This window comes from Methanocellales archaeon (assembly GCA_028715985.1).
In the GTDB taxonomy this organism is placed as follows: Archaea; Halobacteriota; UBA148; order UBA148; family UBA148; genus UBA148.
This window is the reverse complement of the sequence record JAQUQR010000001.1, coordinates 280,953-337,046: the sequence shown is the minus strand read 5'-3', so window position 1 is coordinate 337,046 and position 56,094 is coordinate 280,953. Positions and strand designations below refer to the sequence as shown.

The 56,094-nt window shown below is 43.7% G+C and carries 70 protein-coding genes, 1 tRNA gene and 1 pseudogene (2 of these 72 running past the window's edge); 26 read left to right on the top strand and 46 right to left on the bottom strand.

All coding sequences use genetic code 11. The features are described 5' to 3' along the window. From PHI74_02075 to PHI74_02055, 5 genes are all read right to left on the bottom strand, one after another. Positions 1-422, bottom strand: the 5' portion of a protein-coding gene (locus PHI74_02075; GenBank protein ID MDD5484801.1) for an NMD3-related protein. Its footprint begins 607 nt before the window's first position; only the first 422 of its 1,029 coding nucleotides appear in the window; it begins with the start codon at positions 420-422; the stop codon falls past the left edge of the window. 6 nt (positions 423-428) lie between these two features. Continuing rightward, a complete protein-coding gene (locus PHI74_02070; GenBank protein ID MDD5484800.1) occupies positions 429-698 on the bottom strand; it encodes a DUF424 family protein in 270 nt (89 codons plus the stop codon). Between the two features lie 20 nt (positions 699-718). Then, positions 719-2,788, bottom strand: a complete 2,070-nt coding sequence (locus PHI74_02065; protein ID MDD5484799.1) for a minichromosome maintenance protein MCM — start codon at positions 2,786-2,788, stop codon at positions 719-721. 41 nt (positions 2,789-2,829) lie between these two features. Continuing rightward, complete coding sequence (locus PHI74_02060) at positions 2,830-3,378, bottom strand: TATA-box-binding protein (protein MDD5484798.1); 549 nt, start codon at positions 3,376-3,378, stop codon at positions 2,830-2,832. Positions 3,379-3,442: 64 nt separating this feature from the next. Further along, complete coding sequence (locus PHI74_02055; GenBank protein MDD5484797.1) at positions 3,443-3,901, bottom strand: hypothetical protein; 459 nt, start codon at positions 3,899-3,901, stop codon at positions 3,443-3,445. A gap of 287 nt (positions 3,902-4,188) precedes the next feature. Between PHI74_02055 and PHI74_02050 the strand changes: the two are divergent. Both PHI74_02050 and thiC read left to right on the top strand, forming a co-directional pair. Beyond that, a pseudogene (locus PHI74_02050) lies at positions 4,189-4,713 on the top strand (Dna2/Cas4 domain-containing protein). Between the two features lies 1 nt (position 4,714). Next, complete coding sequence (gene thiC / locus PHI74_02045; protein MDD5484796.1) at positions 4,715-5,959, top strand: phosphomethylpyrimidine synthase ThiC; 1,245 nt, start codon at positions 4,715-4,717, stop codon at positions 5,957-5,959. Positions 5,960-6,150: 191 nt separating this feature from the next. Here the strand turns inward: thiC and tatA are convergent, their stop codons facing one another. The 23 genes from tatA to PHI74_01930 form a co-directional block, all read right to left on the bottom strand. After that, positions 6,151-6,525, bottom strand: a complete 375-nt coding sequence (gene tatA, locus PHI74_02040; protein MDD5484795.1) for a twin-arginine translocase TatA/TatE family subunit — start codon at positions 6,523-6,525, stop codon at positions 6,151-6,153. A gap of 33 nt (positions 6,526-6,558) precedes the next feature. Beyond that, positions 6,559-7,203, bottom strand: coding sequence for a ribonuclease HII (gene rnhB, locus PHI74_02035; GenBank protein MDD5484794.1), 645 nt, complete (start codon positions 7,201-7,203; stop codon positions 6,559-6,561). Continuing rightward, the gene (locus tag PHI74_02030; GenBank protein ID MDD5484793.1) at positions 7,204-7,866 is read right to left on the bottom strand and encodes an NAD-binding protein; all 663 of its coding nucleotides are present in this window, start codon (positions 7,864-7,866) and stop codon (positions 7,204-7,206) included. Between the two features lie 21 nt (positions 7,867-7,887). Further along, entirely contained in the window at positions 7,888-9,330 is a 1,443-nt protein-coding gene (locus tag PHI74_02025) for a TrkH family potassium uptake protein (GenBank protein MDD5484792.1), read from the bottom strand. Between the two features lie 10 nt (positions 9,331-9,340). Continuing rightward, positions 9,341-9,991: an NAD-binding protein gene (locus PHI74_02020; protein ID MDD5484791.1), complete on the bottom strand. Its 651-nt coding sequence runs from the start codon at positions 9,989-9,991 to the stop codon at positions 9,341-9,343. Positions 9,992-10,015: 24 nt separating this feature from the next. After that, the gene (locus PHI74_02015; GenBank protein MDD5484790.1) at positions 10,016-11,182 is read right to left on the bottom strand and encodes an NAD(P)/FAD-dependent oxidoreductase; all 1,167 of its coding nucleotides are present in this window, start codon (positions 11,180-11,182) and stop codon (positions 10,016-10,018) included. Next, positions 11,179-11,343 carry a 4Fe-4S binding protein gene (locus tag PHI74_02010; GenBank protein ID MDD5484789.1) on the bottom strand — a complete coding sequence of 55 codons (165 nt, stop codon included), beginning with the start codon at positions 11,341-11,343 and terminating at the stop codon, positions 11,179-11,181. Before PHI74_02010 ends, PHI74_02015 begins: the two co-directional genes overlap by 4 nt. 221 nt (positions 11,344-11,564) lie before the next feature. After that, positions 11,565-11,714, bottom strand: a complete 150-nt coding sequence (locus PHI74_02005; GenBank protein ID MDD5484788.1) for a hypothetical protein — start codon at positions 11,712-11,714, stop codon at positions 11,565-11,567. 219 nt (positions 11,715-11,933) lie between these two features. After that, the gene (locus tag PHI74_02000) at positions 11,934-13,862 is read right to left on the bottom strand and encodes a phosphoenolpyruvate carboxykinase (GTP) (protein MDD5484787.1); all 1,929 of its coding nucleotides are present in this window, start codon (positions 13,860-13,862) and stop codon (positions 11,934-11,936) included. A gap of 47 nt (positions 13,863-13,909) precedes the next feature. Continuing rightward, positions 13,910-14,101 (bottom strand): hypothetical protein, encoded by a 192-nt coding sequence (locus tag PHI74_01995; GenBank protein MDD5484786.1) that lies wholly within the window; start codon positions 14,099-14,101, stop codon positions 13,910-13,912. Next, positions 14,098-15,309, bottom strand: a complete 1,212-nt coding sequence (locus tag PHI74_01990; GenBank protein MDD5484785.1) for a TIGR00375 family protein — start codon at positions 15,307-15,309, stop codon at positions 14,098-14,100. The genes PHI74_01995 and PHI74_01990 overlap by 4 nt, the downstream gene beginning before the upstream one ends. A 5-nt stretch (positions 15,310-15,314) precedes the next feature. After that, positions 15,315-16,070: a proteasome assembly chaperone family protein gene (locus PHI74_01985; protein MDD5484784.1), complete on the bottom strand. Its 756-nt coding sequence runs from the start codon at positions 16,068-16,070 to the stop codon at positions 15,315-15,317. Beyond that, entirely contained in the window at positions 16,045-16,218 is a 174-nt protein-coding gene (locus tag PHI74_01980; protein ID MDD5484783.1) for an RNA-protein complex protein Nop10, read from the bottom strand. The genes PHI74_01985 and PHI74_01980 overlap by 26 nt, the downstream gene beginning before the upstream one ends. A 13-nt stretch (positions 16,219-16,231) precedes the next feature. Beyond that, positions 16,232-17,023, bottom strand: coding sequence for a translation initiation factor IF-2 subunit alpha (locus tag PHI74_01975; protein ID MDD5484782.1), 792 nt, complete (start codon positions 17,021-17,023; stop codon positions 16,232-16,234). Then, positions 17,023-17,196: a 30S ribosomal protein S27e gene (locus PHI74_01970; protein ID MDD5484781.1), complete on the bottom strand. Its 174-nt coding sequence runs from the start codon at positions 17,194-17,196 to the stop codon at positions 17,023-17,025. The genes PHI74_01975 and PHI74_01970 overlap by 1 nt, the downstream gene beginning before the upstream one ends. 2 nt (positions 17,197-17,198) lie before the next feature. After that, on the bottom strand, positions 17,199-17,477 hold the full coding sequence (locus PHI74_01965) for a 50S ribosomal protein L44e (protein ID MDD5484780.1): 279 nt from the start codon (positions 17,475-17,477) through the stop codon (positions 17,199-17,201). Beyond that, positions 17,464-18,063 (bottom strand): hypothetical protein, encoded by a 600-nt coding sequence (locus PHI74_01960; GenBank protein MDD5484779.1) that lies wholly within the window; start codon positions 18,061-18,063, stop codon positions 17,464-17,466. The genes PHI74_01965 and PHI74_01960 overlap by 14 nt, the downstream gene beginning before the upstream one ends. After that, positions 18,053-19,273 (bottom strand): DNA primase catalytic subunit PriS, encoded by a 1,221-nt coding sequence (gene priS / locus PHI74_01955; protein ID MDD5484778.1) that lies wholly within the window; start codon positions 19,271-19,273, stop codon positions 18,053-18,055. Before priS ends, PHI74_01960 begins: the two co-directional genes overlap by 11 nt. Positions 19,274-19,283: 10 nt before the next feature. Then, a complete protein-coding gene (locus PHI74_01950; protein MDD5484777.1) occupies positions 19,284-20,090 on the bottom strand; it encodes an ATP-binding cassette domain-containing protein in 807 nt (268 codons plus the stop codon). Beyond that, the gene (gene cbiQ / locus PHI74_01945; GenBank protein ID MDD5484776.1) at positions 20,091-20,858 is read right to left on the bottom strand and encodes a cobalt ECF transporter T component CbiQ; all 768 of its coding nucleotides are present in this window, start codon (positions 20,856-20,858) and stop codon (positions 20,091-20,093) included. 3 nt (positions 20,859-20,861) lie between these two features. Next, positions 20,862-21,044, bottom strand: a complete 183-nt coding sequence (locus PHI74_01940; GenBank protein MDD5484775.1) for a hypothetical protein — start codon at positions 21,042-21,044, stop codon at positions 20,862-20,864. Positions 21,045-21,106: 62 nt separating this feature from the next. Next, positions 21,107-21,415 (bottom strand): PDGLE domain-containing protein, encoded by a 309-nt coding sequence (locus PHI74_01935; GenBank protein MDD5484774.1) that lies wholly within the window; start codon positions 21,413-21,415, stop codon positions 21,107-21,109. 27 nt (positions 21,416-21,442) lie between these two features. Next, complete coding sequence (locus PHI74_01930; GenBank protein ID MDD5484773.1) at positions 21,443-22,078, bottom strand: energy-coupling factor ABC transporter permease; 636 nt, start codon at positions 22,076-22,078, stop codon at positions 21,443-21,445. A 284-nt stretch (positions 22,079-22,362) separates the two neighbouring features. Here PHI74_01930 and PHI74_01925 point away from each other — a divergent pair, with 284 nt between their 5' ends. The 11 genes from PHI74_01925 (at position 22,363) to nikR (ending at position 31,445) form a co-directional block, all read left to right on the top strand. After that, complete coding sequence (locus PHI74_01925) at positions 22,363-23,025, top strand: hypothetical protein (protein ID MDD5484772.1); 663 nt, start codon at positions 22,363-22,365, stop codon at positions 23,023-23,025. Continuing rightward, entirely contained in the window at positions 23,018-23,149 is a 132-nt protein-coding gene (locus PHI74_01920) for a hypothetical protein (GenBank protein ID MDD5484771.1), read from the top strand. Before PHI74_01925 ends, PHI74_01920 begins: the two co-directional genes overlap by 8 nt. A gap of 6 nt (positions 23,150-23,155) precedes the next feature. Continuing rightward, positions 23,156-24,439 (top strand): ABC transporter substrate-binding protein, encoded by a 1,284-nt coding sequence (locus PHI74_01915; protein ID MDD5484770.1) that lies wholly within the window; start codon positions 23,156-23,158, stop codon positions 24,437-24,439. Positions 24,440-24,530: 91 nt separating this feature from the next. After that, positions 24,531-25,373, top strand: coding sequence for a class I SAM-dependent methyltransferase (locus tag PHI74_01910; GenBank protein ID MDD5484769.1), 843 nt, complete (start codon positions 24,531-24,533; stop codon positions 25,371-25,373). Positions 25,374-25,394: 21 nt separating this feature from the next. Continuing rightward, positions 25,395-26,162: an AAA family ATPase gene (locus PHI74_01905; protein MDD5484768.1), complete on the top strand. Its 768-nt coding sequence runs from the start codon at positions 25,395-25,397 to the stop codon at positions 26,160-26,162. Position 26,163: 1 nt separating this feature from the next. Beyond that, positions 26,164-26,937, top strand: coding sequence for a slipin family protein (locus PHI74_01900; protein ID MDD5484767.1), 774 nt, complete (start codon positions 26,164-26,166; stop codon positions 26,935-26,937). A gap of 13 nt (positions 26,938-26,950) precedes the next feature. Continuing rightward, the gene (locus tag PHI74_01895) at positions 26,951-28,051 is read left to right on the top strand and encodes an iron ABC transporter permease (protein ID MDD5484766.1); all 1,101 of its coding nucleotides are present in this window, start codon (positions 26,951-26,953) and stop codon (positions 28,049-28,051) included. Further along, a complete protein-coding gene (locus tag PHI74_01890; protein ID MDD5484765.1) occupies positions 28,048-28,869 on the top strand; it encodes an ABC transporter ATP-binding protein in 822 nt (273 codons plus the stop codon). Before PHI74_01895 ends, PHI74_01890 begins: the two co-directional genes overlap by 4 nt. 200 nt (positions 28,870-29,069) lie before the next feature. Continuing rightward, positions 29,070-29,927: an ABC transporter ATP-binding protein gene (locus PHI74_01885; GenBank protein MDD5484764.1), complete on the top strand. Its 858-nt coding sequence runs from the start codon at positions 29,070-29,072 to the stop codon at positions 29,925-29,927. Next, positions 29,924-30,733 carry an ABC transporter permease gene (locus tag PHI74_01880; protein MDD5484763.1) on the top strand — a complete coding sequence of 270 codons (810 nt, stop codon included), beginning with the start codon at positions 29,924-29,926 and terminating at the stop codon, positions 30,731-30,733. The genes PHI74_01885 and PHI74_01880 overlap by 4 nt, the downstream gene beginning before the upstream one ends. A 289-nt stretch (positions 30,734-31,022) precedes the next feature. After that, positions 31,023-31,445 (top strand): nickel-responsive transcriptional regulator NikR, encoded by a 423-nt coding sequence (gene nikR / locus PHI74_01875; protein MDD5484762.1) that lies wholly within the window; start codon positions 31,023-31,025, stop codon positions 31,443-31,445. Between the two features lie 49 nt (positions 31,446-31,494). Here nikR and priL read toward each other — a convergent pair whose 3' ends face one another. From priL to PHI74_01855, 4 genes are all read right to left on the bottom strand, one after another. Continuing rightward, positions 31,495-32,568 (bottom strand): DNA primase regulatory subunit PriL, encoded by a 1,074-nt coding sequence (priL, locus tag PHI74_01870; GenBank protein MDD5484761.1) that lies wholly within the window; start codon positions 32,566-32,568, stop codon positions 31,495-31,497. A 5-nt stretch (positions 32,569-32,573) separates the two neighbouring features. Beyond that, positions 32,574-33,314 (bottom strand): DNA polymerase sliding clamp, encoded by a 741-nt coding sequence (locus PHI74_01865; protein MDD5484760.1) that lies wholly within the window; start codon positions 33,312-33,314, stop codon positions 32,574-32,576. A gap of 110 nt (positions 33,315-33,424) precedes the next feature. Then, a complete protein-coding gene (locus tag PHI74_01860; protein ID MDD5484759.1) occupies positions 33,425-33,727 on the bottom strand; it encodes a transcription factor S in 303 nt (100 codons plus the stop codon). Continuing rightward, positions 33,702-34,112: an NUDIX hydrolase gene (locus PHI74_01855; GenBank protein MDD5484758.1), complete on the bottom strand. Its 411-nt coding sequence runs from the start codon at positions 34,110-34,112 to the stop codon at positions 33,702-33,704. Before PHI74_01855 ends, PHI74_01860 begins: the two co-directional genes overlap by 26 nt. Before the next feature lie 72 nt (positions 34,113-34,184). Here PHI74_01855 and artA point away from each other — a divergent pair, with 72 nt between their 5' ends. Genes artA through PHI74_01835 form a run of 4 tightly spaced genes read left to right on the top strand, consistent with a single transcriptional unit; the run spans position 34,185 to position 36,492 of the window. Further along, a complete protein-coding gene (gene artA, locus PHI74_01850) occupies positions 34,185-34,928 on the top strand; it encodes an archaeosortase A (GenBank protein MDD5484757.1) in 744 nt (247 codons plus the stop codon). Further along, on the top strand, positions 34,928-35,509 hold the full coding sequence (locus PHI74_01845; GenBank protein ID MDD5484756.1) for a phosphatidylserine decarboxylase: 582 nt from the start codon (positions 34,928-34,930) through the stop codon (positions 35,507-35,509). The genes artA and PHI74_01845 overlap by 1 nt, the downstream gene beginning before the upstream one ends. A gap of 1 nt (position 35,510) precedes the next feature. Beyond that, the gene (pssA, locus tag PHI74_01840) at positions 35,511-36,173 is read left to right on the top strand and encodes a CDP-diacylglycerol--serine O-phosphatidyltransferase (protein ID MDD5484755.1); all 663 of its coding nucleotides are present in this window, start codon (positions 35,511-35,513) and stop codon (positions 36,171-36,173) included. After that, positions 36,160-36,492, top strand: a complete 333-nt coding sequence (locus PHI74_01835; GenBank protein MDD5484754.1) for a dihydroneopterin aldolase family protein — start codon at positions 36,160-36,162, stop codon at positions 36,490-36,492. Before pssA ends, PHI74_01835 begins: the two co-directional genes overlap by 14 nt. Positions 36,493-36,497: 5 nt before the next feature. Here PHI74_01835 and PHI74_01830 read toward each other — a convergent pair whose 3' ends face one another. The 8 genes from PHI74_01830 to argB form a co-directional block, all read right to left on the bottom strand. Then, on the bottom strand, positions 36,498-36,860 hold the full coding sequence (locus PHI74_01830) for a sulfite exporter TauE/SafE family protein (protein MDD5484753.1): 363 nt from the start codon (positions 36,858-36,860) through the stop codon (positions 36,498-36,500). 178 nt (positions 36,861-37,038) lie between these two features. Then, positions 37,039-37,437: a cupin domain-containing protein gene (locus PHI74_01825; protein ID MDD5484752.1), complete on the bottom strand. Its 399-nt coding sequence runs from the start codon at positions 37,435-37,437 to the stop codon at positions 37,039-37,041. A gap of 290 nt (positions 37,438-37,727) precedes the next feature. Further along, positions 37,728-38,291, bottom strand: coding sequence for a YdeI/OmpD-associated family protein (locus PHI74_01820; protein ID MDD5484751.1), 564 nt, complete (start codon positions 38,289-38,291; stop codon positions 37,728-37,730). Between the two features lie 314 nt (positions 38,292-38,605). Continuing rightward, positions 38,606-39,454, bottom strand: coding sequence for a toll/interleukin-1 receptor domain-containing protein (locus PHI74_01815; GenBank protein MDD5484750.1), 849 nt, complete (start codon positions 39,452-39,454; stop codon positions 38,606-38,608). After that, positions 39,455-40,828, bottom strand: a complete 1,374-nt coding sequence (locus tag PHI74_01810; GenBank protein ID MDD5484749.1) for a hypothetical protein — start codon at positions 40,826-40,828, stop codon at positions 39,455-39,457. It abuts the gene before it with no gap. A 108-nt stretch (positions 40,829-40,936) separates the two neighbouring features. Next, a complete protein-coding gene (locus PHI74_01805; protein MDD5484748.1) occupies positions 40,937-41,425 on the bottom strand; it encodes a hypothetical protein in 489 nt (162 codons plus the stop codon). 445 nt (positions 41,426-41,870) lie between these two features. Continuing rightward, positions 41,871-43,094 (bottom strand): TIGR00300 family protein, encoded by a 1,224-nt coding sequence (locus PHI74_01800; protein MDD5484747.1) that lies wholly within the window; start codon positions 43,092-43,094, stop codon positions 41,871-41,873. Positions 43,095-43,104: 10 nt separating this feature from the next. Continuing rightward, positions 43,105-43,983, bottom strand: a complete 879-nt coding sequence (gene argB, locus PHI74_01795) for an acetylglutamate kinase (GenBank protein MDD5484746.1) — start codon at positions 43,981-43,983, stop codon at positions 43,105-43,107. Between the two features lie 198 nt (positions 43,984-44,181). Here argB and PHI74_01790 point away from each other — a divergent pair, with 198 nt between their 5' ends. Then, positions 44,182-44,358, top strand: coding sequence for a DNA-directed RNA polymerase (locus PHI74_01790; GenBank protein ID MDD5484745.1), 177 nt, complete (start codon positions 44,182-44,184; stop codon positions 44,356-44,358). A gap of 552 nt (positions 44,359-44,910) precedes the next feature. Here PHI74_01790 and argJ read toward each other — a convergent pair. The 3 genes from argJ to argC are packed head-to-tail and all read right to left on the bottom strand — an operon-like array spanning position 44,911 to position 47,545. Then, on the bottom strand, positions 44,911-46,068 hold the full coding sequence (gene argJ, locus PHI74_01785; protein ID MDD5484744.1) for a bifunctional ornithine acetyltransferase/N-acetylglutamate synthase: 1,158 nt from the start codon (positions 46,066-46,068) through the stop codon (positions 44,911-44,913). Next, positions 46,065-46,547, bottom strand: coding sequence for a CBS domain-containing protein (locus PHI74_01780; GenBank protein ID MDD5484743.1), 483 nt, complete (start codon positions 46,545-46,547; stop codon positions 46,065-46,067). Before PHI74_01780 ends, argJ begins: the two co-directional genes overlap by 4 nt. Continuing rightward, the gene (argC, locus tag PHI74_01775; protein MDD5484742.1) at positions 46,544-47,545 is read right to left on the bottom strand and encodes an N-acetyl-gamma-glutamyl-phosphate reductase; all 1,002 of its coding nucleotides are present in this window, start codon (positions 47,543-47,545) and stop codon (positions 46,544-46,546) included. Before argC ends, PHI74_01780 begins: the two co-directional genes overlap by 4 nt. A gap of 81 nt (positions 47,546-47,626) precedes the next feature. Here argC and PHI74_01770 point away from each other — a divergent pair, with 81 nt between their 5' ends. From PHI74_01770 to PHI74_01755, 4 genes are all read left to right on the top strand, one after another. Further along, positions 47,627-49,000 (top strand): DHH family phosphoesterase, encoded by a 1,374-nt coding sequence (locus PHI74_01770; protein MDD5484741.1) that lies wholly within the window; start codon positions 47,627-47,629, stop codon positions 48,998-49,000. 175 nt (positions 49,001-49,175) lie between these two features. Further along, the gene (locus PHI74_01765; GenBank protein MDD5484740.1) at positions 49,176-49,445 is read left to right on the top strand and encodes an RNA repair domain-containing protein; all 270 of its coding nucleotides are present in this window, start codon (positions 49,176-49,178) and stop codon (positions 49,443-49,445) included. 403 nt (positions 49,446-49,848) lie between these two features. Then, positions 49,849-50,364 carry a hypothetical protein gene (locus PHI74_01760; GenBank protein ID MDD5484739.1) on the top strand — a complete coding sequence of 172 codons (516 nt, stop codon included), beginning with the start codon at positions 49,849-49,851 and terminating at the stop codon, positions 50,362-50,364. A gap of 333 nt (positions 50,365-50,697) precedes the next feature. After that, positions 50,698-50,940, top strand: a complete 243-nt coding sequence (locus PHI74_01755) for a hypothetical protein (GenBank protein ID MDD5484738.1) — start codon at positions 50,698-50,700, stop codon at positions 50,938-50,940. Between the two features lie 223 nt (positions 50,941-51,163). On the opposite strand, the gene PHI74_01750 is transcribed toward PHI74_01755, so the two are convergent. Both PHI74_01750 and PHI74_01745 read right to left on the bottom strand, forming a co-directional pair. Continuing rightward, positions 51,164-52,066 carry a hypothetical protein gene (locus PHI74_01750; protein ID MDD5484737.1) on the bottom strand — a complete coding sequence of 301 codons (903 nt, stop codon included), beginning with the start codon at positions 52,064-52,066 and terminating at the stop codon, positions 51,164-51,166. A 122-nt stretch (positions 52,067-52,188) separates the two neighbouring features. Further along, positions 52,189-52,301 (bottom strand) — tRNA-Arg (locus tag PHI74_01745). Between the two features lie 53 nt (positions 52,302-52,354). On the opposite strand from PHI74_01745, the gene dcd reads away from it, so the two are divergent. After that, entirely contained in the window at positions 52,355-52,780 is a 426-nt protein-coding gene (gene dcd / locus PHI74_01740) for a dCTP deaminase (GenBank protein ID MDD5484736.1), read from the top strand. Between the two features lie 211 nt (positions 52,781-52,991). Here dcd and PHI74_01735 read toward each other — a convergent pair whose 3' ends face one another. Continuing rightward, entirely contained in the window at positions 52,992-53,303 is a 312-nt protein-coding gene (locus PHI74_01735) for a non-histone chromosomal MC1 family protein (protein ID MDD5484735.1), read from the bottom strand. Between the two features lie 571 nt (positions 53,304-53,874). Here PHI74_01735 and thiL point away from each other — a divergent pair. From thiL to gyrB, 3 genes are all read left to right on the top strand, one after another. Next, entirely contained in the window at positions 53,875-54,822 is a 948-nt protein-coding gene (gene thiL, locus PHI74_01730) for a thiamine-phosphate kinase (GenBank protein ID MDD5484734.1), read from the top strand. Beyond that, a complete protein-coding gene (gene amrS, locus PHI74_01725) occupies positions 54,803-55,825 on the top strand; it encodes an AmmeMemoRadiSam system radical SAM enzyme (protein MDD5484733.1) in 1,023 nt (340 codons plus the stop codon). The genes thiL and amrS overlap by 20 nt, the downstream gene beginning before the upstream one ends. Before the next feature lie 191 nt (positions 55,826-56,016). Continuing rightward, positions 56,017-56,094: the 5' end (the start) of a DNA topoisomerase (ATP-hydrolyzing) subunit B gene (gyrB, locus tag PHI74_01720; protein ID MDD5484732.1), read on the top strand. It continues 1,824 nt past the right edge of the window; the window shows 78 of its 1,902 coding nt (coding positions 1-78); its start codon is at positions 56,017-56,019; the stop codon falls past the right edge of the window.

Here is a 56,094-nt window from a genome sequence, read left to right as displayed (position 1 = left end):
GCCCTGAGCTGAACTATGGCCTCATAGTATCCTCCTGCAATCAGCCTGCATCTATCGCACGATTTCCTCTCGATCCGAACATCCACATCAGCATCTTCTGATACCGCTCTGCCCCGTACCATGGCATCCACATGCACATGCACCCTCATGTTCTCACCCAATGTTTCGGGCACAAGTGAGATGCGTACATCCTCAGCTGCAGGATTAATATTCAATTGAGACCTAACGGTCGACGTTGCTAGACTGTTAAGATCGCATTCAACCCACTTCCCATTCCGAAAAAACGATCCGCAGGTTGGGCAAACCTTTGCCAGTAAGAGGAGAGGACATTTCACCAGATCAAATCGCTCCAAGAAACATTGTGTACAAAGTCCATTCTCAGATCTCTGGCCGCAATTTGGGCAGAAAAGGTAGGAAGTCATTACTCATCACATCCGCACCAGTTGAGCATGCTGTACTCCACCTATGGTGATCACGTTGTTCGGGTCTATAACTCCACTTTTAATCCCACAGGATACCGCCCTTTTCCCCAGCAAATTAGCGATTGTGGCTTTCTTAAGTGCAGCCATAACTTCTGCCTCGGTAGCATGCTCGCCCTTATAGAATTCCTCGGAAACATGAATGGTCAGCTCACCCTCGCTGAACGTTTTTCCCAGGATATCTCGGTCGCACGCTGCAACCATAATTTCCGATTCCATGTTATGCGTTTTTAGATACATCATTCTCTCGCTATTCTGATAAAGCCTAATTTCGGCTCGTAAACATCACCCTGCTGCTTTAACTTGGCCAGCAATTCCTCTGCCTTACTCCTCTCAATCCCCTTCTCCTCTGCTTTATCGTAGACTTCCTCTTTCGGAGATGCACCACCATGTTCGCGCTCGAGTTCCCTTATTATATCCTTAAGCAGCTTGATCTTATCGCGCTGACTTTTAGTGATGCCAACAGCTATGACGTCGACATCGAACAGCCCCGTCTCTCGGTCGATGCCAACCTGCCTTAGGCAGGACTCTGTGATGCGTATGACCCGATCTGCGTCTTCTTCGAGGATTTGGTCACTCAGTCTCATCCTTGCAGAAGCTTCAGCCAATCTCACTAAAGCCTCCAAGGAGCGGGCAGTAACTGGAACTGGCGCACCATCATCGCCTTGTTTTCGCGTCCCAAGATAGAAATCTCTCAATCTCCTCCTGGCCCCATCGCTCATTATCGGATAGATGCGTTTAGCATAGGCGATGTATTTGCGCAACAGCTCCGGTTCGGTCGCCGGTCGAACCGTCTTCATAGCGGATTCTACTTCTTCCTTCGTTACTTTTCCAGAGGTAAAGTACTTGGCATGCGCTGATAGCTCTCCGGCGTAATGTGCTGTCAGGATATGATCCGCAATTTTAGCATCCAATTCTACGTTGGGCTCGTCCATGATCGGAAAAATCAGATCGAACCTGGATAAAAGCGCAGGAGGCATATTGATCTGGTTTGCTATTGGCTCATATTTATCAAATCTGCCATATTTCGGGTTTGCAGCACCGAGCAAAGCGCACCTTGATCGCAAGGATGCCACAACGCCGGCTTTGGCTATGCTGATCGTTTGCTGTTCCATTGCCTCATGCAAAGCACTGCGGTCTTCTGACCGCATCTTATCTATTTCGTCGACGGCGACAATTCCCTTGTCCGCCAGCACAAGTGCACCTGCTTCAAGGGTCCACCTGCCTTCTCCGAATTCATCTTTTACTGCAGCAGCTGTTAGACCAGCGGCGCTCGTACCTTTTCCACTGGTATAAACACCCCTTGGCGCTAGCTTGGCAACATATCTGAGCAACTGCGATTTGGCTGTGCCTGGATCTCCTACGAGTAGCAAATGAACGTCTCCTCTTACCCTGGTGCCATCTGGCAATGATTTTGGTATGCCAGAAAATAACTGAAGCGCCATCGCTTCCTTGATCTCCTCATAGCCAAATATGGAGGGCGCTATGGAATGGACCATGATTTCATAAATGTTCGGACTTTCTGAAAGCTCAAGAATGGCTTTTTCATCCTCTTTGGAAATTTCCAGAGCTTCAAACTCTTGTTCTTGAATCTCAATGGAAATGCACTCCAAATAGACGTCAAAAAAAGTGCTCTTTCCTGCCGGAGTGGTTCGCTGGTATGAGTGAAGAATGCCCGTCACTACCACCCTGTCCCCGGGAACCACTTGCCCAGTCAGGTCATCCTCTACGTTCACATCCAAGGTCTGGGGTTGTTCCCCTCCCCTCAGATCCTCCGGAGATTCCTGAATTTGCAGTTTCTGTGCGTCTATAAAAGACGATTCGCTAAATACGAGTTTAAAAGGACCCTTTCTCTTGCAATCATTACACTCATAAGGCTCCATAAATTTAGCTTCACGTTGTAGGACAGGAGTGGTACCGTCACATAACACGCATTGAAATATGGCTTCGGTGATCTTAGGGCGCACAGCGGTGGCTTTGCGCACTATGCCCTCTATAGCAATCAATTTTAAAATATGATCGCTCCTCAGATCACGGATATATATCCTTTCAGGAACCTTGATTACCCTTACATGTACCCTATCGAGCGATACATCGATTGGGAGATCGATGATCTTCAAGGCTTCTTCGGCAGCTTGCAATACATCATGGGGCCTCTCTAAAAAAGAGTCCGCCAAATCAACATCATACTTCTCGATATCAGGGAACTCGACAACCAAGCTGCGCTTATCCGGGTAGGAATTTGCCAATTGAAGGATTTGCTGCTTGTAATATTTCTTGAAAAATTCCTCCCATTTTGAAACTGGCATGCTAAATCATATGAATCAAAAACATAAGAAGTTTGCTCTGTTCATAGCAAACCAAGCCCCATCAGCTCTTTGGAGACCTTGTTCACCGCATCCTCGACATCTTCTGTTTTCTTTCCACCTGTAATGACCAACTTGCCAGACCCGAATAGCAATACGACCGCCTTGGGCTCTGATAGCCTATATACCAAGCCGGGAAATTGCTCTGGCTCATACTCGATGTTCTCCAGGCCCAATCCGATAGCTATCGCATTCAAGTTAAGCTCTGATCCCAAATCGGCAGATGCGACGATGTTCTGGACTATGATCTGAGGTTTTCCAATGACGTTAATACCAAGCTCCCTCATCTTCCCAAAGACTATTTGTAAACTTTTTTCAACATCATCGATGCTTTTTGCGCCGGTGCAAACTATTTTTCCAGATCGAAAAATCAGCGCTGCTGCCTTAGGATTTTTAGTTCGATAAACCAAGCCAGGGAACTGCTCTGGATCATAATCGGCACCCTCCAACATATGCGCGACTTCACTAAGGTCTATTTCCGACCCTATCGCCGTAGATGCCACAACGTTTTCTATTTTAATCGATTTCGCCAATTATAACACCCAACGTATTATAATGAAAAGGGGTTTATAAAAGTTGGTCATTCTTTCCACAACTTCATTCTTTCCACAAGTGGGCATCGATCACGTAACTCCTGCTTACCCTCTTAATCTGAGGAAAGCGCAGGATCTCTTCTACTGTAAATCCAACCCCACCCGCCAAATATCGTTTTTTAAGATCCGTCCACTGGAGGATGTGGGCACTTACAGGCAGGCCTTTCCCGTACCTAAGTTCAACAGCCAAGATTCCTTTTCGACCGGACCTACGGAGAAAATCGTCTATACGCACTATTTGATCGGGGCCAAAATGTTGAGTAAAATAGAGGGAACCAGTCTTAGTGGAGATGCTTTTGCATTCAACCCCAAGATAATACTCCTCATGTAAGGAGTCGACGAGCACATCAAGTACTTGCGAAGAAAACTGATGCTGTTTGATCCTGTATGCGATGGCATCGATCTCATTCTGCTCAAAAAAATTATTGAAAGATTTCACGATATCACGTTCAAACTTGGTCATTTACTTTTACCCAATAAGAGATATATCGTTCTTAATGAAATACCTAATCGGTGTAAATTTGATAAGAGTCAGCGATTTAAGATTGTACCTATCTTGCCCACGACAAATTTATTTCATGTCAAGGGGACACGAATTAAAGATAGATAGGGTTGAGTACGTAGAACACTTATTACTCAGAGGACTTGCCTTCCAATTTCCTAGGTTAGTGAAAGAGGAGCGCTTATGCGAACTTGGAGCATGCCTAAATAAAATCGCAGATGAACTGAGGGAGAGCTTGCCCAAGGAAAAAAATCGACGAAGCAAAATCAAGAATCGATATCGATAAGATCACCATGGGACTATCAAAAGACTTAGAATATATGGGCAAAAGGCATTTTCTCGAGAAAATTACGCCATGGAGGATTGAGCATCAGATGGATTCAAAGCACCTTGGAATGGTTGGGCGTCCGGATAAGTTGATCCTAATCGACGGGGAGATCATTCCCTCCATCATAAAAACCGGAGATAAACCCAGACAGGGCATTTGGGAACACGACAGGCTACAACTAACCGCATATGCGATGTTGGTCGAAGAGGAGTTCGAAGTTAGCGTGAAACAGGGTTTTGTGGAGTATGCCAGATTTGGAGAGTTGCGAGATGCCAAAATCAAACGTTGGGACAGGAAAAGGGTCTTGCTTATCCTGACCAGGGTAAAAAAAGTAATGGATGGAGCGCTCCCAGGTAAGTCAAAAAGAGCGCCTTGTGACCATTGCGGATTCGTTGACATGTGTAATACGAGGAAGTCGTTGCTTTCTAGATTCTTTGGTGATTAGCATGACCCAAATTGAAGAGGCCAAATCAGGTAGGACTACAAGAGAAATGGTGGATGTTGCCCTCCATGAAAAGATTGAGCCTGATTTATTACGCAAGCACATTGCCAGCGGCGAGATAGTGATCATGACACGTCCTAAATGCAAGCCATTGGGGATAGGTAAAGGACTGCTAACAAAGGTCAATGTAAATATAGGCACCTCATCGATAGCAATCGATCCTGAAGCCGAGGTAAAGAAAGCCAAGGTTGCTGTTGAGCATGGAGCGGACACCATATCAGATCTCTCAATGGGCGGCGATATAGACGAGATCAGAAGGGCAATTTCAGATGCGGTCTCCGTTCCATTAACGACCGTGCCAATTTATCAGACCGCTGCCGAGAAGGTTTCGTTTCATGAAATAGACCAAGAAGATCTCATCAGGACCATAAAAAAGCAAGTTCAAGAGGGCGTGAGTTCAGTAGTCATCCATGCGGGTTTCACCTTGGACACGCTCACCTCATTGAAAAAGGCAACTCGCATCATGGGGATGGTATCTAAAGGCGGGGCATTTACTGCTGCATGGATGATCGCGCATAAGAAAGAGAATCCTTTTCTCGAAAGGTATGAGGAGATCTTAGAAATACTCCTGAGAAGGGATATCGTTCTTTCATTGGGCAATGCCATGAGAAGTGGATGCGTCCATGACATGAGCGATAAACCCCAGCTATCAGAGATTCAAAAGAACGCAGAGCTGGCAAGACGTGCCAATGAGGTTGGCGTGCAGACTATCGTCGAAGGCATGGGGGGCCATGTTCCTGCCAAAGATATCGTTGCATACGTTAGACACCATAAGAAGATCACTGGCAATAGACCGCTTTTTGTTTCAGGCCCACTCCCTACTGACATCGCAGTTGGCTACGATCACATAGCTGCCTGTATTGGCGCCAGCCTTGCCAGTGGAGCGGGTGCTGATTATCTTTGCGCCATAACTCCATCCGAGCATCTTGCTCTTCCCAACATAGATCACGTTCGTGAGGGCACGATCGCTTGTCGCATTGCCGCCCATATCGGAGACTCGATGAAATATGGTCTCTCTGATCAGGACTTCAACTTAGCTAAAATGCGACGTCACCGCAACTGGGAGGGGCAGTTTAGATTTGCCCTTGATGGAAAGAGAGCAAGACAGATCCATTCACCTGGGGAGACCTGCACGATGTGTGGAGATTTTTGTGCACTAAAGATCATGGAGCAGTACCTTGGCCATTGATAGATGAGACACATTAATTCGCCACACCATATTATCAAGTCCTGCCGAAACATTTCGATATTATATCATATATGCATATTGATTGCAGATTCTAAAACCGCATCAAGGATAAAAAGATCTCTCATGCAAACTGCACAAAAGAGCGGGAGTTATAATCCTACCACCTAACTGTGTATCGAGAAAAATCGATTTTATTTGAAAATCTTTGACTTGAACCTGGAGCCGATGTACTTAAATGCCTCGTCTTTTATCCTCCCTTCGATATCAGGCTCATGGGGCTCTTCGATGTTATCGGTATCATCAGATTTCTTCTCTGGTACTTGTTCTGGTACCGGTTCTGACTGCATGGTAGGTTCAGCAGATTCCATGGTGGACTGAATAGGACCCTGTATGGAAGATTGAATCTCTGATGTAAAATCACTTTTAAGCCTATCCAGCTCCTTTTCAGCCTTGTTAACCTCACCAAGCGCTTTTCCAACATCTCTGGCGATGCTAGGAAGTTTGCTACTGCCAAATATAAGGGCAGCGATACCCAAAATTATCATTAATTCTGTTGTTCCTATCATCACATCACCATTAGATAGTGGCCCTTAACCTATTTAAATCATACGTGATCGCTCATGCCTTTTCAATGCGTTCTTGGCAGTCTTCCATGAATGTCGCACAAAAGATGGCAATGAATCATGCTCTTTTATCCAGTCGTCCAGAAAATGCATTGTACGAATATCAGATGGATATCCGGACCCGATATTTTTTCCTAATAGGCGTTCCAGTTCTCGAATAGTCTCATCCCGCCTTACTTTTGCAATAATCGAAGCTGCAGAGACGAGAGGGTATTTTACATCCGCATTATGCTCTGAAGTGATCTTGATGTTTTTGCCATACCCGGCCAGCACTTTCTGTGCAAACCTATCAGCGTCCACATCAGCTGCATCCAAGAACGCTTCATCAGGTTTTAACTGTTTGAGCACTCTCACTTGGCTTTCCACGACGATTTCGTTCAGAGTTGTCTTCTTACGAAGAGCATCGATCTCACTAGCGGACAGCTCTAATGTATAACAAACCCCGACTTCTTTGATCTTACCCGCTAAAAACTCTCGTTTTTTTGGTGAAATCGCTTTAGAGTCTCTAACCCCCATTCTTTCCAACATTGGAAGCATGTCCTCTTGCACCATGACTCCCGCAACGATCATGGATCCTATTACTGGTCCTTTACCCGCTTCATCAACCCCAGCAATTTTCATTTATTTTGTCTCTAAGATCGTCTTTTTTAAATCATCAACGTGCTCAGCGGTGGTGAGAGCCACAATGAGATCGCCCACTTCTATCATAATTTTGCCCTTTGGAAAAATCAAGTGACCCTGCCTGATAATTGCAGTAAGGATACATTCATCTGGTAGACCGAGGTCTTTGATCGTTCTATTGATCGCAGGTGAGTCTTCAGGTACATGAAGCTCCACCAACTCAACATTGCCCTCTTTCAGGGTCAAAAGCGTGGTTAATTTTCCAGAAGTAACGGCATTCTTTATAATCATCGATACCGCTGTTACGGAACTGATCGCAACATCGATGCCTAACCCCTCGAAAACAGATTCATTTTTCGGCTCATTGACCCTCGCTATGGTGAGAGGAACATTGAAGTTCTTTTTGGCCATTTGGCAAGAAACGAGATTCACCTTGTCCTCTCCAGTGACGGCAACAAATACATCTGCTTTTTTCACTCCAGCATCCTCCAGATATTTTGCATCCGTTCCGTCACCATTGATTACCAAAATGTTGAGTTTTTCAGCTAAATTCTGGCAAATATCTCTGTCGGATTCGATCAGGGCAACTTCTTCCCCTTCCTTCGAAAGCGTGCTGGCGAGAAAAGTACCAATTCTTCCTCCGCCAACTATCACGATATACATGGTCAAATACCACCTATGGAATTAAGAACGCTTAACCATATTGGCCAACAGCATCAATACTGGAAATACTTCAAGCCTACCCATCCACATGACAAGGATCAAAGTGATCTTTTCACCAAGCATCATACTAGGAGTGACCAGCCCAACCGACAGCCCGACATTGCCCTGTGCAGAGGCGACCTCAAAAAAGGAGTTCACCATAGAATGACCATGTGCCATAAATACCATTGAACAGAGTGTGAGGACGAACAGATAAACAAATGCGTATAATCCAGCCATCGTTATCTCTTCCTCCTTTATGACTGTTCTGCCGACTTTAAACGGAACGATAGCTGAGCGTGGCAGGAAATCTTTTTTTACCAACCATATGATCGACTTTAAAAGTATGGCGCACCTAATGAGCTTCAGAGCAGAGGATGTAGACCCATAGCCCCCGCCCATAATCATGGGAATGATGAGCAATATTTTTGAGAAGTCAGTCCATTGCCCCATGTTTTCTGCATTGGTAAGCCCCGTACCAGTCAACGCAGAGATCACGTTGAACGATGCCATCCTAAAGTTTCCTAGCTCCAATGTCAGTAAGAGCGTCAACGCCAACAACGTCAAGGCCATCAATATTATCTCCGGGCTTCGGATGATCTCACGAAATTTCAGCTCGATCAATTTTTTATGAAGAGCAAAGCTGATGGCACCAAAAACCATAATTGGGATTAACATAAGCTCCACTGCAACGCTATCATAGGACGCAATGCTTAAGTTTTTTATCGAGAAACCGCCTGTTGCTAATGCAGTCATAGTGTGATTTATGGAGTCCCATAACGGCATGCCTACGATACAAAGCAATATTACTCCTATGAAGGTGTAGGCGACGTAGACTTTCCATATCCAACGCGCTGTATTGATGATGCTGGGTTCGATTCTTTCGGCCCGGCCCTCTGCAGCATATAATCCCCTAGCAGCCCCACCAACTCCGTGAACCATTATCGCAATGAATAGGACGATAACACCTACTCCTCCTATCCACTGCGTTAAGCTACGCCAGAACAAAATGGATTGGTACCCGGATGATAGCCATTCAACCCCCATTGTAGATGAAAACATCGTTAGACCTGTTCCTGTAAATCCAGACATACCCTCAAACAATGCGTCTTCTAATGAGAGGATTCCACATAGGACATAGGGCAGAGCACCAAAAGCTGCCAAGGTAATCCAAGTGAGGGCAGAAATCACCATTGCTATTCTAAGGCTCAAATCCCCTGGTGACGTAATTCTTCGTAGTATATAGCCTATCAATAAAGAGAGTACAGCGACTGTAACAAACGACAGGATCACATAGAATCCGTCTTTAAAACATAGAGCTACAAGTATAGGGACAGCTACAAGCACGCCAAAAAGCTGTAACATTAGCCCGATATAATGTAATATAGTCCCTAGATCGCCCTTTATCATTCGATCATCATTCAATGAGGATATTTCACCTACTTAAAATATTCCTGACTTCATCAGAGATAGCAGCCAAATTTACCACGACTGCAACATCACCTTCTTGGATTATCGTATCTCCCGAAGGGATCAACGTCTTTCTGTCCCTTATAATTGCTGCTATGGTGGATTCCTTTGGCAAATTTAGGTCTTTAAGTGCCTTTCCGCTGGCTGAACCTTGGACCCGTATCTCACTGATCTCAATATTCCCGCCATTCACCGTCAGTATTGTAGCCAAATTGGGATACATAACGGCATTCCTGAGATGAGCCGCAGCTATTGTTGTAGGACAGACAATGGCATCTATTTTCAGCTCCTTAAAGAGGGGTTCCCTTTTGGGGTCATTAACCCGAGCTATGACTCTGCTTACGTTAAACACCTGCTTTGCAATCTGGCAAGCCATCAAGTTCGTGTTGTCATCCTCTGTCGTCGCAATAAAAACGTCAGCTTTATCCACTCCAGCCTTTTTCAGAACGTCTTGATCGGTCCCATCTCCTTCGATTGTCAACCCATCAAAACTTTTGTCGATCTCTTCGAACTTCGTCAAATCTCTGTCCAAGACGACGACATTATTTTCATTAGACGATAATAACTGAGCAAGACGACTGCCAATCTTTCCACACCCAACTATTATCGCGTACATGACCAATTCACCTTAGATAGTCATTCATAATAGGGACCTTAGATCCCAAAGTAACTTGGGATTGCGCAGTGTCAATTCTTTCAACAACCCAAACGCTGTAAGCTCCTTGAAGTTAATTCCCACTATAGAAGAGGCTATGGAATTCCATTCTGCGTCATTCAGTTTTAAAAGCCATTCTTTGGCCTTGTAGGATTTCTGTAGTGTTGCACCAATGGTTGGTCGCCAGCGTCTTTCATACTCGTTAAGGCACTCAACTGACGAATCTCCTGATTGTACCGCCTTCGATGCAATTTCACTAGCCATAGTTCCCGACTTCATCGCATGGATAATACCTCCGCCCGTAAGAGGGTCTGACATCCTAGCTGCATCACCCACGAGCATTAGCCCGTTTGTGGTAGTCTTGGTAGGAACCGTTACAGGCACCCCCCCCATGATCATTTCGATGATCTGCCCTTCGGGATATTTTTTCTCTACGAAACGTTTTAGATGTTCGATAGGACGCACCTCTGATCTGCTTCCGGATATTCCAAGGCCAACATTAGCCTCGTTATTCCCTTTGGGAAAAACCCATGCATAACCCCCAGGTGCAATTTGGTTACCTATATAGAACTCACAATAACATGGATCAATGTCAACATCAGTCATCAGAAACTGAGCACAGGTTTCGATGTCCTTTGGTTTAAGGGTCGTATTGATGCCTGCCCACCGTCCAACCTTGCTTTCAACGCCATCAGCACCAATCACGACGTCCGCATGAATATCAAATGAATCTCCGAGATGTTCTGCTTTGACGCCTCTAACGAAGCCGTCCTCTTTAATCAAATCAACTGCCCTTGTTTTTACCATTACTTCTGCACCGGCTTTTGCCGCCTGCTTTGCAAGCTCTCGGTCAAATATCTTTCGTTCGAGAACATAGCCCACTTCAGGACCGACCTCTGACATCTCGATCTTTATGCCTCCGGGAAAGCATATCCTCGCTCCTTGGACATCTGCAGCAATCCAACGCTTATCGGGTTTGATGAATTGCTTTAATCCTTCTTTGCCCACCCCTTCTGCGCATCTAACCGGATCGCCTATTTCCACCCTCTTTTCCAGCAAGAGTGTTTCTAAATCGTGCTCAGCTGCAGTCTTTGCTGCCATAGATCCTGCTGGGCCTGCACCCACGACGATGACATCATAGCGGTCTCTCATTTTACCCCCAGGGCACCAACAGGGCATATCTTAGCGCAAATGCCGCAATCATTACAATCTTCATTGATCTCAATCCACGTCTCGATCAACTCTATTGCACCCATGGGACAGACTGCAACGCATGCCCCACAGTAAAAGCATTTATTTTTATTGACAATCACATCTCCGAGTACATCATGTCGATATTTAAGTTTTTTGAAGTAGGAAAGGATTAACTCTTAATATAATGGTATCAATGGTAACATCCAAGTGTGGGCATTACCCAATATGGTCCATCCTTTCGCGTATCAACCGGCTGCTCCTAGGAATAAAATTCAGCTATGCCAAACTCTGTAACTACTTCTTCCACCCTTTTCGACGCCTGAACACCAAAATAGGATTCTTATTTCAATTTTTGCGTTACCTCCGGCAACCATATCTGATCTCGGACTGAGCGCCAGATGTGGTTTTTCGATTGTACTGCGTACGGCTCAGGAGTTGATTTTGAGACTATGTGAAAGACGATGCCACCTGTAGTGATTAACATGGTCATCACCCCCAAGATCCTGCAAAAAGGGCAGACCTGTGTTGAGACGAATGCGCTCATACCTAGATCCCAGATTACACCTCTCTTCTCTTATTACCAGTAAACATGCCATCTAAGAAGTTCTTAGTGGTTGACCAAGGTGATCTCGAACATCACATCTCTCTCCTCTTCGCTTTTGCCGTGATACCAAGGCTATGGACCGACCTTCTTAATAGGACGCACAGCTTAGATTCTTCCCAGTTTCTGGCTCTCTGCCGGGACGGGAGGAAATTTCTCTGGGGAGATATAATTACCGAATTTTTCCTTTGCGGCGATTAACCTTTTTTTCTGCTCCTCCAAAACTTCAAAGATGACGCTGGGTGTATCCGGAACCTTGGTCCTGTAAATTTCAACTATCCTGTCAATCTTTGCCAAGTGTTCCTGAACCCTCAGGGCAAACTGATCAGAGTACTCTTCTTCTGAATAATCCTTGTTGATCACCTGCTTGAACAGCTTCTTTAGGTCCCCATACCGAGGGATCAATCCCGTTGGAGTTTTCACTGCCCCCACATCCCCGTACGAGCGCAGTTCCATCCATTTAAGCCAGACCCTTTTATCATTTTTATGATTCATGAATTTTTCATTCAAATCTTTCAAGAAGTAGTTCACAGAGAAGATTTTGGGCGGTTTATTTAAACCGAATCCAAAATTTAGATGATCCTTTATATATTTACCCATAGGTATGGATAGGAATTCCAGATTCGACATGGGATTGAATACCCTTCGACCTTCTTCTCCAAAGCTGGCAGCGGTAGTTTCAGATTCCAACGCTGCACCTTTAGTTACAACACCATGGACCCAATTAAAAGATTCCTCCACCGGAACCAAAGTATCAGAATCCCGACCGCCGTAGATTATGCCACTCACTACAACACCTTCAGGATCATTGAGTTTAGGGTCTACATTATCTAAAATATTCAGGTCAAATGTAAACCTGGCATTTTTATGTGAAGGCGGTATTTCCTTGCCGTCTGCATCTCTCTGGCCCAGAAACCACTCGCCGGAGTAATTGACACCTTTTTTGGGACACTCCACATCTTTACCGGTCCAGTAAACATCCTTGTCTTCCGTAACCAATACATTTGAAAATATGATCTCACCGGTACCGTGAAGAGCCTTCCATGGCAACGGATCATCGATGGAGTTTATGCCTTCTATTATTCCAAATATTCCCTTTTCCACGTTCACTGCACGGATTTTTCCGCCTATTTTTCTGAGATAGGCTATATCATCCCCAATTATAGTCTCCCCTTCCACCATGGTCGTAGAAGTCTTTCCACACATAGATGGAAAGGCTCCTGTGAAGTAACTTACCCTTCCCCTTGGACCATGAACTCCCATGATGAACACATGTTCTGTCAGCCAGCCTTCTTTTGAAGCCCTGTTTATTGCCAGACGCATTGCTAGTTTTTTAAGTCCGATGGTGTTGCCGCCATATTGTGTGTTCGTGCTATATACGATCTCATCCTGGAGATCAATGTACACCCTCCGCTTCTCAATGTTTTTACTGACGCACAATCCTAGCCCTGTTTCCTCCAACTCTCCTTGAGAGTGTACAAACTTGAAAAACTGCTCATCATCGTTCATCCTAAGGAACTCTCCGTAACCTTGCCTGTACAATAAATCCTCATTATGTGCTACATAGCTGGAATCGGTGAGTTGGACACAGGGTATAACGAATTCAGAATTGATGGGTCCCAAGCAGAAAAATTTGACATATAACTCATGCCCGTGCATAATGTTTTTTAGAATAGTATTAATCTCTTTGATGCCTTCGTCCCTATCTATGGCATTTATCCCTTGTCCCAAGTCCACACCCTTAGGTAAAAGGAATTTGGTTTTTTCTTTATCCCGAGCCTGATCATAATACCCATCAAAATGTACAGTATGCCCCTTTATGGCAAGTTCCGCTTCCTCTCTGTTTTTTATTGCCGCTTCTCTGATGTACTGGATATCCTCTGCAGAATCTGTACAAACAAAAACTTTAGTCGGGTTACATAGCTCTACGTACTTGGCAATGAATTGATGAAGCTTGGGGTTATCTATTCTGATTAATTTCTGGTAAGATTTTTCATCCAATCTGGTTTTGAGTATGTTTATAGCTTTTTGATCCATCTTTTACCTACCCTAACCATTAAAATTTGTCATAGTGCTGAAACCTATCAAGCAAAAGATAATATCCTGGAAACAGGAGAATCTGCCATATTTCTTATGCCATTTTGGCACACAAGCAAGATAAAATCCCAGATCTTCTTTACGCTAAGCATAATTTCCAATATTGTCGCTTCCATGATGACCATGTCAATGTTCCCCTTTTCATAGGTAACCCCTGCTATAAAAATATTCGCCTTCAAAAATCAAATAAGGAACTCTGGGCCGCTATATTTTTTGGCATGCTCTCTCTCCCAGGTAATTCCACGCACCCATAGCGTCCACCGCCTCCGGGAGAAAGAAGTATCTGCCCATTTCTAAAAGCCATTATGGCATCGTATATAGATGGGTTTATCACATCTGATTTTGTTATTTTGGCGTCAACTAAAACCTTTACTTCGTTGCCGAATTTTGTCATGAGGGCGTTCCATGCATCCATCACAACCCTAGAGTTCACGTTAGCATTGAGCGCCAAGGCAATGATCTCTATCAGAGGGATCAATTTGAGATATGCCGGCCTATGCAAGGGGTGCTTTGGCTCTGCGTAATCTGCCAGCTCATTCACCCTATCTCGAACGCCCTTTTTGATCGTTCCTCCACACCGACATTTCCAGTTATTCATGAGGCACTCTTTAAGGGTGTAGTGTTTATAGCATCGTATGCATGCACTCTCGTTGTATTTTCCTTCTTCTGGCGGAATGCCCACGTTCAATAGCGGTCTCCTGCCCTGCACACGCAAGATCGCTTTTTTGAGTTCCGCATATGAGATGGACTCCAGCTCAAACCTGTTAAACTCCCTTGCAAAACGGATTGGCCATGGACTGTGGGCATCCGAATTGGTCAGAAATGTCAGATCTTTCAGCTCTTCTATTCTGTCAGCATAGTCAGAGTCTGCGCTCAGCCCCAACTCAATGAAGGATGCGTTAGAGGCCATTGAACCATAACATTCCTCAATACTGTCAAAATAAGCATACATCGAAGTCCAGGGCGTGAATGCATGGCAAGGGCCGAACAAAGCGCCTGCGTCTTTTGCATGCTCCGCTATTTGTTCACCATCCAAATTTATCTTGGGCCTGCCTTCTGAATTGATGTTAAGAGAGTAATTCGCAAATTTGTCGTGAAGCTCCTCAGCCTTGGAGATGGAAGGTAAAATCAAAAGGTGATGAACCCTGTTTGAATCCTCAACCTCGCATGTCAAGACAAAATGCGTATTGCCAATGACAAACGTGCCGTCATCTATGCGCTCCAATGCCTTGATTTCATCCAACCATTTTGGGTGTAAACAATCCCCCGTCCCAATAAGCTCTATGCCCTTCTTTGACGCCCACTCAGCTAAAACAGGAAAATTCATCTGGGTAGATGTGGCTGCAGAGTAGCGAGAGTGTATATGTAGATCTGAGTTGACTTCCATCAAAATCATCCAATATAACTCAGGTCTTCCTCGATGGGCTCTATTGCAGGACCTTGCTCCATTTCCCTTAGCCTGGCGATTATCTTCTCCATCTCTTTGGCCCTGTCCTCTAGAGCCCTCATGTCGATTTTCATTCCGAGAGCCTTGGATAAGCTTTTTAGTACAGCTTGCGCGCTTTCGGGGTCCACTAAATATCCAGAGGTCTCACCCATTAAGCAGATGGCATCTATGCCTCTTTGCCTCCCCATGCCAAGAAGTAATCCCGATGCACCTATTATGCCGCCGCCGGGCTCGTCTTCTTCAAAGGATACCCCATATTTCTTCATCTCATCCACCAGAGCTATATTGTTTACTGCGCCTAACACTCTTGGCCTTTCGACCAAATGACCTACGCCATAACCCCCCAATGTGTAAATTCTCTTCACACCATACTTTTGAGCGATGTCCAGATATACCCCAGTTAACTCATAGTGACCAACATTGGTAGTGCTCTGATAGGCCCCCACAAGCAAGAGGAGATCATGTTTACCACCAGACCACGCGTATACTTCATTCTTTGCCAATTCTACCGTACCATCCTTCATCACTAAAACCTGTGGGGGAAAGTGAGAGGAATATATCTCTATTATCTTTTCGGCGCCTAGCTCTTCCACCATGTGTTCTGCAACCAACTTTCCTACATGGCCAATACCTGGCAGACCCTCAATCATGATCGGATTTTTTAAGATCACGTCTTTAATTTGAACAATGCTGGTTTCCACCCTCACACCTCTTTTTTTTCATCTGTCTCCGATACTTACCATAGGGATCAACAGGGGAGAACCTGGGAGGCAATGGATTTTTTGTATCGCTCCCACAAACCGGACAAATTTTTTGGAGAGTGTATATGCCACATGCGCATCTTCGCATTTTGGATTTCATTTCATGCCCGTTCCCTATGAAACTTCCCAATACCTTCCGATTTTTCCACTATTTGAATGGCTGCTTCTGCTACTTTTCTAAGTGCGACCTCGGCTCTCTTATAATCCGGAGCAGTAATTCGAATGAGATAGTGAGGTGCACCGACGTAACTGACTCCGATGTCGACCTCTGGTATCTCAACTTTAGAGGCTTTATCCAATGCCTCCTTGATCACTTCAACACCATTAGGTAGGGGGCATGTGAGACTAACATAACCAGCGATATCGACTATAGGGGGTTTAACGTTCTCCCTCGCAACTCTCACGATTATATCGGCATATTCCTTGCTTACCCCGATATCGGTCAACACACTGCAATCACCAACCACTACATCCTCAAATGCCGCGTAGAGACTGCCAAACTTTTTTATCAACTTATCGCCGATCTCAGCATACAGCTGGTCAACATCTACACCTGCTGCTGAAGCGACAAAATGCAACATTTTTTCAGCTTTTTGCTCATTCTTCCATGCATGTATCTTCTCCTTTCTCTGATGTTCATTCACATCTTTCAGCGATAAATCGATATGGCCTCTAGATGGCACTACGTTTAGAACTTTGCAAACGATCTTCTGCCCCTCCCTGATATGATCGCGAATATATTTTATCCAACCAGAGGCAACTTCTGAGACATGAATCAATCCTTCTTTGCCCTCATATTCATCTAGACCGACAAATGCCCCAAAATCAACCACCTTTTTTACAGTGCATACGACCAATTCTCCCTGGTCTGGCCACTCTTTGTGAATGATCATCACCCTAAAACTTCCAATACCTGCGTTTTAATTTCCGCCTTACCACCTCTTGGCTCTGCAAGTGTGCGACCACAAACTAGACATTTTACGATAGAACTGGCCTTGTTAAAGACCACTTGCTCATTCTCACAATCATCACATTTCACCCTAACAAATTTTGAGTCCATATTCATATTCATTCCACCAACTCAAATCTTGAGGCTCTAAAACAAGGCCTCTGATGTGCTTTCTTGCACTCAGTGCATCGATACCTTAATGCTACCCTTTTCGTAGGTTTATCTCCACCGGGAACCTTGGAAAACTTCCCCAGATTACCTATGCCTTTTGCCCTTTTCTTCTGCCGCGTAATCCAAGTTAACGTCGAAATTCTCCCTTTCTTGACTCTTTCCACCTCATGCATGGTATGCTTATTGCAATAAGGACAATGTGTCCTCAAATCCTTAGGCATCTTCATATTCTTTGCCCCCCATTTTAACTGGTATTGCTACATGATGATCACATAATACCTTCGAATTTACTTTTGGTAAAACGATCAAATCTTCTTTTGATAACTGATAATTGCGACCATCAGCACCCACAAACATAGGGATATTTTCTAATACTCTCAACATCCTGCACTCCTTCCTTATTTTCACGTTTGTAGGGAGCTGGGGTGTTAAAGAACTTTCGCTCTTGGACAACTTTGGCTTAATGACGGGATCTATTATAATTGTCCTACTCCTTGAGATCAAATCGGTCAATTGCTCGAATAAATCCAATTCTTCTGGTGTCGCACCTTTAGGGGATTCTTGCAGCCCACCTGCCCTAGAGGATGCCATCTTAACGATCTTGCCAATGCGTCGGTTGAATATGCCCTCGATAACGCTACGCACGCTCCGCAGCTCATCATCAATTTTCATCGCCTGAGGGGCCTTATGTTTATCAGCCTCTAACGCTTGTATGTATGTCCTAACCTGTCCATAAAAATCTCGCTCGAGCTCTTGCAATCCCTCAGACCGGCGTTCTTTTACCTGAATCAGACGTAAATCATCAAGGTTCATACTCTGCTGCACCCCTACACATCAAAAATATTGCCAGATGCTCAGGAAGGCTTTTTTTTCCTCTTTTTAGCACATATCTATTATCCTTTATCTCAACATCGCTCTTTTTGGTCACATTAACTCTAATCAGGTCGTCTCCAAATACGATGGCATCGCTTAATGGATTAAACACTCCCAGCTCCTCCGGCGTCAGTGGCGTTACTCGAAAACCATACCCCCCGTGAATGGAGGTAGGTAGGCGGATCAGCCGCTTGACATCCGCTGTGACAGGTTCATCTGGAGTACCCTTACCTATATCGATACTAGGCATATCCATGCTTATACTTTCCCTTTTTATGGATTCTTCGATCAACGACCGCCAAAATTTTTCAGAGCCCCTAAGGATGTCAATAGTTCCCCTTTCCTTAATCAACTGAATTCTTCTCTCGTCTTGAAACATGTCAAAAAACTCTTCCGCACTTCTTCTTTTTTTAAAGCTCTCGTAGCTCATCAAAAACTCCAGCGCTTTATCTTTAGGCATCTGCCTTATAGCATCCACAAAACCAACAATTGATTTGTTAATCCTTCCGTCCCAACCCCCTCCCCCATATTTTACCTCAAAGCGTTTGTAAGCCTTCTTGCGACCGTTTGCCCCTTCTTCGCTTCCTTTTTTCTTCTCAAAAAATTGACCCATGTCCGGACCTTTAACGTAGTCCACAATTTCCCTGCGCTCTGGACTCCCTAACCCTATCAACCTTGAATCCCGCACATGGATATGGTAACCCCTCCCACCCGAAAACACTATCTCAATGTCATCCTCAGCGATCGCAAAGTCCTCTCTAAGAAAACCTAGGAGCTTGAGTAGCTCTTCTTTCGTTCTCTGAAGCATTTCCCCGTAGGTCGTCCATTTTATAGGAAGATGATCTGCATCTATATCGAAAATCAAGTCTGCACCTTGCCATCCCTTTTCCTCCATGCTAGGAGCGCCAGGAGACATATAATATGCTGCCGAATGAAATGCATGAGCTGGAACCATAGTTCTGAGATAATCGATCGCCTCCCACGCGGTCATAAATGACTTGTGTCTCCTCATCACGATGTCTGGAAAAGACTCATCGAAGAATATGAACCCCCACTCTCGCTGCTCAAACCTAGATGGAAGCTGGATGGATGTGGAGTGGTAATATTTCCTAAATCGGTCCCGGATAAATTCTTTTGTTCGTTCGTTCACAGGTTAATAGTTAGATTTTATACATATTTGGCTTTTCTATCACATCATTCAGCCTTATGGGAATATTTTCCCTATGCAGAACATCTCTGAAAAGTTTAACCAATATTGGGGCCTCCAATCCCTGCGATTCCAGGAGTTCGGAGTTGGTTAACACCTCCCTTACAGCCCCATTCGCAGCTATTTTTCCTTCGGACATCACGATAGCTCTGTCACAGGTATCTGAGACCATCTCTATGTCATGGGTTGCCATTATTTTGGTTATGTCGAGTTCATTCAGAAGTTCTATCAGATGCTTTCGTGCATTTGGGTCAACGTTACTAGTCGGCTCATCCAATACCAGTATTTCCGGCTCCATCGACAAAACAGTGGCAATGGCAATTCTTTTCTTTTCACCAAAACTCATGTGATGGGGGCCCCTTGCCTCACAGCCTGACATGTTCACCAGTTCTAACGCCATCCTGACTTTTTCTTTTACCTTCTCCTCAGAAAAACCCATGTTTATTGGCCCAAATGCAACATCATCAAATACAGTTGGCATGAAAAGTTGGTCATCTGGGTCTTGAAAGACCAGGCCGACTTTGCTCCTAATCTCCTGGATATTCCCATTCACCTTCATCCCCAAAACTTCGACAGTGCCTATATCGCTTTGAAGAATGCCGTTCAAATGCAATAGCAGCGTTGACTTTCCAGCCCCATTAAGCCCTATTAGTGCAATAGATTCTCCCTCAAAAATGTCTAAGCTAATCCCCTTCAGCGCCCTAATGCCATCCGGATACGCATATTCCAATCCTTTTATCTCAACCACTTTTTTCGCCAATTATAACACCGCCCAAATAACCGTGAGGAATGCAAGGAAGAAGACCATGAAACAGAGGTCAAGTCTTTTCACGTGCAGATCATCCAATATTTTTATCTTACCACTGAAGCCCCTTGAAACCATCGCAATATAAACTCGCTCACCTCTTTCATAGGTTCTGATGAACAACATTCCAATTATGTTTCCGATCGTTTTTATATGCCATTTGCTGTTTCCACCGAAACTTCTCGCATCTCTAGCACATTTCATCCGCATCAACTCATCCCCCAGAACGAAAACGTAGCGGTACATGAAGGAGAGTATCATCACCATCACTCTTGGCAGACCAAGCTTTTCAAAGCCCTTTAAGAGCTCTGGGAACTTCGTCGTGGATGCAAGAGCGAGCATACTTAATACCGATAGCCATGATTTTGATAGCACGTTGAACAGAATTATTAGTCCATCATAAGTTACGGTCAAATGCAGAGATGCAAAGTTGTATGAACCTGCGATCTCCCCCTCCTTGAGGAATGGAATGAAAATCGCTATAAGCAAAACAAATGGGATTATAACCAGTGATCTTTTAAATACAAACCTCAGCGGAACTTTCGAGACCAGAATGACGCCAAATATCAACAAGAAATACAACACAAAATTTAAGAATTTGGTTGGCTGGGTGGATATCACTAAGAATATGAAAGAAAAGAAGGAGATTATCTTTATACGTGGATCTAAGCGATGTATTACGCTATCAAGCTCAGCATACTTGTCTAGGAAGTCGTGTTTCATCTTTCAACACCCTTTTGTTTCTACCCTTGCCCTAAAGTTCTCGTGGCATCTTTTCGGCATTTCGATAACTTTTTTCATGCACCTGCTCTCCAGCGCCCCAACAAAAACTTTAATTTTTGTCTCCACCATGTTATACTTTTTGTAGCTAAAAATAACTAAACCTTCATCAGATTTTCGCCCAACCAATCACCTTGGTAAAAAAACACAGAAAAAAGTGATAAGAGGGAAAAAAGTGTTAAGAGGGGAGTTTACTTCTCTGAACTCCCCTCGGAACTCCCCTTCAACACTTTTCCCAGTCCATATACGAGTCCAAACATCATCAGGGTCCCTATCAAGCCTGCAAGCGAGGCTGCCAAGGTTTCATTACTTATGCCTGGCATGACATAATCAGGCATCGGTGAATGCATCACTTCATGCCCTTCACCCAGTTCTATGAAGTCATGGTCTATTGCAACTCTCTCCAAACCATCCGGGGACGAGGAAGCAAATAGAGAGACTCCCCCAGCAAGAACCAACGCTACGATAAGACCAATATGCCACCATTTCATATTCATCATTTATATCACCCCTATATATTATATTACCTATATTTTTTGCAATTCCAGTAAATCTGGCCTAGACTTTAACACCATTCCCACGACTACTACCGTGATGCCCGCCTCGATGAGTCCGATAAACATATGTATACCAGCCATCGCTGGCAATGCAACTCCTAAAGGAACAACTCCAGAGGACCAAAGCATTAGCGCACAAGATATTGCTCCAAGCACCAAAGCTATCCATGCAGCCACCCCTGCACCGATCAAAATCCCTTTTTCACCCCCAACTGCCTTTTGTATTCCTCGATACATGTAATATCCCACAATTGTCCCTATCAATCCCATGTTGATTATGTTCGCTCCCAAGGCGGTGATTCCTCCGTCCTGAAAGAATATGGCTTGGACGGCAAAAACGGTTGACATGACTATCGTAGCAGCAAAAGGCCCAAGGAATATGGCTGATAGAACGCCGCCGAGCATGTGTCCTGATGTGCCACCTGCAACTGGCGTGTTCAGCATCTGCGCTGCAAATATGAATGCGGCCAGAACGCCCATCATGGGCACGTGCCTTTCGCCGAGCTTTTCATTTGTTCTCCTGACAGCGTAACCAACGATCAATATAGCTATGACCCACATAGACACCCATATCGGCGTGCTTAAAAATCCGTCTGGTATGTGCAATTTTATCACCTTATTGATAACTTTTTTCACATTTCATGGAGAGTTAACGAGCGTAGTGATGATAAATTCATGATCATTTAACTCTCAACGAGTTAATTGTCGCCATTGGTAATAAATTTTTTCCTAAAGATAACACTAGGTTTTAACAATATTCATTTTTATGTTAAAATTCCTGAAAACTGAAAAGTGTTATTACTAATAATATTTTTTGTATGTTTAGAATATTACTAACCAAAACATATTTATTACATGAGGGAGCATACCTATGGTAGTAAAGGAGATTAATGCCAGATGGAGGTAGCAAAAAGGTGAAAATGAAGGTGGTAGCGCTCTTGCTAGTGTCCGCTTGTCTTTTCTTATGGGCAACACCAGTAATGGCGGAGGAAATAAACGTTACCAGAAGTTTTTCAACGACATCTCCGTCTCCAAATTCAGAGTTCAATGTTATGCTGACCATATCTGATCTTAATATCGGCGGCATCGTGGAAACTCTTCCAGAAGGATTCTCCTATGTCAGCACGATGCACCCCTCAAATCAGGTCAGCATTTCAGGGCAGAAGATTGCATTTGCGGTGATAAACGAGACGGAGATCACATATAAGGTGAAGGCACCTTCTTCAGGCGAAGGCACGTTCACCGGTAAGTGGGTAGACCTGCTAGTGCTAAGTCCAGAACTAGAAGAGGGTAAAGAAAGATGGGAGACGATAGCAGATGCTATGGTGGTAGTGAAGTCGGCAACACCTACGGTAGCAACACCTACGCCCACACTAGCAACTCCAAAGCCAGTAGCAGCCACTACACCTACAACTCCGCCAATACCAAGTCCAACGCCAATATCTACATCTGATGTGCCGGGCTTCGATGCGATTTTCGCAGTGGCATCATTGGCAATAGCGTGTTTGGTTGTTTGTAGAAAGAGAGGAGGGGGAAACACGAAAGATGTGTAAACAAGAGGAATACTCGAAGGATTATGAACACGCCCCAAAGGAGTGCACGCCAGAGATAAAAGAGTACCATGGCGAGATTAAAGTTGAAGATCATCCCTGCGGAGTAAAAAAAAATAAGAGGTGACGCAGAATGAGAAGGATGTTATCCCTTGTATTGGTAATATTGCTCCTTTCATCCGCGATGCCGCTGGCAGTCACGCCTGCGGCTGCATACGAAATGAAAATACCATGTGATGACGGGGATAATATATTAACAAAGGAGGAGCTTGTGAACGCAATCCTCCCATACATGCTTGATGAAGGAGAGCACTCATTAGATGAGATTGGAGATGCTGCGTGGGTATATGCGTACTGGGGCGGAGAGCCGAAAAAGATTGTAGATACTGCAGGGCGCGAAGTGACTTTTTGTAGACCAGTTGAACGGGTGATTACCAGAGAACCAGACACCGCCAGATCAGTCATTGCTGTTGGTGCAGGCGATAAACTCGTAGCATCAGAGCAGGCAACTAAGTCGTGTCTTTGCCCTACGACTTTCGAAACGTTTGGAGAAGGATGTCTGGATTGCTATTATACCATACTCGATGGAAGAATGCCTGACCTTCCCGAGACGAGCACGAGGTATGACATATATTACGAGCTGATGGCTTCGCTTCGTCCAGATGTGATCTTTACATCAAGTATTACAAATGCCGCAGACTTTGAAACCAAAGTAGGCGTCCCTTGTGTAGTTGCTGAGGGTAGCGGGTGGGTATTTGACTATAAAGACGGTGTATATGGGCAGATCGAAGTCGTGGGGAAGGCGTTAGATAAGGAGGATGATGCACAAGAGCTGATCGATTTCATTGAATCTAAAGTCAATATGGTGAGATCAGTTACAGAAACTTTAAATGAGAGCGAAAAGCCAACGGTGTACTTCGCACCCCGCGGCGCTGGCAAGGGTTTCTACGATCCAAAGGAAGGACGTGATTTCACACGCACCGAACCTAAATACCCGCCTTTGGACATAGCCGGTGGAATAAATGTAGCAAAAGATGAGCCAGGCGCCACAATCAATGTTGGAATAGAGCAGATCATCACATGGAATCCAGAGTATATTTTCATTTCTTGCAGCGATCCAGATGCTGTGGACGATATTGATAATATACGAAACGCCGCATTTTTACAATCAATATCCGCCATACAGAACGATACCGTCTACAATTGCTTTTATCCCCATTGCAGAGGCCAGCCTCCGGACAGAAACCTTTTTAACATGATGTATATGGCTAAATTGCTCCATCCAGATGAATTCAAGGATTTGGATTTGGAGAAAGAGGGTAACGAAATATTTGAGGCATTTCTTGGAGTTGACGGTGTCTTCACAGATTATGCCGATTATTTGATCTGGCCACGTGAATACTTAGATACGCAATAAACTCCTAAACCGTGAGATGAGACGTTAGAGGAGGGTCTTGTATCCCCCTTCCGACTATTTATGAAATGATAGGAACAAAGGAACGACGAACATGACAGGAATAATAAATTGGAATGAGTTGTGGAGATCGATAAGGGCAGGTCATCCTCGGGGAAGGGCTCACGGAGAGGACCCCGGCAGCATATGGGATAAACGGGCAAAACAATTCAATGGATTCATGATGCAGAACCGCGAGCGTGCTGAAAAACAGATAGCAAACCTCAAATTGAAGCCAGAATACACGGTTCTGGACGTGGGTGCCGGCACCGGAAGACTTGCCATTCCCATCGCAAAGCGCGTAAAGAATGTGACTGCGATAGACCAATCCGAAGGCATGCTGACATGCTTACAGGAGAACATAAAAAAAGAGGCCACAACAAACATCGTGTGCATAAACAAAAGATGGGAAGACATCGAGCTGGGCGTGGATATAGAGCAACACGATGTCGTGATTGCTTGTCGCTCGCTTGGCATGTATGATATACAGGAAGCAATAGCAAAGATGGATGCTGTATCTAAAAAGTATGTTTATATCATTACACATGCTGGCAGATGGAGGGGCGACGGGGAAGAAGGCAAACTCTGGAAAGCGATTTATGGCGAAGAACATCGAGCATGGGAGCCGCCGGATTATATTTTCTTTTGCAACCTTCTGCACGACATGAAAATCTATGCGAATGTTGACATCAGAGACATAGAGTTTGAACAGCACTACGAGAGCCTGACTGATGCGGTGACCAAATGGAAAGAAATGCGTGATATACCACCAGAAAAGGAGGAGGTTTTGAGAGAGCATTTATCCAAAACCTTGGTAGAACATGATGGAAAGCTCTGCTTTAAGCATAGATCTAAAAACGCTACGATTTGGTGGCAGAAGAACGAGCATGAAGAGTAAAAATTAGGGGATAATAAAAAAATGAAGGTACTGATATGCGGTAAAGGAGGTAGTGGAAAGAGCACAATATCGTCGTTGCTTGCGAAATCAATTGCAGAGAAGGGATTTAATATCCTTGTAATTGACAGCGACGAATCGAACTATGGATTGCATTGTCAATTAGGCATGGAACTACCGGATGACTTTATGAACTTCTTTGGCGGAAAGAAGGAGCTAGGCAAGAGGATGATGGAGCTCTTTAAAAAAGGAGAATCGATTAGTATCTTTGATAAAAGATGGGGGATCAGTGATCTACCACGGGAATACATAGTTGAAAAGAATGGAATAAAACTTCTTGCCATTGGAAAAATCCACGAGTTTAGAGAGGGCTGTGCTTGTCCAATGGGCGCTCTTGCAAAAAGTCTGCTCGACAATTTGGATGTAACAGATAAAGAGGTAGTAATCGTTGATACCGATGCTGGAATCGAGCATTTCGGCAGAGGAGTTGAACAGGGATGTGATGTCATCCTCGCAGTCGTTGAACCATCCTACGAATCGCTGAAACTCGCTAAAAAGATTGAAGAGATGGCAAAGGGCATCGGAAAGATGATCTATTTTGTTCTCAACAAGGTTGATGAAGATAGCAGGGATATGATGCTCAAGTCACTGAACAGGAGCAAAGTCAACGTTGCAGGGATTATCCCAGCGAACAAGGATTTGTTTAAGGCTTGTTTGGCTGGCGAAGAAATTAAGGTGGACCTAAGAGAGATTGAAGAGCTTACCAATAAGATTTTAGAAGTGAGAGTTTGAAATGAACATATCTTTGTTAGTGGGAACGTTTGTGGCGGTCGCTATCCTAGTGTTAGCAGTAAAAATTGTAAGGCAATACGAGCGGGCTGTAATCTTTCGATTTGGGAAATTGTTAGGCGAAAAAGGACCAGGAATATTTGTGATAATTCCTTTTGTAGACAGACTTGTGAAAGTTGACTTGCGGGTAAGGGAACTCGACGTGCCCAGGCAGACCATCATAAGTCGCGACAATGTTAGCCTTGATGTGGATGCCGTTATTTATTATAAGGTTAGGGATTCATGTAAAGCGATAGTGGAAGTGGAAGATTATGAGGCTGCAACTTCGCTCCTTGCCCAGACAACGCTCAGGGATGTTTTGGGTCAGAACGAGCTTGATACTATCCTTTCCGAGAGGGATAAACTCAATCAGAAAGTCCAGGAAATTCTGGACGCTGCAACAGACCCTTGGGGGATGCAGGTCGTTGTGGTCACCATGAGGGATGTGGCTTTACCTGAAAACATGCTCAGAGCCATTGCAAGGCAGGCAGAGGCAGAACGAGAGAAGAGAGCTAGAATAATCCTCGCCGAGGCTGAATTCCAAGCATCAGAGAGGATGAATGAAGCTGCAGCCTTATACGAGAAAAGACCCATTGCGTTGAAGCTAAGGGAATTCCAGACACTCACTGAGATAGCGAAGGAGAAGAATTTAATTGTCATCTCAACTGGCGCTGGAGCGGTAGCACCCGGAGAAATTGGTGCAACCGCTGGTTTAACCAAAGCTTTTACTGAACGATAGAACAAAATAAGAAATGGCAACAAAAATAGTAAGACGCAGAGTAACGCGCAAAGGAAAAAGAAGCGCAGTGCAAGAAGCATACGACAAGTTTATTTTCAAAAAGACCTTTTTTATGGTCGCTATCTCACTCTTGATTATACTCTTAATTGGCATAGTCATAACGCTTGGACCGCTGGATATCTCAGTCGTGGAGGTATATTGTGCACTTCTTGATAGATTCTATCCCGATTATTTCAATGTAGAGAAGCTTACAGGACAGGTTATATGGAATATAAGATTCCCCCGCATCATAGGAGGCATCATGGCTGGCTTTGGTTTTGGCATATGTGGATGCGTGATGCAGGCGGTACTAAAGAATCCATTGGCAAGTCCTTTTACGCTTGGAATTTCTGCGGGTTCGCAATTTGGCATAGCTCTTGCGGCAGTTATCGGCGTTTCTGTCTTCGGAGGACCGTATCTTCTTATAGGAAACGCCTTCGTATTCGCTTTGCTATGTTCGGGTTTTATCATCGCACTGTCTGCCATTAAAGGAGCGACCTCCGAGACCCTGATACTTGCCGGGATTGCCGTGAACTATTTCTTCAGTGCGATGAGCCAATTGTTCAAGTATTTCGCCACAGACGAGCAACTACGACTGATGACAAGCTGGGGAATGGGTGATCTCGCCGCGTTCTCGTGGAACAAATTCCCGCTTATCCTTACCGTGTTTGTGATCTGCATTCCTCTTCTTATGATGAAGGCGTGGGACCTCAACATCATGACTGTTGGAGACGAGACCGCAAAGAGCATTGGTGTAAATGCCAACAACATCAGGATGTTCATCATGGTGGTCTCAAGTTTGGTAGTAGCAACTATTGTGTGTTTTACCGGAACCATTGGGTTCATAGGATTGGTCGCTCCGCATATGGCACGCATGGTTATCGGCGGTGATCACAGATTCCTGATTCCTGCATCGGGTATTCTCGGCGCATTTGTACTTATTTTGGCCGATGCCACAGCGATGAATATCATAGCGCCTACTATCATTCCCACAGGGATCATGACATCTATCCTCGGGGTTCCGTTCTTCATGTATCTGATACTGAAAGGAAGGAGGAGGGAGTTCTGGGCATGATGATAAAGCTCCAAGCAACGGATATTGTGTTTAGCTACGATAGCTCGCCAGTCCTCAAAAACGTGAGTTTTGAGATAGCTCCAGCGAAACTTGTGAGTATCGTGGGTCCAAATGGTTCTGGCAAATCCACGCTTATCAAATGCATAGACAGGATATTGACACCTGAAAGAGGCAGCATTCTCATCGATAGAAATGATGTAACCAAGATGAAGCGGATGGATGTCGCCAGGAACCTGGCCTATGTGCCACAGGGTTCACTACGCATCTTTCCCAATAATGTCTTTGATACCGTTCTCATGGGTAGACGTCCACATCTCGGGTGGCTCAGTAGTGAGGAAGACGAGGAGAAGGTATGGGAAGTACTAAAATTACTTGGGATTGAGGAGCTTGGAATGAATAGCTTCAACGAACTCAGCGGTGGGCAACAACAGAAGGTACTCATCGCACGCGCACTTGTTCAGGAAGCTAAGGTTATGCTCTTAGATGAGCCCACCAGCAATCTCGATATATGGCATCAACTTGATGTAATGCATGTAATCAAAAGTCTTGTGAAGAAAAAGGTGATTACGGCTCTGATGGCAATTCATGATCTGAACATCGCATCGAAGTACTCGGATAGAATAATAATGATGAAAAGAGGCACAATTGTTGCTGCTGGTGATCCTTCTTCGGTATTAACCGCAGAGAACATAGCTTCGGTTTACGGCGTTGAAGCTGCTGTAAGAACACAATCCGAAACACCTTATGTCATGCCTTTAAGACAGATCAAGATGGAAAAAAGGAGGACTCATTTGGTTAGGGAGCGGATGTATGGCTGATTAGGTTATCAATCTTAGGAGAAATCATAAACCGCTGTGGACAGAATATTTGTTGAGATAAAATATCAAACTTATTAGAAGAGATAGACGGTTTATAATGTGTATGTACCTAAAATTCAATTTGTAAATGTTGAAACAATAGGAGGATGAAGTAATTAGAATATTCTATTGAAACGTATGACCTAACGAAGAAGTTCGCATTGCAAAAAGGATTTACCGAGGTTCTCATACACCCCTTCAGAAAAGATGAGATAACAGCAGTAGAGAAGGTGAACATAACGATTGGAAAAGGGGAATTGTTTGGTATTCTCGGACCAAACGGAGCGGGCAAGACCACGCTCATAAAGATGCTATGCACACTAATTTTACCCACAGAAGGAACAGCATACGTAAACGGATATAACATGGTGGAAGAGAGTGGAAAGGTCAGGGAATCTACTGGTTTTATCACTACCGATGAACGAAGTTTTTACTGGAGACTTACCGGGCGGCAGAATCTGAAATTTTTCGCTTCTCTTCATAACTTTTATTCTTATGATGCACAAAAAAGGGTAGACGAACTATTGAATCTTGTTGGTTTAGAAAATAGAGCGGATGATAGGTTTTTAAGTTATTCCGCGGGAATGAAACAACGAATGGCTATTGCACGTGGGTTGCTGAACGACCCGAAAGTTGTGTTTATGGACGAGCCAACCAAGGGTTTGGACCCCGGCGCGGCGCAAAATTTAAGAGGATTTATTAAAGAGCATATTGTAAAGGAACAGGGAAAAACCGTTTTTCTATCGACACATCACCTTGGCGAGGCAGAGCAATTATGCCAAAGAATTGCAATTATGGATGAAGGCGAAATAAAGGTGATTGGAAGTCCAGAAGAACTGAAAAGTGAGTTGGAAAAACCCAATCCCACATTAGATGATGCGTTTTTATATTACACAGGCAAGGAGTTCAAAAAAGAGGGGACACCAATGCACCCTTACTCTGAACGTAAAAGGATGATGCGTGAAGGTAGAAGAGGGATGATGCATGGGGGAAGAATAGGGGGGATAAGAAGATTTTGATACACAAAAAAGCATTTTCTTTTATAATAAGAGACTTTGTACTTCAAACGAGTTATAAATTCGAGCTCTTCTTGCGACTGTTCTTCATGCTTTTTTCGATTTTGACCTTCTATTTTATTGCCAAACTAATAGGAGGTACGGGATTGCAATATCTTGAGCCATACGGTGGAGATTATTTCTCCTTCGTGCTGATAGGCATAGCCTTTTCAGGATATCTAACGACGGCGCTGAGGGGTTTTTCAGAAAGTATTAGAGGTGAGCAGATGATGGGCACATTAGAAGCAATGCTTGTAACCCCAACTAATACCTCAACAATAATAACTTTATCTTCTCTCTGGAGTTTTATCTTCACTTCTCTTAGAGTTCTGATATATCTTTTGATTGGTGCCTTCTTGCTGGGTGTGGACATGAGTAATGCAAATCTGTTTGCTGCTATGCTTATTCTCATTCTGACAATAATATGCTTCAGCAGCATTGGCATAATCTCTGCAAGTTTCATTATGATACTCAAACGAGGTGATCCGATAAACATGTTATTTATGAGCACATCCGAACTCTTTGGCGGCGTGCTTTTTCCGATTACAGTTTTACCAGAGTGGCTGCAAACTGTCTCGCATCTTTTGCCAATTACATATTCGCTAAGCGGGATGAGACATGCGCTTCTACAAGGATACTCGCTGCGTGCTCTTGCTCCTGATATAATCGCGTTGGCAGTATTCACAGTTGTGCTGGTGCCGCTGGGTTTACTGGCATTTACGTATGCGGTAAAAAAAGCGAAGGTGGATGGAACTCTCGTTCAGTATTAGTCCAGAGTATCTCTGAGAAATTCCCAAACTCCAATACTACCAAACAGATCCAAAATACCAACAGTCAACATTTATTTGTCCGTAAGGGTTTACGTTTTCTCCTTTATCCAAATTTTAGTCCATCACAACACTTCTGAAAAAATAAAGTGCTTAAACAGAGGTGCCCCTATTTTTGAATCGAGATAATTAGTTGGTAGGAAACATCAATCTTAACATCAAAAAATGACGTTATCGTACCTCGAAAGTGTTATTTATTGCTACGAGCTATATAAGATAAAAAGATGATAATATGAAGAAGGGCCTAATGAGAATTGGAGTATCTCTCCCGGCCAATTTGCTGGGTAGATTCGATGAAATTATATCGCTAAGAGGATACTCTTCCCGATCAGAGGGCATCAGGGATGCGATAAGGAACTACATCGTTGACTATGAGTGGATGAGCCAGCAAAAAGGGGATCGAGTCGGAACAATCACACTCATCTTTGACCATAGCCAGAGAGGATTGGTTGACGAGCTTACTGACATAGAGCATGACTATTCAAACCTTATAGAATCTTCGCTTCACGTTCATTTGGATGAGAGAAATTGTCTGGAAGTCATACTAGTGAGGGGTGAATCGCAAGAGGTCAAGAATATCGTGGAGAAGATGATGGCGTTAAAGGGTGTGAAGCATGTTAAACTGACGACCACCAGCCCTGGAGAGGGGCTTTAGCCTTGACCTATATGGAGGCTCAATCGAAAAAGTAATAGAAAATTTTAGACTACTCATCGATAGTAGATTCAACAGAAGCTCCCGCACTTTCCTCTTGTCGAGCCTTGCCATCATAATCCAGCTTCTTCCGATAGAAGCTTAAAGGATGTGAGACCCAATCACAAATTCGTTCTTTTCCAAAACAATTCCCATAGGTGGCCATCGTGGCACAATTGGGTGCAGTGTAGGCCTTTCCAGAGGATCCCAGGATGTGTTTTACCTGATAACTTGTCTGTCCCTCATCAAAATCAGGCGAAACGCGATAGATATCGATTATTTCCTCAGCGCTCATCCCAATGTTTGCCAGAAAGGATGTTAGCGCGAAACGCGCAGAATGAGCTAAATTCTGACCAGCCTGTACGAGAGCGAGCATATGTTTAATACAGGGAGGAAAACACTCCGAATCGACCTCCCCAAAATCATCCGAGCGGAATTCTGCCTTTAATTCCTCGAAATGCCTGCTGATATCCGCTATATGGGGTGAAAATGAACTCTTCAAGGCAGGTGGGAGATCTAGAGGAAGAGAGCTTTGTATTCTATCACGTATAGCTTCCTGAAGCAGCCTAACAAAATCCCTCTTGTTTACAGGCACATAGCCATTCTCCAGGCGGCGATTCACCAGCTTCCACTCCAGATCATGCATCCTGGACGCAAACCTGAGATAATCCGCAAAATGGATTTGGAAATCGTGCCTACCGAGCACACATTGGATGTTGAATTCCCTAGCAAGTTTTTCCAGAAATTCTGGCTCTTCAGCTTTCATGTGAACATGCGCTGCCTCTGCCTCGGCCAAAGCATAGCGTTTAATGAGATAGGGGTCCCCAATACAAGACACAAAAATTCGGGCAATAGGATATGAAAATAACTCCTTTTCTAGGTCTACATCCATGGGAATGCTCTTCCCGTCAAATGCATTTTTGATACTGCCCCTGATGGCCTGGATAACTCTCTCTTTAGCCCTGTTAATGACAGCCTTGCCAAACTCGCCATCCAGCAAACTTTCTATGGATTTGCCCGAACGCTTCACATAATCAGAAGCACAAGAGGTAAAGGGATAATAAGCATATTTTAGGTCTATATCCATAATTATTAAGACTCTATCCTAGGAGCGAGCAAATATCCAACCTTACCATTTCCATTAGCGATCATGAAATTGATCTTAATCGGGTAATCCTTACCCAGGTGAATCGTTATTTCATTTACCTTTTTTAAGGATTTACTCATATCAATTAGATAGTCAAGCGAAAACAAAGATCTGGCAGGACCAGATGCAGTCAGATCGATCAATTCATCCTTGGTCAGCCCCAGCCTGACTTGATCGGTATCGCCCTTAGCTTCCATGAATAGGACGTCTCCGTCCACCCCAAGAGTTATATGATCGCTCACCGTCTCTGCCGCTTTGACTGCTTTTCTCAAGTCATTTCCATTTAACGTGGCCTTTACCGGCAGATCGAGAGAGGGTACTTTCGGCTCCTTTCTGATGGAGGAGGGATCTAGAAGTGAAAGCGTGTATGAAAGTCCACCCATCGAGATCGACAACTTGTGCGTCTTTTCATTTAGTTCAAGCCCGACCTTATCAGAACTCTTAGCCATTCCTAAGACATTGACCAGCTTAATCAGGTCTAACCCGATCTCACCCTCTGTAGACTCATAAGAATCAAACGCATTAGAGCCCAACTCAAAAGATACCATCGCAACATTTGCTGGATCTACTGCCGTGAGACTTATTCCCTCTGGACCAAGCTTGAACTTTGCTTCATCCACAAGAGCGGATATCGCCTCTATCGAGTCTTTCAATATGTCTGCATCTATAACTGCTCTGAATACCATTTTTCCACACCCGCCTAAAGATACCAACTTTTAGCTTATAATCATTTTGATAACAAACAAAAGTTTCATCCTTTATGGAACTTAGGATATTTCAAGAAAAATAAGTTCGACTAATTGTACTCTCTCCACGTCTTTTCGCATTTCGTGCACTTGAAGAATCGCACCTCGCTCTCGTCTGCAGAGCGCAGCTGGCGAAGCCACCAATATGCAGTACCATTGCCACACTCCGGGCAACGCACATTTGTGGTGGGCAAACCTGTTTCCTTTTTTTCGAGTATCGTCATCTCTCTTTCCTGTCTGCGCTCCCTTGAGACAAATCCCCCTTCCTTTATCTGAACATGCCCACATTTTCGACATTTCAACATGTCAGCAGAAGGAAGCAGTATGCTACCGCACTTTGGACAAAAATCCATCTATATACTCCCTTGCATCAGCAATCATCTTTGCATGATCAAAAGCGAGCTCCGGCAACTCAGAAATATCAAACAGTGCAGCTTCAATTGAATCCGAGCCGAAAGCGAGCTTACCAATCCCCTTTGTCAGATAGCACAAAGACACCACCCTACCACGTGGGTCTCTGTTGGGATCGGAATAAACGCCCACAAGTTTTAGAATCTCTACATCGAGTCCAGTTTCTTCCTTTGCTTCACGTATCAAAGCCTGCTCCACTGTCTCACCTTTTTCAACGAAGCCGCCTGGCAATGCGTAATAATTTTCATACGGCGGATTTTTTCTTTTGATCAAAACGATCTTGTGATTACATAGGATTATTGCATCGACCGTTAAATCATATATCATTTTACTTCTCTCATCAACTTTTATAAACGCCTAAATCATAATTGGGGTCATGATTCATAACGGTGTTGCACCATGATAATTCTCTGGATCTCACTTATATTGTTTCTGGTAGCAATAATCATACCCAGAAATAAAAACCTTATCGGTGCCTCAGGATGGATGTTTTTTGCAGCGCATTGGGCTCTACAACCGCCCCATTATCTCGAAAATTCAGACTTTTTTAACGCGGTACTGATGATTTTGGTAAGCTTGTTTTGCATTTGCATGGTATTTTTAAACCTCCGATCACCTGAATCAGACACGCTGCTAACGATAACCTGCGCAGCGGTGATCGGCGGGTTCCTTTACTTTCCGTTTGCTGAAATGTCTTTTTTAGGGGATTTGCTGATAGAGACTGTAACCTCCCAGACTGTCTGGGGATTGAATTTGTTGGGTGCTCCCGCCACAAAACTGGGAAGTTACATCTTCCTGAATGAATACAAAATCAAGATCATCCTTGCCTGCACGGGAATCGAAAGCATGGCACTGTTTACCGGGGTTACTTTTGCAGTTGACGCACCCCCCATGCGAAGATTCAAGGCGTTCCTGGCATCGGTTCCATTGATATACGTCCTCAACATAATCCGAAACATGTTCATCATGGCAGCTTATGGATACCAATGGTTCGGTGAGCATAGTTTTTACATAGCACACCATGGACTCGCGAAGATGGGGTCCACGATTGCGCTATTTCTGATAGCTTATATCGTCTTTCTTATCTTGCCAGAAGTTGTAGACATGATAGAAGATTTAACAGGGATGTTAAGGAGATGGTGATGTTCAAGGGCTCTGCGGGTTGGATAGCGATTCCGCTGGTGTTAACCATGGGCGCCATATTGCTTAAGACGTATCCGATCGCAATCCTTGGAGCTGCGTTGGTAATTTTTTTTATGCTGTTCTTCAGGGATCCGAACCGAACACCAAAGGGATCGGGCTTCATATCTCCAGCTGATGGAGTGGTCATGCATGCTGGGAGCAAAGTGACCATATTTATGAGGCTTCGCGATGTGCATGTCAACAGAGCCCCTTTGCCGGGCATCATCAAAGAGATCAAATATTTGAAAGGAATGCACAGGCCTGCGTTCCTAAATACGAATCAAAATGAGCAAAATCATATCACGATCGAGACGATGCAGGGTGATGTCAGCGTAATTCAAATCGCAGGCATCCTGGCGAGGAGAATTGTTTGCTATGTGAAGGAAGGGGATAAAGTGGAGGCGGGGCAAAGGCTTGGAGCGATATTATTGGGATCCAGAGTGGAAGTGACCATCCCACCTGAGTATGAACTCACCGTAAAACCCGGTGACAGGGTCAAAGCAGGAGAGACGGTGATAGCGAGGCGAGGGAGAGATAAATGAAATGAACATTCTTAAGCTAATCAAGTTACCGGATTTGGTGACGATCGTGAATGCGCTACTCGGATTCGTCGCCCTTTTGATGGTGGCAAGGGGAGAGATTAGAAGCGCTTCTGTATTAATCCTGGTTGCAGCACTTGTAGATGGCTTAGATGGATTCATCGCAAGAAACATAGAGAACGGAGTTTTCGGCGTGAACCTGGACTCTTTTGCGGATTTCGTATCTTTTGGCATCGTGCCTGCTATAGCAGGTTACATGCTTATCAATGAGATAAACCCCTATATTGCATCGGGTTTTACGGCAGCCTATCTGACATGTGGAATGCTGAGATTGGCGAGATTCAACATAAGTTCAAAAAGCAAGGAGTTCGTTGGGTTACCCATCACCGCAAGTGGAATCTGTATGGCACTGCTCATCACCATCCAAGCAGATCCACGGATATTGGCAGGTTCCTACCTGATTCTCTCAGCATTAATGGTAAGCAGCATCAGCTATCCAAAAATTCAGGATAGAAAAATTCTGATGCCCGTTGGCATTGTACTCATCTTCAGCATCATCATATACTCCGTCCAAAATGTGCACTTTATTAACCTGATCCCCCTCATGATGGTCACGGGCTACATATTAAGCCCGTTAGTGTGGAAGGTGAAATATGCGATCGGATAGAGAGCGCGCGTTATTCGAGCTTGGCATCAAGCTGGGGGCGCTGTATCACCAGTATACGGGCGCACCCCTCAACATGGAGACGCTGGACAGCTTAGAGCGCGCCATCGAGAAGAGCGTCTCAGCTCAGCCATACGTGTTAAGCGCAAAGGTCTTGATAGACCGCGACAGGGTCCAGGAAAAGCTGAATAAATTCGGCTATTGCGAGCTGGAGGGCAGGATGCTGGACGTGCACATAGAGGTGCAATATGGCTCTGCCAAGGTCGCGGGAATTATGAGATATGATGAGAAGCTGGACTATCCCTTGATGTCTATAGAGTAGGGGGCTCATCTCTTAAAAATCATGTATAAAGCTACTAACAGCAATGCAACCCCAAAGACCTTTCGCAGTGTTTCATTTGACAATCCCACAGCTAACTTTGCACCAAACAATCCTCCGATAAAAAAACCCAAGCAAACAAAAACCGCTATAGTGAAATTTACATAACCATGCTTGTAGTAGGTCCAAGCAGCTAACAAACCGATTGGGGGAATTAACAAAGCCAAGGTTGTCCCTTGTGCTTGGTGCTGTGTTAGACCCAACAGATAAATCAATATCGGCACGATAATGACTCCACCGCCGATGCCGATTAACCCGCTGACAAACCCTGCAAATAAACCGATTAATAAGTATAAAATGATGTCAATCATATTTTATCTTCTCCTTGAACGAGTTAATGGCGTATAACGATTTGCAGATAAAAGAGGTTGTTGAAGGCAATCCGGGAAATCTTTGATTTCCCCTTTATCCACTTGTTATCTGCTGTTGTCACATTTTTTATCTTTCATTTTACTTTGCCGCTTGCAAAAATCTTTTCAAGAAATTATTCTATTCAGTCGTTACACCATCAAATTCTGCTTCCCTAGCCTCTGCTTCTTTTTTAGTAGCCCTGACAATACCATCTTTATGGTGAGCAGGAGAATATATTGTATAAAGCTTCAATTCTTCTTTATCCGATGTGTTAATAATATTGTGTTTCGCCCCGGCAGGCACAACAACGGCTATACCATCACCAATTTTATATTCGTTGCCGTCAATGATGCACTTTCCCTGCCCTTTTTCAAAGCGGAAGAATTGATCGTTTTCCCAATGAACTTCCATACCGATGTCCTCATTGGGCTTTAAACTCATCAGAACCAGTTGGCTGTGTTTTGAGGTGTATAGTACCTTGCGGAAATTTTCGTTTTTTAAGGTGTCTTTTTCGATGTTTGTGGTAAATCCTTTCATAGGTTTAAATTTGGTTAATAAGTATTTAAATGTCTTTTGACTTGAATTGACTTCATTATATCAAAAATTTTGTTTTGCCCCTTTATCCTTAAAGTTTAGCTGGAAAACTACTTAAAAGATAAAGAAGGCATGTCGCCTAACCTATACGATTAATAGAAGTTTGCGAAGTAAATTTGGGTTGAGGCTCTCTAAGAGCTGAACCTGTTAATCGCTGTTATGTGCCCCGAGCCGAAGGCGAGAGTGCAACATGGTCGAGCAACGAAGTTGCGAAGAAGTGCGCCGTCATTTTATTACTGTACCTTCCCATATTTTTTATCCTTTGCTGTCATCTTAAGAAAATAATTTAATCTCTGGTTAAAAAGTTTCGGGCGAGTTCTAGCTCCTTCTACCCAACCGATACGAATACGTTTGTATGGGTCAGGAAATTTCTGGAAGTTTTTCCAAACTTCATTGTCTTGTTTAAGGGTTTTCAAAATATCAGGAGCAATTGTTAATTTTTTATTTTTTTGGTTTGTATCAAATACGTGTTCTATGGAAGCAAGACCAATGAAAGTCATTTTATCTTGTTCTATAAGGCGAAGAACACGTTCTTTATTCATCTCTGAAAGCTTACTTTTCGGTTTTCTTGGAGTAAATCTTTGGGCAAATTTTTCTTCATCAATACCTTTGAGATTGCTATCTATCCATCCATAGCAGAGTGCTTCTTCAACAGCATCGTTGTATGGTATTCTTTGTTTGCCAGATGATTTTCTATAATAAATTAGCCAAATTTCTTTTTCTTTATCATAATTTTTAGCAAGCCATGAACGCCAATCGTTTCTATTGGTTACATATAGCTTTTTTCCCAGCTCCATATTTCTTTAAATAACGACTTGAAATTTATAAAACATTCTAAAGGCGAACTTTTTCAATTGCACATAACTGCTTGTATCCTAAATCAAGTTGCCAAGGTCGCGGGAATTATGAGATATGATGAGAAGCTGGACTATCCCTTGATGTTTGTGGAGTAGTGGTTGAGGTTAGGGGAATAACGTTTTGCGAAAAAACAAACGAAGTTGAAAAGCAATTTGTAAATATTATATTTCGTTTGTTCGCTGTTAGCCGTCCATTGCAGGCAGTCTTTAAATAGAACAGTCTTCCACCCCATATTTATATAAATCAAGTTCCATCAGCGCTCTAACACAACAAAAACGTTAAGACCAAAATCATCTTTTTCTAAAAATTCTTCAAATTCCGTTACGAAGTACCAAGTTTGAAAAATGTCTACTTCATCATTAAGAAAAGATCTTTCAAGATTTAGGAGTCCTCGATCCAGAATAATTGATTTTAAGACAGCTTCCATATCTTCTTTATCGCATTCTATTTGGCTCCAATTAAATGGAATTACCTCTAGAACATACTTATGCTCATATTTGGGATCTACCAAAACACACTCTCTGGCATATTTTTTCATCCTATTTTGATAACGCAATCCTTTTGCTGGGCATCTTCGACCAACCGATACTCGACCATCATACCAACCTTCGTCTGGATCATTTAGTAATTGTATAGCAAGTTCATTTACACCCTCATTTGTAATTTCCGGTAATGTAAGAGTGGAATGTTTTACATATAAATTCCGCCATATAAATCCCTTTTGAAGGTAATCAACTGCTTCATATCCTGAAAAAAGTTGCGTATTATCTTTATTAACGAAAACAACTCGACCAATCAAACTAGCAGCTTCCTTAAATTCGTATTGAACCCAAGCTGACATGAGAGACATTTCGGAGACTATTATACATATGTAATCAGCATCATCTATTAGTTCAGAAAGGTATGTTTTAATATCTTCATTCTTCTTTTTTGGAGAACTTGATGGTTGTGGAGGAACAATTATAATACCAAAGCCTAAATTTCTCAGTTCTTCGCTAAGTTTTTTAGCGTATTCCCATTCCTTCGTTTTGTAAGAAATAAAAATTTTTGTATCGGATACATCAACATCATTAGGCGAAAGATTAAATCGAGTTGCAGACATTTATTTTTTAGCCTTTCCAGGTATGTTATCCCCATCTTTGATTATCTCATTTATTAGATCTATTGGAATTCTATCTTCTAAATAGTTTGTCAGTTTGATGTTGTGTTTTTTTATGTCACTATACATGTCCCGTTTGCCTGTTAGCCAGTGAGCGGGTCTCTCAAGCATGGGGCTCCACTCTATTTTCCCTACCTTGAAACTATCTGCAATAACCTTGACTTGGATTCTGGATTCTTGTGCCACGATTGCTACCATGCGATGCCCAGATGTGTGCCCGCAGTCATGGCTCTCTTTATCGATGCCATTAACCCCAAATAGGACCAAAGACTTTTTTGCCATATTTTGATTCTTCAGGTTGTATGCAAGAGAACCAAAGGATGTGTCTGGCAACAACATGATTTGATCTTTTTTCTTGAAACCGTGCTTTGATAGCTGGAACGCGTAATATATACCATCATTGTAGTCTATGTTATTGTTGCGCGTAAAACGTCTTTTCCCACCACACTCTAATACATAGAGTTTAACTCGATCTTTCCATGAAGGGTGGTGTTCACCATACTTTTCAAGAAATTGAGTTACTGTTTCACTGTATGCAAAAAGAATTATGTTTTCGAAGTCATCCAGCAAGTTGTCTTCACATTTTTTATACAGGCTTTTTAGATATCCTTCTCTTTTATCTTTGATTTCATTGAGTTTTGCGCAGATATTATCTTGACATTTCTTTATATCCTGACTTGATACATCTCCCCTATTCTTATTCTGATAGGATCTATTATTAAACACATCACGTGCTTCATCAATTATCTTGCGGAGTCCAACGTGACAGGGCCGAGTCTCGTGTACACTTTCGAGATATGACAACAATTCATCCATCTGACTATCAAATCTCTGACCTTCAATTCCAAAATAGATATTACATATAGCGGTGATGCTATCAAGGGCTTTCTCTATGACTCTAGATGTATTAGGAAAAAGGACAACTCCAAGGTCACTCACCATACCCTCTATTTCTTTCTCATCCTTTCCCGAATATCCTGGAATGAAAGATATATTGGGTTCTACTCTATCGTAGGCGGGAAAACCATAATCCTTAAATGTCCCTCTAACAACCAGCACGTCTTCGGAAAGGTCATTAATAATCACAGACACTAGATTTCTGATCTCCTCCGTTCTATCTAATTCGTTGTTCTGGGGAGATTTCAAGGATATCGGCAAGTCAATGTTGACAAAAATGGTTTCACTTTTAGGATCCAAATATACACCAGACACAACATATGACCTCAGCCAATGAAGTCTTGCACTCCTATCCAGTAGTTGCCCTATTTCTAAGACATCATAGAGTTTTTCATCGAATCTACTGGAGTCAATATGCAAAGTATCTCCTAATCTTAGTAAACACGCTAATAGGCGTGTGCGTATCTTCTCATCCTTTAGTAATCTCTCTTTAGGACAATCCTTTATGTCTTCCCTTATACGGTGAAATCAACTTATCACATTTATAGTGTAGGTATAGTTTCTTAACAAGTTGTCAATAATAGTTTTTGATTGGCCATCTTCATCACTCTGGATTTTTAGAATCTCACTGTAGTTAGAAGATAAGTACCATGCTGAAATCTTGTCATGTATCTCTCTAGCAACTCGCAGTTTATACTCTCCTTTTTTAACCTCTTGTTTTTGGTCCTCGAAAAAAGCCTCTCGTATGTCCATGAACATTCCCAAGTCATGCGTCCATACGGCACCAAAAAGAATAAATTGTTCTAAATCGCTAAGTTTGGCTTCGCTTTTTTGAATTAAAGTTTTTACCATATTTTCAACTGCCAAACAGTGACTGGCATCGTGGGGTGTATAACCACTAGTGTTGATTTCATTAGATGACAGTTGTATAACACGGTTCTCTATTGTCTGCAGGCGTTCTCTATATTCTGGAGTTTTAATCCATCCTACCCAACGATCTTTTTGTTCATCTTGCATTTTGCACGTGTCCCTCGCTTATGTATTAAAATGTTATTGTCACTATTGATATAGTTAATTAGTTAGAATATTGCTTAATTTAAGCAATTTTTTGAGTAATATTGACAAAAAACACACAGCATCGTATCAATAAAAATCTAGCCACACTCTTGTAGAAATAAGGGGCACTGTCTTTAGATTTTATTTATTAACCTAACCAAAAACCTATGAGAATCTCAGGCTAGCAGAAAAGGTGGTTTTACATGACGGTTCAAATAGAATTTGAGTAGGGCTGTGATGATTGAAAAAAGTTGATTTTACAATAGAATCATTGTAATTGTCATCTTTTATAGATAGTTTGTCCTTCCTACATTGCCTATCTCCATTGGGAATAAATATCGCCTACCTCGTTTATATGCTACATAAATGTCCTATGTTCCCATGCTTGAATTGTATAAAAGTAACGTCACATATTCTCTAACTTACCCAGCTCTTCAACCAACATTGGCAGGAACGTTCCCACATCTGTCACGATGCCCATTGCCTGAGCTGTTCCCCTGTCCATGATCTTCGTCACGGTGGCAGGGTTGATATCGATAAAAATGGTCTTCACATAGGATGGGAGACGATTGCCGACAGCTATGGAGTGCAGCATCGTAGCCATCATCAGCACCAGATCGACGTCTTTTACCGCAGCCCTCATCTTGTCCTGTGCCACCATCACATCCGTTATGACGTCTGGCAGGGGCCCATCATCCCTGATGGATCCGGCAAGCACGAAGGGCGTATCGTTTTTAATGCATTCGTACATGATCCCTCCCGATATGATGCCCTGCTCCACTGCAGCCCTTATGGAGCCAGCTCGCATGATTTCACTGATCGCATAGATGTGGTGTCTGTGCCCTCCTGACACGGGTTCCGCTTTCCCCATGTCCATTCCGAGGGATGTACCATACAGATTGTACTCGATATCATGAACAGCCAAGGCATTTCCTGCCAACAAGACGCTCACATAGCCTTTCTTGATCATCTCTGCGAGTGCACCTGACGCCCCAGTGTGAACTATTGCGGGCCCACACACCACTGCGATCTTGCCGCCCTTATTTTTGACGTCAATTATTTCTTCGGCAATCTGATGAATCAACGTCTCTGAGGGCCTCTCAGAAGAGGTGGCATTGCCCATGAACTCGAAAATCGATCTTTTTCTTGGGCGCTCGGGCGGGATCACACGCACCCCCCTTTGCCCGATCACGACCAAATCGCCCTTGCGAACATGTGAAAGCGGCTTGCATATGGCCCTATTACCATCTACCTGAATCAAACAATCCATCCCTATGCCTTCGACGGTCAGCCATTTGCCGTTATGCCTGACATAGGTCGGATGATTAGTAGTGGAGTAAAAGCCCTTCGGGATGACTTTGTCAGCTGGCGTTCTCTCCAAGATGGCATCCTCCATTTCTGGCAATCGTGCACCCAATCGATGTAATTCGCTTAGGATTCTGTCCACATGTGCATCATCCTCGCCGACGATCATGAGGCGAGCATAGCTATGCTCAGTCTTGCGTTTTCCAATCCTGAACTCCAGGATTTCAAACTCGCCATCCATGTCCATTACCTTATCGAATACCTTCGTCAGGACCATCGAATCGATAATATGACCTTCAAGCTCGATTTCTCGCATCGCTCCCATGATTTCTCACCTATCTATACACCATAGTTCCTATTCCTTTATCAGTTAAAAGTTCCAGCAAAAGCGCATGAGGCATATTTCCATCAATTATGTGCGCTTTCTCTACGGAGCCCTCAATTGCTTTTATGCATGCCTTTATCTTGGGAATCATTCCTTCTTGGACCGTTTCGCTAGAGACCAGTTTCTTGACCTCTTCCAATGAGATCTGCGATATGAGGGATTTTGGGTCTGAAGGGTCACGCAGAATGCCAGGTACATCCGTCAGCATTATCAGCTTCTTGGACTTTATCGATGAAGCTATGTCGCCTGCAACACTGTCTGCGTTTATATTCAGGCTATTCCCCTCAGTATCCACTGCTATGGGCGATATCACAGGTATATAGCCCTTCTCGACTGCCAACACAAGTATCTCCGGATTTATCCTCTCGGTTTCACCCACCCACCCAAGGTCCACCTCTTGCTCAACGCCATCTATGAGAACTTTTTGGGGCGATTTCTTCCTCGCAACGATCAAGCGTCCATCTTTTCCAGAGAGCCCCATTCCTTTCGCGCCATGCTTGCCGATCAAGGAGACGATGCGTGTATTAACATTCCCAACCAGCACCATTTGCGCGATCTCTAAAGTCTCATCATCCGTAATTCTGAGCCCTGCTACGAAAGCTGGCTTCTTCCCCATTTTCTCCGCCTTTCTGGTTATCTCGGGTCCTCCCCCATGCACCACTATAGGACGCACTCCCACATAGCGTAAAAGCACCACATCTCTGACTATATCCTCCATGACATTTCGATCTAGCATCGCATGCCCACCGATCTTGATCACGGTGATAGAGTCCTGTAACTCCCTGATGTAAGGAAGCGCCTCAATCAAGACATTCTCCCTTTTGAGCATATGATCACCTATTATTGCCCTCCAGCTTAAAAACCCTTTTACCGATGAGTGGTGAGTGAGAATACCTCAAATCACCGGTGAAAATACCTCAAACCACCCATAAATCTATATACCATGAGACTGATTGCCTGTTACCCAAGAGGAATTTACTTCCAAGTTACTTCCAAATGGGTTATAAAAAAAGGAGAAAAAAATAAAATGAGTGATAGAGGTAGAGATTTCGGCCCTAGGAGATTCGACAGAGGACCACGAGAGATGCATAGTGTAACATGCGCCGAGTGTGGTGTGGAAACCGAAGTTCCTTTCAAGCCGGATGGTACAAGACCTGTATATTGTAGGGAATGCTACCAGAAAAATAGACCAAAGCGGTATTAAAGTCGATATTAATATAGTAATTATATCAGCATATGCATAGTTTTTGTTTATTTTTTAACTAACTAGTATATCTGTTATAATAAATGTTAAAATCGGGCTCGCATACTAAAGAAGCGTACTAAAGAAGAGCGGTCGCATGCTAAAGAAGAGCTACAGCATTGTGTTCAACTGAATAGATGACCGCTCGTTTTTAATTTTTTTTACAATAAGAGAGACTATTTTTTCAATAAGCTAAACTGAAAATCATGTTTTTGAGTAAAATCTTTGATTTTAAGTAGAAGTCCGCCTTTCAGTGTATATTGTGAAGATGAGCTTGATCTAAATAGATTTAGAATATCTAAACCTAAAATATTTTTTGATTTACTATCCGATTTATTAATCAATTTGATCCTAAATCTCTGTAATTCAAAAACAGCAGGTTTATCTGATTTTTTTAATTTGTATCTCAAATCATTTTCTACATATTTAGCAACATTACCAACTAAAACAACGATAAGCCTTCTTTATAAACTAGCTTCCGAACGTTTTGTCGCCTTCCACGAACTAAAAAATTCAAGTCATATACGCCGAATTGATCTTGACATAATCATATGTTAGATCGCAGCCCCAAGCTGTTGCCTCGTGCTTTCCAAGTCCCAGATCAGCGATGATGATAAGCTCATTGCCAGCCAGGACCTCTTTTGCTTTCTTGCCGCTATCGAGGATATTTCCTTCTTTGACTATTATCACGGTTTTAGCACCATCCGAGAACTCTAGAGTGATTTTACCCTCTTGAACCTCAGCGCCAGATCGCCCTATAGCAGCTACGATGCGCCCCCAGTTAGGGTCCTCACCAAAGACGGCGGCCTTCACTAAAGGAGAGCGCACAACTGCCTTTGCCGCTTTTCTTGCATCGTCTTCTGACCTTGCACCCTTGATGCAAGCTTCGATAAGTTTAGTTGAGCCTTCACCATCTCTTGCTATCATCTTTGCCAGTTGCATGCATACAAAATCCAAACCTTCCTGGAATCTTTCCTCAGATATTCTCTTGGCGCCAGTCGCGGTCAGAAGGACCATGTCATTCGTACTGGTGTCACCATCCACGACGAGCATGTTAAAGCTCTTGTCTACCGACCCCTTCAGGCATTTGTGCAGCGATTCTGGGGGCATCTCAACATCAGTGTAGATGAAAGAAAGCATTGTCGCCATGTCTGGCTCTATCATGCCAGAGCCCTTTGCTATTCCCCCTATGTGTACACCGTCGATCTCGACTGCCATTTGTTTGAGTATCGTGTCGGTTGTCATGATTGCCCTTGTTGCCGCCTCGCTACCGCTTGGCTCTGATGTTAGCCTTTCTATCACACTTTCCACGTGATCCTCGACCCAACCCATATTGATTGGGCGTCCGATGATGCCCGTCGAGGCAACCCCCACGGATTCAGGATCAATGCCCAGTGCACTGGCCACCAGTAGGGCCATCCTTTCCGCATCTTGGATACCCTTTTTGCCAGTAAACGCGTTGGCGCTACCACTATATGCGACAACAGCATTCATGATGCCTGGCAAGCGTCTGCTTGTAGCGACAACAGGTGCAGCCCTGATTTTGTTTAGGGTAAAAACACCGACGGTATTACCTTTCCCTGTTATGACCGCAAGACCCTGCTTACTTTCTTTTATGCCATAAGCCTTAACAGCAGGTACAGCGCATACCCCTCCGCTCAGAATTTTCATTTTTTTACCCTCCCAAGCCCAGCTATGATGTCGCCTCTTGTGACGATCCCAACCAATTTGCCATCCTCGATTACTGGAAGTCTGTTGACATCGTGCTTGGTCATCATCTCTGCTGCTCTTTCAATACTATCGCTGGGTGGAATCGTGTACACCTGCTTGGTCATGATATCCCTCACAGGCATGTTACCAATGTCCTCTAGCGCTTTTTTCATCTCAACCCAGCCCACCAATTCACGTATCGGCACCTCGATGAACTCTAACGGGCTGGGCAGCCAGAGTTCTCTGGAATATTCGGGAGCGCGCAGAAGGCGAAGAACATCGCTTTCGGTAATTATGCCCACCAATCTGTCGCCATCCATTACAGGCATGCCGCTTATGCCATTCTTCCTCAACTTTTTTGCGACGAGACTGACAGGGTCAGTGACGATGCACGCCACTACCTTTCTCTCCATGATATCCTTAACTTGCAGAGAGTTCATGGCGCCATCCCCGGCACCCATAGCCCACTTTTTTCATCGAGGCCAAACATCAGATTCATATTCTGAACGGCTTGACCTGATGCACCCTTTGTCAGATTGTCTATGGCAGAGATCACCACGACTCTGTCCCCCTCCACCTCAAAGCAACCGATATCACAGAAATTGGAGCCTCGAACTGCGCTCAGCGAGGGCATTGTCTTTAGAATCCTTATGAATGGCTCGCTAGCATACATCTCTTCATAGAGACCAGATATGTACTCGCTTGTAAGCGTCTCTCTCACAAATATGTGGGCTGTCGTCAAAATTCCCCGCACAGAAGGAATGATGTGCGGTGTAAAACTGATTTTGCATTTACCTAATAGCCTCAGTTCTTGCCTGATTTCCGGCAGATGTCGATGCGTGGTTATGCGATAGGGCACCACATTCTCTGCTATATTCGGATAATGTGTGATCTCTGAAGGCTCCATACCAGCACCAGAGATGCCTGTCTTTGAATCGAACACGATTCTTTCTGCTTTGGCCACCAAGGGGGCAGCTGCCAATATTGCCCCGGTAGAAAAGCAGCCTGGGTTTGCCACTAAGTTTGATGTTTTGATCTCTGCTCTGTGAAGCTCTGGCAAGCCATATGTTGCCCTTCTATCACGATCGGTGTGAGTTGTCATGTATGTGGACTCATAGACCTCGGGGGCCAATCGGTAATCGGCACTTAGATCGACAACTTTGACGTTCTGCGCCAGCAAGTCAGGGATGTAGCCCATTGCAGCCTTGTGCGGTACTGCCGTGAAAACCAGATCAGAGCTTCTCGCAACTTCACTTGTGGAAAGGTCCCCAAAGGATATATCCAATACTTCCGAAAGATGTGGATGCACCACAGAAACGGGCTTGCCTTGGAAGCGTCGTGATGTCACTGCCACTATTTCAGCATCGGGGTGATTTGCCAGCAGGCGAAGCAATTCCCCGCCGGTATAACCTGCCCCTCCGATGATCCCGATTTTCATGTGTATCACTTATACCAACGATATAAAAGATGTTTCGTTGTAGCAAAATTTTATTGTGCAATCAGAACCAAATTATCAAGGATGATGCAAAAGGCAGCAGAATGCGCTGAAGCGATCAAAAGGCACACTACTGCACTCGTGATTTCACACATAGATGCCGATGGCTTGACAGCTGCAGCGGTTATGTGCAAAGCCCTGGACAGATGTGGAATGGAACATGGGGTCAGATTTTTGAAGAAGCTGGATTTGCCGACACTGAGTGAAATTGCGGATCTTGGTGCAGAGTTGATAATCTTTACCGATCTTGGGTCCAGTATGGCGGATGAGACTATTAAACTGGATTCTGAGGTCATAATCGCTGATCATCATCAGCCAAAAAAAGGACAACACAAATACCACCTCAACCCCCATTTATTTGGCATAAACGGCACCAATGAACTGAGCGGTGCTGGAGCTGTTTACTTGATCGCCCAAAAGATGGGGCCCAATAGTGATCTTGCCGACTTAGCGATCGTAGGCGCTATTGGAGACATGCAGGACATGAGGGGCGGAAGATTGGTGGGGCTGAACCGCAGCATAATGCTCGAAGGCGTCGATGCCGGCGTGCTTTCCTTTGAAACTGATATTCGGCTTTTTGGACGCCAGACCAGACCGATCTACAAACTGCTGGAGTATTGTGAGTATCCCTACATACCAGGCATAACCGGCGATAAGGATAATTGCATCAAATTCTTGCACAACCTAGGAATCAGCCTAAAAGATGAGGATTGGCGCAGGTGGATCGATCTATGCAGAGATGAAAAAAAACTGATCGTTTCAGAAATAATGCAGCTATGCTTGAAGAGAGGTGTACCTGCATACAAAGTACAGCACCTAGTAGGGGAGGTATATACGCTGCTAAAAGAGGCAGAGGGGACAGAGCTGCGGGATGCATCAGAATATTCCACGTTATTGAACGCCACAGCACGCTATGATAATGCAGATGTCGGACTTGCGGTTTGCATGGGGGACCGGGGACTGGCATATGCACATGCGCGCAGTTTACTGGCCCAACATAGACAGAACTTGACAGAGGGGTTGAAACTGGTCAAGGAGCAGAGGGTCCTAGCACTTCAAAATCTTCAATATTTCCATGCAGGAGATAACATACGTGAGACCATCATTGGGATTATTGCGGGCATGAGTGGCAATATGGAGGGGATAAACCGCAATCTGCCCATAATAGCATTTGCTGATTCTGAGGAGGGCATAAAAGTATCAGCCCGAGGAACACAGGACCTGGTTCATCAAGGATTGAATCTGGCAGTTGCGCTCCACGAGTCTGCTAAAGAGGTGGGGGGCGTTGGGGGAGGGCATGACATAGCAGCAGGGGCAACTATTCCCAAGGGGGCTGAAGGGGAATTCCTGACAATATTGGATGCAAAGATCGGCACACAATTAAAAAGGCTTGCATGATGGCGCTCCATACAACACAAAGTCACGTTATCACGATTCGTATCTTTTCACTAGGTTCTAAGCCTCTTCACCAAAGACGTGTTGGCAACACTATATAGGAGATGGAGCACAGCATCACGCATATTAATTAGATACTGAATAAATAGACAGTAATATCCAAAAAATGCATCCTAAAATGTTCAGATCAAAACATCCGAGGGAATTATTGAACGAAATAAAATGGCGTGATCTAGACCTCTCAAGATGCGACATTTACTATATTCACAGGGGCGCACCCAAGGATACCAAGGTCCTTCATGGAGATAAGATAGGGGAGATAGGAAAGTCCTTCCTCACCTTTAATAATATTCCTCCTGATTCTGAAGGAAGGGCTCCTTCGGTAATGATACCGTACCATAGGATCTTTCGAATCACGTATGAAGGACAAACGATCTATGAAAGATAATAAACTAGATAGGTTCTGTTGAAATCGCCATGTAAAGCTCTACAGACTTGGACTTCCATGAAAAGGTTTTTGGTCAGGCTGATAGCTAAAATCTGGTGGTGGCATCCCTCATCTAGGATGTTAAATTTTTCTTGCTAAGGTGCTTTCTTTTCTTTTTAGTATTTTTGTTAATTGCCTAGATTGAGCAATATTTCAATTCCTTCCCATTTTTTAATATATTTATAAAAATTGCTTAAATTAAGCAATACTATCATTAATTAACTATATAAATCTATAAATCGATTTATCTCTACCACCCGTTAGTGACAATGAAATTCCATAAAGAGTGCCGAGTGAGGGGCGCTATACAAGGTGGAGCCTTGCCAAAAGGCAAATACACGAATAAAAAATGGGGTGAAGAATGATGGGGTATGGAAAACTTAATGTGTGGGTTAGGACCTTGGACTGTGCGCTTGTTACCAAGGCAGCAGTAACAGTTGTTGATTGCCATGGTAGACTAATCGCATCTGCTCCTTGGGCAGAACTGCCAAGAGAATTAAAAGTTCCTCCAGGATGCTATATCGTACGAGCACACGGATGCATTGTGGGCCAAGGAAACTACGAAAGTGATAGATGCATGGTGATTGTTCGCTGCGGCGAGGAAATGTGTGTGAATCTTTTAGTTCCTACATTTGCTCACTGCGTTAAATCCATTATCCAGCCATTGGTTGATAATGCACGACGACTTAAGATACCCGATGATAAGATAGGTGGGGCCATAGGTGTGCTTGCAAAAGCTGCTGAGCTACCTCCTGCCGAGATCCTTAAAAAAGTGGACCTTAGAATCAATGATTTCAAAGATGCCGAAGAGGTTGAGGAAAAGGAGCACTTAAAAATCGTTAAGGGCATAAAGGAGTTTTGCAAGAAGATAAAGTTCTGAAAATAGCAACAACTGAAACAGCGATTAAGAGACAGGGGGTGGGGCATTCCTTCCATCCTCTATTTTTTATTTTTGATGTTTTCCAAAAAAAATGTCTTGTGAGATATTGGCGATAAATTCCAACACCTTCTTCTTTTTGATATTTTTTATTAAAATTGCTTAAAAAAATTGCCTAAATTGAGCAATATTTTAAATAATTAACTATATAAATCTATAAATCTATCTACCCTTACCACCTGTTAGTGACAATGAAACCCCATAAAGAGTGACAGGCGCTTTACAAGGTGAAGCCTTGCAAAAAGATAAATACCCAAATAAAAGGAGGTGAATAAAATGGCAATTAAGCATGTAACAAACTACCAAGTTGGATGGCGAAAGGGAGACGATATAAGCAACGCAGGATATGGTTGGATACGTGTATTCTTCCAAGAAGGAGGGTACAGTAACTTCTCTGTAAGCGAGGCTGACTATCACGGTTTGGTAGACATCTTAAGAAACGAAAAACCGTTAGTCTATGACACATCTGCCGATTTCCTGTACAGTGGGTCAGAACCAGTTGGGGAAGAAGAAGGCTAATGTAAACCCCAACAAAACACCAATCAAGACATAGGGAGAGGTATATCCTCTCTTTTTTATTTTTGATGTTTTCCAAAAAAAATGTTTTGTGAGATATTGACGATTGAATATTGGCGATTAACTCCTTAAATATCTTCCCTTTCTACCTTTATTTGACAGAACTGGTGGCATGTCACAATGATAACACAGGCGATGACCTCGATAAAATAAATAAAAGCGAGGATTATCTGTTTTCTCTGAACAAAACCGAGAAATAGGTGAACATGGATACCTCGAATAAGATGCAAACCGCCGAGGGTATGGTTGCCCTAACCCCAAACAGTAGTAGAGCGATCGTTGCAGCAAGACCCAGATTTTTATAGGAGCTAAATAATGTGTATGTGACCTTTCTCTCAAATGGTACGTTAAATATTCCGCAGATTTTATGCACGAGCGTGCCAGAGAAAAACGTCCTCATGAAAGCTATGATCGATACGAGTAACAGCATGCTTGATTCATGCAACAGTATGTCACGATTGAGACCGATGACCACGTAGGTAACTATAAAAAATCCCAGATTGATTGGTATGCTTTGGTCCCTCTTCAGTAGTTCGTAGTAAGGAGTTCTGATGATGGCCCTTGAGATGATCAACGGGAGTATGATGAGTTCCATTAAGACCACCATCATCTGAAGGGGTTCAACGGTGCTCGTTCCTATGGAAAGGAGGAGGATAACCGGCACCAAAAGGATGGATAAAACATAGATCGATGCATTCGCCATCAGCGCAAGACGTGTATCCCCCTTCAAAAGCGTGCTCAATGGCACGGTCGCAATTGCAGGAGGGATTGCAGCCATAACGACAAATCCTCTGAAAAGGGATACATCTCGGATCAGCAGGATCGTCAGCACCAGGATTATGCCAGAAAGAAAGACATAGTTCAGCATAAGTGCCACAGCGATGGAATTCAGCTCTGCTTTTACGTCCAGTCCTCTCAGCCTAACCTCTGTCAGAGAAAATGTCATGAGAAAGATTAGAGCTGGGACCATGTACTTTTCCAGGTATATAGCCACATTAGGATAGACAAATGCAAGTACGGTAGCAAACAAGAACATGAAACTCGTGTTTTTTAGCACCTTTTTGACCATCAAACAGAAAGGGCGGTATTAGATATTATAATTATTCGAGATTAGGGGCTTCGTGATCGGACCTGCTGGGATTTGAACGGTTCGATGAGGAAAGTCAACAGATGAAATTCCCCCTTCGTGATCGGACCTGCTGGGATTTGAACCCAGGTCCTTGAGTATCTTCCTTGAGTTTTCAAAGTGAGTAGATAACTTCGTGTCCGAAGCCCAAGAGGATAGTCCACTACCCCACAAGTCCATAGGAAACCTCGTTCAAAAGATATTAAATCTTTCCTAACAAAGGTAGTTATTATGTTATTATCAGCCAAAGAGATCAGGGATAGGCTAAAAACAGGGAGCTTAATCATCGAGCCATTTAGAGAGCAATCGCTTCAACCTGCTTCGTATGATCTTACGATTAAGGATGGCATATGCATACCATCGAAAGCGATGAGATTAGTATCTTCACTTGAGAGGGTTGAAATGCCACCTGATGCTGCAGGGATCCTACGCACTAGGTCTTCGTACGCCAGAAAAGGTCTCCTACTAGGCGGAGGCATCGTAGATCCCGGATTTAGAGGCAACTTGACCCTTTGCCTAACAAACATGAGCGATGAAGAGATAAGGCTGGATCATGGTGAGCGAATAGTTCAGATGCTCTTCCTACTGGTGAAGTCACCTGCTGAAACGTATGAAGGAAAGTATCAAGACTCTAAGGGGGTTGTCAGATCAAGATGAATCTTGAGAGTTTTTTTACCTTTTAAAGTCTCTTTTAAACGCTTAGGTATGTTTTTCGCTAAGCTGGAAACTGCAAACCCATCGGAAAACGAAGCAGTAGAATCAATTGTAGAGCCTACTGGTGTGATTTTTTTTCTCTCAAAGTGGAGCAATAATAAATAAAATAAAAGAAAATAAAAAAAGAAAAAAAAGAGAGGTTATATAACCTAACTTAAAACCTGAAGATATCCGGTGAATTCCTTGATAGCTCGTTGTATTTCAGGTGTCTTACTCCGACCTTCTTGACATTGGGCTTCCATACCATGCCGGGCAACCAACTTGGTTTTCTGGCCGGGGCTGTAACCTTCTCTCTCGAGCCTGTGAACAGATGAAGCCTTTTAGTACCCTTCTCCCTGAGAACTATCTTTGTCTTCCCTCTTGATGCGCACTTCAAAGCAGCATCTCGTGGTTGATGTCCACTGAATGTGCCAACTTCTTCCCCATTCTCTATCAAACCAAAATTATTTCTTACTCTTTCTGCCATGTTTTGCCTCCCTAAACTGAATATGATTTAATTTACTATTCTACTATATAACTTTTGCACCAAACCTAAGCGATTTCTGCCCATTAATACCTAAATTGATAAATAAAACAGAATATTGGAGCGAAAACTACATGAGCGAATCGCAGAAATTTAAATTCAAGAAGGGACCAATCAGAACGAAAGTTAATTTAGGACATTTTTGGCCAATTAGCCCAAACGACCCAATGAAGTGAAGCATATACGGTCTGCTCGGTTTAAATGGTGTGCTCCCAGAAGAGAAAATATAAAAACGATATGGAAACGAAAGTGGAGGAGGACCATTTCAAGCGTAGAAGTAGATAGATAAATAAAATGGGAATTCAACATTCCGATAATTTTAAACACTACCCTTATAATATGACAAGAAGACAAAACTGAAGAACCCTCAGGGGGAGATTAGGATTCGCCTGAGAATAGGTTGAAGCTAAGTTATTTGAAGGGAGATGAGAGCTTCGCTGTCCTCTTAGCTTTTACCCCCACTAACGACATATATAAGGTCTTTATCGTCGATTATCTAATCCAAGGAGTGAACATGAAAATTCGGGATATGGGGGAAAGAGCCCTCGTAGCTAGAATCTCAAAGTCATTGCCGCATAATGTGGTGCTTAGTGCTGGAGAGGATGACTGCGCTGTCCTGGATTGGGGGGATGACTATCTCCTACTCACTACGGACATGCTTCATCGAAGCACGGATTTTCCAGATAAGATGGCACCTTGGCAGATCGGTTGGATGTCCGTGGCCGTTAATCTAAGCGATATCGCTGCGATGGGCGCTCGTCCGCTCGCTATCGTCACCGCATTGGGCTTTCCAGCTGATACAGAGGTCTCTTTTGTCGATGAAATGATTGAGGGGATGAATTTCTGCGCAAGAAAATTCAGCACCAACCTCGTTGGTGGGGACACCGATGAACATAACGAACTAACGGTCGTTGGCACCGCGTTAGGATGCGTTAAAAAAGATGAGTTACTGAGGCGCAGCGGAGCCCAAATAGGCGATCTGGTCTGCGTCACTGGCGAGCTGGGGACAGCAGAGGCGGGTCTCCAGGCAATTAACATGAATCTTCCGGAGGATGTCAGGATGGTGCTGACCAAGAAGTTGTTCGAGCCGCAACCCAGGGTTAGTGAAGGCATTGCACTTGCCAAATCCGGCGTGGTGACATCCATGATGGATATCAGCGATGGTCTGGCGCTCTCATTATACGACCTGAGTGCATCAAGCAAGGTAGGCTTCAGGATTTATGGAGATAAGATACCGATCCTGGATAAAACCAGAATCGTTTTCCCAGATCTGGAGTTGCCATTATATGGTGGCGGTGACTTTGAACTCCTCTTCACAGTCGAGCCTGAGGGCATCGAAAAAGCACAAAAGGCATGCAACCTAACCGTCATCGGAGAGGTGACTTCTAGCGACATTTTGATCAAAGGAAACGGCTTTATCTCCAAGATAAAGGCAAAAGGACATGAATACTTCAGAGTATGAGATGAGAAAAGAGGCTATGCTGTGGGAGCCCCTGGAGGAGGGGAAAGTAAAATGCCGAGTGTGCGCCCATCAGTGCACGATCTCAGAGGGTGAAAGAGGGGTATGCCGCGTCAGAGAGAATCAAAATGGTGCGCTATACACGCTGATATACAACAGCGTATCCTCAAAGAACGTCGACCCCATCGAGAAAAAACCATTATTTCACTTTCACCCGGGGTCCAACGCGTTCTCGCTTGGAACGGTGGGCTGCAATTTTAGGTGCAAGCACTGTCAGAACTACATGATTGCAACTGCAGATGTAGGTGAAGTGTCAACACAGGAGATTACGCCAGAGAGATCTGTAGAGCTTGCGAGGCAATATAATTGTGGCGGCATAGCGTGGACTTATAATGAGCCCACCATCTGGTTTGAGTACACCTATGATTCCGCTCAATTAGCCAAGCAAGCCGAGCTATACACGGTCTATGTTACCAACGGCTATATGAGTGAGAAGGCACTGCATAAGATAGCACCTTACCTGGATGCAGCCAATGTGGACGTCAAGGCATTTGATGATGAGCATTATAAGCAAACCTGTAACGCCAGATTAAGCCCAGTCCTCAGAACGTGTGAACGCATGAAACAGTATGGGATTCACCTGGAGATCACATACCTGGTGATTCCTGGATGGAATGACGACCCCAATGAAATCAGGCAGTTTTCAGAATGGGTCCTAGACATCGGAGCAGATACCCCAGTCCATTTCTCCCGTTTTTATCCGCAATATCTGATGACAGAAAAATCCCCAACGCCCATCAAAACCTTGGAAGAGGCACATCAAATTGCCAAAGAGTGCGGCATACAGTACGTGTACCTTGGAAATGTGCATGGGCATCGCTATGAGAATACATACTGCCCGAACTGTGATAATCTCCTCATCGAACGGCATGGATACAACGTGATAAAAAATCTCACAAAGAACAGTTGCCCTAAATGCGGCTGGAGTATAAACCTGCATCCCTAAAAGTATATATTCATATATAGATATATCCAAAAATTTTGTATCATATTTTAAGGTCAATAGCACTCATCGTAAGCGATTTTTATAAACCGATAGGCTTAAATTCCGTGCTAGCAATATGCATTAGGGGCATAAAACTGGTCTTCTTAGAGTTTTCTGAGATTTTAGGGTAGAGTAAAGCAGAGGAAAAGTAAATGGGTGATAATCATAAAAATTATGATGAAAGCTATATTCAGGTTTTAGAAGGCCTTGCTGCGGTGAGAAAAAGGCCT

Coding starts and splice junctions, on each gene's coding strand:
- PHI74_02030 (MDD5484793.1), bottom strand. CDS start 7,866: ATGTATATCGTGATAGTTGGCGGAGGAAGAATTGGTACTTTTCTCGCC.
- PHI74_01970 (MDD5484781.1), bottom strand. CDS start 17,196: ATGAATATGGACTCAAAATTTGTTAGGGTGAAATGTGATGATTGTGAG.
- PHI74_01735 (MDD5484735.1), bottom strand. CDS start 53,303: ATGGCAGAAAGAGTAAGAAATAATTTTGGTTTGATAGAGAATGGGGAA.
- PHI74_01905 (MDD5484768.1), top strand. CDS start 25,395: ATGAAGGTACTGATATGCGGTAAAGGAGGTAGTGGAAAGAGCACAATA.
- PHI74_01760 (MDD5484739.1), top strand. CDS start 49,849: ATGGGGTATGGAAAACTTAATGTGTGGGTTAGGACCTTGGACTGTGCG.
- PHI74_01765 (MDD5484740.1), top strand. CDS start 49,176: ATGTTCAGATCAAAACATCCGAGGGAATTATTGAACGAAATAAAATGG.
- priL (MDD5484761.1), bottom strand. CDS start 32,568: ATGGATATAGACCTAAAATATGCTTATTATCCCTTTACCTCTTGTGCT.
- PHI74_01855 (MDD5484758.1), bottom strand. CDS start 34,112: ATGATATATGATTTAACGGTCGATGCAATAATCCTATGTAATCACAAG.
- argB (MDD5484746.1), bottom strand. CDS start 43,983: ATGCTCAAAAGGGAGAATGTCTTGATTGAGGCGCTTCCTTACATCAGG.
- PHI74_01910 (MDD5484769.1), top strand. CDS start 24,531: ATGACAGGAATAATAAATTGGAATGAGTTGTGGAGATCGATAAGGGCA.
- PHI74_01825 (MDD5484752.1), bottom strand. CDS start 37,437: ATGAAAGGATTTACCACAAACATCGAAAAAGACACCTTAAAAAACGAA.
- PHI74_01780 (MDD5484743.1), bottom strand. CDS start 46,547: ATGAACTCTCTGCAAGTTAAGGATATCATGGAGAGAAAGGTAGTGGCG.
- PHI74_01755 (MDD5484738.1), top strand. CDS start 50,698: ATGGCAATTAAGCATGTAACAAACTACCAAGTTGGATGGCGAAAGGGA.
- amrS (MDD5484733.1), top strand. CDS start 54,803: ATGAATACTTCAGAGTATGAGATGAGAAAAGAGGCTATGCTGTGGGAG.
- PHI74_01860 (MDD5484759.1), bottom strand. CDS start 33,727: ATGGATTTTTGTCCAAAGTGCGGTAGCATACTGCTTCCTTCTGCTGAC.
- PHI74_01790 (MDD5484745.1), top strand. CDS start 44,182: ATGAGTGATAGAGGTAGAGATTTCGGCCCTAGGAGATTCGACAGAGGA.
- PHI74_01990 (MDD5484785.1), bottom strand. CDS start 15,309: ATGGAAGTCAACTCAGATCTACATATACACTCTCGCTACTCTGCAGCC.
- PHI74_01750 (MDD5484737.1), bottom strand. CDS start 52,066: ATGGTCAAAAAGGTGCTAAAAAACACGAGTTTCATGTTCTTGTTTGCT.
- PHI74_02055 (MDD5484797.1), bottom strand. CDS start 3,901: ATGACCAAGTTTGAACGTGATATCGTGAAATCTTTCAATAATTTTTTT.
- PHI74_02000 (MDD5484787.1), bottom strand. CDS start 13,862: ATGGATCAAAAAGCTATAAACATACTCAAAACCAGATTGGATGAAAAA.
- PHI74_01935 (MDD5484774.1), bottom strand. CDS start 21,415: ATGATGAATATGAAATGGTGGCATATTGGTCTTATCGTAGCGTTGGTT.
- artA (MDD5484757.1), top strand. CDS start 34,185: ATGATAATTCTCTGGATCTCACTTATATTGTTTCTGGTAGCAATAATC.
- PHI74_01965 (MDD5484780.1), bottom strand. CDS start 17,477: ATGAAGATGCCTAAGGATTTGAGGACACATTGTCCTTATTGCAATAAG.
- PHI74_01915 (MDD5484770.1), top strand. CDS start 23,156: ATGAGAAGGATGTTATCCCTTGTATTGGTAATATTGCTCCTTTCATCC.
- thiL (MDD5484734.1), top strand. CDS start 53,875: ATGAAAATTCGGGATATGGGGGAAAGAGCCCTCGTAGCTAGAATCTCA.
- PHI74_01815 (MDD5484750.1), bottom strand. CDS start 39,454: ATGTCTGCAACTCGATTTAATCTTTCGCCTAATGATGTTGATGTATCC.
- PHI74_01980 (MDD5484783.1), bottom strand. CDS start 16,218: ATGCGAAGATGCGCATGTGGCATATACACTCTCCAAAAAATTTGTCCG.
- PHI74_01895 (MDD5484766.1), top strand. CDS start 26,951: ATGGCAACAAAAATAGTAAGACGCAGAGTAACGCGCAAAGGAAAAAGA.
- PHI74_01845 (MDD5484756.1), top strand. CDS start 34,928: ATGTTCAAGGGCTCTGCGGGTTGGATAGCGATTCCGCTGGTGTTAACC.
- PHI74_01925 (MDD5484772.1), top strand. CDS start 22,363: ATGCCAGATGGAGGTAGCAAAAAGGTGAAAATGAAGGTGGTAGCGCTC.
- thiC (MDD5484796.1), top strand. CDS start 4,715: ATGACCCAAATTGAAGAGGCCAAATCAGGTAGGACTACAAGAGAAATG.
- PHI74_02020 (MDD5484791.1), bottom strand. CDS start 9,991: ATGTACGCGATAATAGTTGGGTGTGGAAAGATTGGCAGTCGTCTTGCT.
- nikR (MDD5484762.1), top strand. CDS start 31,023: ATGAAGAAGGGCCTAATGAGAATTGGAGTATCTCTCCCGGCCAATTTG.
- PHI74_02065 (MDD5484799.1), bottom strand. CDS start 2,788: ATGCCAGTTTCAAAATGGGAGGAATTTTTCAAGAAATATTACAAGCAG.
- PHI74_01820 (MDD5484751.1), bottom strand. CDS start 38,291: ATGGAGCTGGGAAAAAAGCTATATGTAACCAATAGAAACGATTGGCGT.
- pssA (MDD5484755.1), top strand. CDS start 35,511: ATGAACATTCTTAAGCTAATCAAGTTACCGGATTTGGTGACGATCGTG.
- cbiQ (MDD5484776.1), bottom strand. CDS start 20,858: ATGAAACACGACTTCCTAGACAAGTATGCTGAGCTTGATAGCGTAATA.
- PHI74_02005 (MDD5484788.1), bottom strand. CDS start 11,714: ATGACCATGTTAATCACTACAGGTGGCATCGTCTTTCACATAGTCTCA.
- PHI74_01900 (MDD5484767.1), top strand. CDS start 26,164: ATGAACATATCTTTGTTAGTGGGAACGTTTGTGGCGGTCGCTATCCTA.
- PHI74_01975 (MDD5484782.1), bottom strand. CDS start 17,023: ATGATCATTCACAAAGAGTGGCCAGACCAGGGAGAATTGGTCGTATGC.
- PHI74_01960 (MDD5484779.1), bottom strand. CDS start 18,063: ATGAACCTTGATGATTTACGTCTGATTCAGGTAAAAGAACGCCGGTCT.
- rnhB (MDD5484794.1), bottom strand. CDS start 7,203: ATGAAAATTGCTGGGGTTGATGAAGCGGGTAAAGGACCAGTAATAGGA.
- PHI74_01800 (MDD5484747.1), bottom strand. CDS start 43,094: ATGGGAGCGATGCGAGAAATCGAGCTTGAAGGTCATATTATCGATTCG.
- dcd (MDD5484736.1), top strand. CDS start 52,355: ATGTTATTATCAGCCAAAGAGATCAGGGATAGGCTAAAAACAGGGAGC.
- PHI74_01835 (MDD5484754.1), top strand. CDS start 36,160: ATGCGATCGGATAGAGAGCGCGCGTTATTCGAGCTTGGCATCAAGCTG.
- PHI74_01770 (MDD5484741.1), top strand. CDS start 47,627: ATGATGCAAAAGGCAGCAGAATGCGCTGAAGCGATCAAAAGGCACACT.
- argC (MDD5484742.1), bottom strand. CDS start 47,545: ATGAAAATCGGGATCATCGGAGGGGCAGGTTATACCGGCGGGGAATTG.
- PHI74_01890 (MDD5484765.1), top strand. CDS start 28,048: ATGATGATAAAGCTCCAAGCAACGGATATTGTGTTTAGCTACGATAGC.
- PHI74_01830 (MDD5484753.1), bottom strand. CDS start 36,860: ATGATTGACATCATTTTATACTTATTAATCGGTTTATTTGCAGGGTTT.
- PHI74_01920 (MDD5484771.1), top strand. CDS start 23,018: ATGTGTAAACAAGAGGAATACTCGAAGGATTATGAACACGCCCCAAAG.
- PHI74_02015 (MDD5484790.1), bottom strand. CDS start 11,182: ATGAGAGACCGCTATGATGTCATCGTCGTGGGTGCAGGCCCAGCAGGA.
- argJ (MDD5484744.1), bottom strand. CDS start 46,068: ATGAAAATTCTGAGCGGAGGGGTATGCGCTGTACCTGCTGTTAAGGCT.
- PHI74_01805 (MDD5484748.1), bottom strand. CDS start 41,425: ATGCAAGATGAACAAAAAGATCGTTGGGTAGGATGGATTAAAACTCCA.
- PHI74_01865 (MDD5484760.1), bottom strand. CDS start 33,314: ATGGTATTCAGAGCAGTTATAGATGCAGACATATTGAAAGACTCGATA.
- tatA (MDD5484795.1), bottom strand. CDS start 6,525: ATGATAGGAACAACAGAATTAATGATAATTTTGGGTATCGCTGCCCTT.
- PHI74_02070 (MDD5484800.1), bottom strand. CDS start 698: ATGGAATCGGAAATTATGGTTGCAGCGTGCGACCGAGATATCCTGGGA.